The 49,269-nt window shown below is 74.5% G+C and carries 41 protein-coding genes; 26 read left to right on the top strand and 15 right to left on the bottom strand.

Translation table 11 applies throughout. From position 1 onward, the window contains the following. Positions 1-150: 150 nt before the first annotated feature. Positions 151-2,487, bottom strand: coding sequence for a transglycosylase domain-containing protein (locus tag ACFVFS_RS30250; protein WP_380628010.1), 2,337 nt, complete (start codon positions 2,485-2,487; stop codon positions 151-153). A 423-nt stretch (positions 2,488-2,910) separates the two neighbouring features. Here ACFVFS_RS30250 and ACFVFS_RS30245 point away from each other — a divergent pair, with 423 nt between their 5' ends. Then, on the top strand, positions 2,911-3,234 hold the full coding sequence (locus ACFVFS_RS30245) for a WhiB family transcriptional regulator (RefSeq protein WP_344338874.1): 324 nt from the start codon (positions 2,911-2,913) through the stop codon (positions 3,232-3,234). A 155-nt stretch (positions 3,235-3,389) separates the two neighbouring features. On the opposite strand, the gene ACFVFS_RS30240 is transcribed toward ACFVFS_RS30245, so the two are convergent. Further along, entirely contained in the window at positions 3,390-4,604 is a 1,215-nt protein-coding gene (locus ACFVFS_RS30240) for an ArsA family ATPase (protein ID WP_380628009.1), read from the bottom strand. After that, entirely contained in the window at positions 4,601-5,686 is a 1,086-nt protein-coding gene (locus ACFVFS_RS30235) for an ArsA-related P-loop ATPase (RefSeq protein WP_380628008.1), read from the bottom strand. The genes ACFVFS_RS30240 and ACFVFS_RS30235 overlap by 4 nt, the downstream gene beginning before the upstream one ends. A gap of 200 nt (positions 5,687-5,886) precedes the next feature. On the opposite strand from ACFVFS_RS30235, the gene ACFVFS_RS30230 reads away from it, so the two are divergent. The 5 genes from ACFVFS_RS30230 (at position 5,887) to ACFVFS_RS30210 (ending at position 8,728) form a co-directional block, all read left to right on the top strand. Next, positions 5,887-6,054 carry a DUF4177 domain-containing protein gene (locus tag ACFVFS_RS30230; protein WP_380628007.1) on the top strand — a complete coding sequence of 56 codons (168 nt, stop codon included), beginning with the start codon at positions 5,887-5,889 and terminating at the stop codon, positions 6,052-6,054. After that, the gene (locus ACFVFS_RS30225) at positions 6,051-6,521 is read left to right on the top strand and encodes a RidA family protein (protein WP_380628006.1); all 471 of its coding nucleotides are present in this window, start codon (positions 6,051-6,053) and stop codon (positions 6,519-6,521) included. Before ACFVFS_RS30230 ends, ACFVFS_RS30225 begins: the two co-directional genes overlap by 4 nt. Before the next feature lie 191 nt (positions 6,522-6,712). Further along, positions 6,713-7,591 (top strand): NUDIX hydrolase, encoded by an 879-nt coding sequence (locus ACFVFS_RS30220; protein WP_380628005.1) that lies wholly within the window; start codon positions 6,713-6,715, stop codon positions 7,589-7,591. 136 nt (positions 7,592-7,727) lie between these two features. Then, positions 7,728-7,904, top strand: a complete 177-nt coding sequence (locus tag ACFVFS_RS30215) for a hypothetical protein (protein WP_380628004.1) — start codon at positions 7,728-7,730, stop codon at positions 7,902-7,904. After that, complete coding sequence (locus ACFVFS_RS30210) at positions 7,901-8,728, top strand: MBL fold metallo-hydrolase (RefSeq protein ID WP_380628003.1); 828 nt, start codon at positions 7,901-7,903, stop codon at positions 8,726-8,728. Before ACFVFS_RS30215 ends, ACFVFS_RS30210 begins: the two co-directional genes overlap by 4 nt. Before the next feature lie 121 nt (positions 8,729-8,849). Here ACFVFS_RS30210 and ACFVFS_RS30205 read toward each other — a convergent pair whose 3' ends face one another. Further along, on the bottom strand, positions 8,850-9,524 hold the full coding sequence (locus ACFVFS_RS30205) for a Crp/Fnr family transcriptional regulator (protein ID WP_030288117.1): 675 nt from the start codon (positions 9,522-9,524) through the stop codon (positions 8,850-8,852). Between the two features lie 283 nt (positions 9,525-9,807). Continuing rightward, entirely contained in the window at positions 9,808-10,812 is a 1,005-nt protein-coding gene (locus ACFVFS_RS30200) for a DUF5937 family protein (protein WP_380628002.1), read from the bottom strand. A gap of 181 nt (positions 10,813-10,993) precedes the next feature. Here ACFVFS_RS30200 and ACFVFS_RS30195 point away from each other — a divergent pair, with 181 nt between their 5' ends. Then, on the top strand, positions 10,994-11,848 hold the full coding sequence (locus ACFVFS_RS30195) for an isocitrate lyase/phosphoenolpyruvate mutase family protein (protein ID WP_380628001.1): 855 nt from the start codon (positions 10,994-10,996) through the stop codon (positions 11,846-11,848). Positions 11,849-11,956: 108 nt separating this feature from the next. Here the strand turns inward: ACFVFS_RS30195 and ACFVFS_RS30190 are convergent, their stop codons facing one another. Further along, positions 11,957-12,625 (bottom strand): TetR/AcrR family transcriptional regulator, encoded by a 669-nt coding sequence (locus ACFVFS_RS30190; protein ID WP_380628000.1) that lies wholly within the window; start codon positions 12,623-12,625, stop codon positions 11,957-11,959. Between the two features lie 103 nt (positions 12,626-12,728). Here ACFVFS_RS30190 and ACFVFS_RS30185 point away from each other — a divergent pair, with 103 nt between their 5' ends. The 4 genes from ACFVFS_RS30185 (at position 12,729) to ACFVFS_RS30170 (ending at position 16,853) form a co-directional block, all read left to right on the top strand. Further along, positions 12,729-13,706 carry a beta-ketoacyl-ACP synthase III gene (locus ACFVFS_RS30185; RefSeq protein WP_380627999.1) on the top strand — a complete coding sequence of 326 codons (978 nt, stop codon included), beginning with the start codon at positions 12,729-12,731 and terminating at the stop codon, positions 13,704-13,706. A 150-nt stretch (positions 13,707-13,856) separates the two neighbouring features. Then, a complete protein-coding gene (gene nth / locus ACFVFS_RS30180) occupies positions 13,857-14,756 on the top strand; it encodes an endonuclease III (protein WP_380627998.1) in 900 nt (299 codons plus the stop codon). An 11-nt stretch (positions 14,757-14,767) separates the two neighbouring features. After that, positions 14,768-15,496 (top strand): NUDIX hydrolase, encoded by a 729-nt coding sequence (locus tag ACFVFS_RS30175; protein ID WP_380627996.1) that lies wholly within the window; start codon positions 14,768-14,770, stop codon positions 15,494-15,496. Positions 15,497-15,668: 172 nt separating this feature from the next. Next, on the top strand, positions 15,669-16,853 hold the full coding sequence (locus ACFVFS_RS30170; protein ID WP_380627994.1) for a MarP family serine protease: 1,185 nt from the start codon (positions 15,669-15,671) through the stop codon (positions 16,851-16,853). Between the two features lie 197 nt (positions 16,854-17,050). Here the strand turns inward: ACFVFS_RS30170 and ACFVFS_RS30165 are convergent, their stop codons facing one another. From ACFVFS_RS30165 to ACFVFS_RS30135, 7 genes are all read right to left on the bottom strand, one after another. Further along, positions 17,051-17,359, bottom strand: a complete 309-nt coding sequence (locus ACFVFS_RS30165; protein WP_380627993.1) for a hypothetical protein — start codon at positions 17,357-17,359, stop codon at positions 17,051-17,053. 177 nt (positions 17,360-17,536) lie between these two features. Continuing rightward, positions 17,537-18,526: an alpha/beta fold hydrolase gene (locus ACFVFS_RS30160; protein ID WP_380627992.1), complete on the bottom strand. Its 990-nt coding sequence runs from the start codon at positions 18,524-18,526 to the stop codon at positions 17,537-17,539. A 234-nt stretch (positions 18,527-18,760) separates the two neighbouring features. After that, positions 18,761-19,237, bottom strand: a complete 477-nt coding sequence (locus ACFVFS_RS30155; RefSeq protein ID WP_350558600.1) for a phage holin family protein — start codon at positions 19,235-19,237, stop codon at positions 18,761-18,763. 111 nt (positions 19,238-19,348) lie between these two features. Beyond that, complete coding sequence (nhaA, locus tag ACFVFS_RS30150; protein ID WP_380627991.1) at positions 19,349-20,827, bottom strand: Na+/H+ antiporter NhaA; 1,479 nt, start codon at positions 20,825-20,827, stop codon at positions 19,349-19,351. Positions 20,828-21,048: 221 nt separating this feature from the next. After that, on the bottom strand, positions 21,049-23,025 hold the full coding sequence (gene acs / locus ACFVFS_RS30145) for an acetate--CoA ligase (protein WP_380627990.1): 1,977 nt from the start codon (positions 23,023-23,025) through the stop codon (positions 21,049-21,051). 212 nt (positions 23,026-23,237) lie between these two features. Further along, positions 23,238-25,733 carry a SulP family inorganic anion transporter gene (locus ACFVFS_RS30140; RefSeq protein WP_380627989.1) on the bottom strand — a complete coding sequence of 832 codons (2,496 nt, stop codon included), beginning with the start codon at positions 25,731-25,733 and terminating at the stop codon, positions 23,238-23,240. 459 nt (positions 25,734-26,192) lie between these two features. Next, complete coding sequence (locus ACFVFS_RS30135) at positions 26,193-27,200, bottom strand: ATP-binding protein (protein WP_380627988.1); 1,008 nt, start codon at positions 27,198-27,200, stop codon at positions 26,193-26,195. 221 nt (positions 27,201-27,421) lie between these two features. Here ACFVFS_RS30135 and ACFVFS_RS30130 point away from each other — a divergent pair, with 221 nt between their 5' ends. Beyond that, positions 27,422-28,342 carry an oxidoreductase gene (locus tag ACFVFS_RS30130; RefSeq protein ID WP_380627987.1) on the top strand — a complete coding sequence of 307 codons (921 nt, stop codon included), beginning with the start codon at positions 27,422-27,424 and terminating at the stop codon, positions 28,340-28,342. A 363-nt stretch (positions 28,343-28,705) separates the two neighbouring features. Here ACFVFS_RS30130 and ACFVFS_RS30125 read toward each other — a convergent pair whose 3' ends face one another. Further along, positions 28,706-29,686 (bottom strand): HAD family hydrolase, encoded by a 981-nt coding sequence (locus tag ACFVFS_RS30125; RefSeq protein WP_380627986.1) that lies wholly within the window; start codon positions 29,684-29,686, stop codon positions 28,706-28,708. 670 nt (positions 29,687-30,356) lie between these two features. Between ACFVFS_RS30125 and ssd the strand changes: the two genes are divergently transcribed. From ssd to ACFVFS_RS30090, 7 genes are all read left to right on the top strand, one after another. Continuing rightward, a complete protein-coding gene (ssd, locus tag ACFVFS_RS30120) occupies positions 30,357-31,481 on the top strand; it encodes a septum site-determining protein Ssd (RefSeq protein WP_380627985.1) in 1,125 nt (374 codons plus the stop codon). Further along, the gene (locus ACFVFS_RS30115; protein WP_380627984.1) at positions 31,481-32,824 is read left to right on the top strand and encodes a TadA family conjugal transfer-associated ATPase; all 1,344 of its coding nucleotides are present in this window, start codon (positions 31,481-31,483) and stop codon (positions 32,822-32,824) included. Before ssd ends, ACFVFS_RS30115 begins: the two co-directional genes overlap by 1 nt. Before the next feature lie 212 nt (positions 32,825-33,036). Next, entirely contained in the window at positions 33,037-34,092 is a 1,056-nt protein-coding gene (locus tag ACFVFS_RS30110) for a type II secretion system F family protein (protein ID WP_380627983.1), read from the top strand. Beyond that, positions 34,089-34,898, top strand: a complete 810-nt coding sequence (locus ACFVFS_RS30105; protein ID WP_380627982.1) for a type II secretion system F family protein — start codon at positions 34,089-34,091, stop codon at positions 34,896-34,898. Before ACFVFS_RS30110 ends, ACFVFS_RS30105 begins: the two co-directional genes overlap by 4 nt. Before the next feature lie 61 nt (positions 34,899-34,959). Beyond that, positions 34,960-35,202, top strand: a complete 243-nt coding sequence (locus ACFVFS_RS30100; protein ID WP_380627981.1) for a DUF4244 domain-containing protein — start codon at positions 34,960-34,962, stop codon at positions 35,200-35,202. Further along, positions 35,192-35,620: a TadE family type IV pilus minor pilin gene (locus ACFVFS_RS30095; RefSeq protein WP_380627980.1), complete on the top strand. Its 429-nt coding sequence runs from the start codon at positions 35,192-35,194 to the stop codon at positions 35,618-35,620. Before ACFVFS_RS30100 ends, ACFVFS_RS30095 begins: the two co-directional genes overlap by 11 nt. After that, positions 35,608-36,054 carry an Rv3654c family TadE-like protein gene (locus ACFVFS_RS30090; protein WP_380627979.1) on the top strand — a complete coding sequence of 149 codons (447 nt, stop codon included), beginning with the start codon at positions 35,608-35,610 and terminating at the stop codon, positions 36,052-36,054. Before ACFVFS_RS30095 ends, ACFVFS_RS30090 begins: the two co-directional genes overlap by 13 nt. On the opposite strand, the gene ACFVFS_RS30085 is transcribed toward ACFVFS_RS30090, so the two are convergent. Further along, on the bottom strand, positions 36,049-38,568 hold the full coding sequence (locus tag ACFVFS_RS30085) for a DEAD/DEAH box helicase (RefSeq protein WP_380627978.1): 2,520 nt from the start codon (positions 38,566-38,568) through the stop codon (positions 36,049-36,051). The two genes, ACFVFS_RS30090 and ACFVFS_RS30085, sit on opposite strands and share 6 nt — an antisense overlap. A 222-nt stretch (positions 38,569-38,790) precedes the next feature. On the opposite strand from ACFVFS_RS30085, the gene bldG reads away from it, so the two are divergent. The 7 genes from bldG to tmk all read left to right on the top strand — a co-directional run. After that, on the top strand, positions 38,791-39,132 hold the full coding sequence (gene bldG, locus ACFVFS_RS30080; protein WP_030310770.1) for an anti-sigma factor antagonist BldG: 342 nt from the start codon (positions 38,791-38,793) through the stop codon (positions 39,130-39,132). A 177-nt stretch (positions 39,133-39,309) separates the two neighbouring features. Continuing rightward, positions 39,310-39,729 (top strand): ATP-binding protein, encoded by a 420-nt coding sequence (locus ACFVFS_RS30075; protein ID WP_380627976.1) that lies wholly within the window; start codon positions 39,310-39,312, stop codon positions 39,727-39,729. A gap of 241 nt (positions 39,730-39,970) precedes the next feature. Further along, positions 39,971-40,693 carry a small secreted protein gene (locus ACFVFS_RS30070; RefSeq protein ID WP_380627975.1) on the top strand — a complete coding sequence of 241 codons (723 nt, stop codon included), beginning with the start codon at positions 39,971-39,973 and terminating at the stop codon, positions 40,691-40,693. Positions 40,694-40,879: 186 nt separating this feature from the next. Then, positions 40,880-42,412: a methyltransferase gene (locus ACFVFS_RS30065; RefSeq protein WP_380627974.1), complete on the top strand. Its 1,533-nt coding sequence runs from the start codon at positions 40,880-40,882 to the stop codon at positions 42,410-42,412. 225 nt (positions 42,413-42,637) lie between these two features. Continuing rightward, positions 42,638-43,129 carry a DUF3592 domain-containing protein gene (locus tag ACFVFS_RS30060; protein WP_380627973.1) on the top strand — a complete coding sequence of 164 codons (492 nt, stop codon included), beginning with the start codon at positions 42,638-42,640 and terminating at the stop codon, positions 43,127-43,129. Between the two features lie 405 nt (positions 43,130-43,534). Further along, entirely contained in the window at positions 43,535-46,402 is a 2,868-nt protein-coding gene (topA, locus tag ACFVFS_RS30055) for a type I DNA topoisomerase (RefSeq protein ID WP_380627972.1), read from the top strand. A 193-nt stretch (positions 46,403-46,595) separates the two neighbouring features. Further along, the coding region (tmk, locus tag ACFVFS_RS30050) for a dTMP kinase (RefSeq protein WP_380627971.1) at positions 46,596-49,269 on the top strand (2,674 nt) is incomplete at its 3' end.

Raw genomic sequence — 49,269 nt, 5'->3', positions numbered from 1 at the left:
GGGGCGGGGGGCGGCGGGGGGGCCGCGGTGGTGCCGGCGGCGCTCGCCGGCTGCCCGGGCCCCCGCACACCGGCAACGCGGGGCCCCCCCCGAGCCGATCGCTCGGGGGGCGCCCCTCGTCGTTCACCGGTCGGGCCGGCGGGCCTGCGCTCAGTGGCGGCCGCGCCCGTTGCCGTTCCCGTTGCCGCCGTCGGCGCCGCCGATGACGCCCGGCGGGAAGGTGAAGCCGCCGCCGATCACACCGCCCGCGTTGGGACCGGGGCCGCCCGGGTTCTGGGCGGGCGGCGGGTTGCCGCCCGCGTTCGGGTCGGCCGGCGGGGTGGCCGGGGCGGTGGCGTTCGGGTCCGGCTTGGGGGCCGGGTCCGGGATGTCGATGGTCGGCAGAGTCTCCTTGGGCGAGCCCTTCAGCGCGCCGTCCATGGCCATCTTCCAGATCGGGCCGGGGCCGGTGGCGCCGAAGACGCCGTCGGCGCCGTAGTAGGTGTCGCCGATCTTCATGTTCTTCATCTCGACGCCGCCGGTCGGGCCGCCGATCCAGACCGCGGTCGCGAGCTGCGGGGTGTAGCCGCTGAACCAGGCGGCCTTCTTCTTGTCCGTGGTACCGGTCTTGCCGGCGATCTGGCGGCCGTCCTCCAGGCCGAGGGAGGCACCGGTGCCCTTCTCGGTCACGTTGAGCAGGACGGTGTTCATCGCGTCGGCGGTCTGCTCGGAGAAGGCCTGGCCGCAGCTGCTCGCCGGGACCTTGACGTCCTTGCCGTCGACGGTGGTGATCTTGTTGATCGCGATCGGCGTGCAGTGCTTGCCCCGGGCGGCGAAGGTCGCGTAGACGTTCGCCATGGTCAGCGGGGACATCTCCTTGGTGCCCAGGGTGATCGAGGGCACGACGTCGATCTTGTCACCGGAGGCGGTGGTGGCGATGCCCAGCTTGTCGAGCATCTGCTTGACGGGGCAGAGGCCCATCTCCTGCTCCATCTGAACGAAGTAGGTGTTGACCGAGAGGGCCATCGCCTGCTTCAGCTCGTAGGGGCCGACCTCGCTCTTGCTCTCGTTCGGGACGTAGCGCTTGTCGCCCCGCTCGGTGTTCCGCCAGGTGCCTTCGCAGGTCTTCATCGTCGGCCACTCGATGCGGTTCTCGGACGGGAACGCCTTGGTGGGCGGCATGCCGTTCTCGAGGGCGGCCGCGGCGATGATCGGCTTGAACGTCGAGCCGGGCTGGAAGCCGTTGCCGCCGCCCATCGCCGCGTCGACGTTGAGGTTGACGACGGTCTGGTTCTTGGAGGGCTCCAGGCCGTACGGGCGGGTCTGGGCCATCGCCAGGATCTTGCCGGAGCCCGGCTCGATCATGGTCGTGGCGGCCGAGACCGGGTCGGTGACCTTGACCTTGGTGGTGACCGCGGCCTGGGCGGCGGCCTGCTTGTCCGGGTCGAGGGTGGTGTAGATGTTCAGGCCGCCCTGGTCCCAGAACTTCTTGCGCTCGGCGGCGTTCTTGCCGAACGCGGGGTCCTGCTTGACCACGTGCCGGACGTAGTCGCAGAAGAAGCCCATGCCCGCCTGGGCGGTGATGCAGCCGTTCTGCGGGTCCTTGTACTTCAGGCCCAGCGGGGCGGCCTTGGCCTCCTTGGCCTGGTCCGCCGTGACGTGCTTGTTCTCGACCATCTTGTCGATCACGACGTTGCGCCGCTTCACCGCGTTGTCCGGGAAGCGCACCGGGTCGTACTGCGAGGGGTTCTGGACCAGGCCGGCCAGGGTGGCGGCCTCGGCGACGGTGAGGTCCTTGTTGGACTTGCTGAAGTAGCGCTGGGACGCGGCCTCGATGCCGTACGCCTGGTGGCCGTAGAAGGTGATGTTGAGGTAGTTGGTGAGGATCTGGTCCTTCGTCAGGTCCTCCTCCAACTTGATCGCGACCTTCAGCTCCTGGATCTTGCGGCCCAGGGTCTTGCGCTGGGCCTCCAGGACGGCGGCCTGGTCGTCGCCGGCCTTCTCGACGTTGACGTTCTTCACGTACTGCTGGGTCAGCGTCGAGGCGCCCTGGGAGGCGGTGCCGCTCTCCGCGTTCTTGCTGATCGCGCGCAGCACGCCCTTGAGGTCGACGGCGCCGTGCTCGTAGAAGCGGGCGTCCTCGATGTCGACCTGGGCCTGCCGCATGTACGGCGACATCTGGTCGGCGGTGAGGACGGTGCGGTCGCGCTCGTAGACCTTGGCGATCAGCCCGCCCTTGGCGTCGAAGATCTGGGTGGCCTGGGTGAGCGGCGGCGTCTTGAAGTCGTCCGGGATGTTGGAGAAGCCCTCGGCCGTGTTCTTGGCGGTCAGCCCGAGCGCGCCGACGGCGGGCAGGGCCATGCCGGCCAGCAGGACGCCGGAGAGGACGCTGACCCCCAGGAACTTCACTCCGTGGCCCGCGTAGTCCAGCGGTGATCCGCGGCGCTTGCCGCGCGGAGCTCCGGTGTTTCCGGGGGGCGGGGATGCCTGGGGGCGCTTCGGTGCCATGAGGAGAACCCTACGTTGCCGAATGCCACACGCCGGGGCAGGTGTTCGCCTAGGCTTGTCACAAGCTTGCGACAGCTTCGCTGCGTCAGCATCGATCACTCTTGTGAGTGATGAGAATTGCCCGAATTGCCCGCTACTGGGGTGCTTTTGGGGCAGCTGTTGGTCGCTGCACCCCTGTGTCCGGTAGCACTGTGTGACGACTCGCGTGGTGAGAGTGGCGCCCGCGACCCTGGCAAGGCTTGCGACCTGCGATCACTCCAACGAGTGAGCTGATCGCCACCCATAGTCCAATTGGGTCATTCGAGATTGAGCCCGAAGGGGCTGTTGCAAGCTGTCGTTCTTCCGTAACGTCCTCAACTGGCAACGGTGAATATGCCGTTGCCGCCGTGGGGGAGCCTCGATTCGGGAGAGGACGGCGCCGGCATGGGCTGGGTAGACGACTGGAGTGCGCAGGCCGCCTGCCGCACGAGTGATCCGGACGAACTGTTCGTCCAGGGGGCGGCGCAGAACCGCGCCAAGGCGGTGTGCAGCGGGTGCCCCGTGCGCACGGAGTGCCTGGCGGACGCGCTGGACAACCGGGTGGAGTTCGGGGTCTGGGGCGGGATGACCGAGCGCGAGCGCCGGGCGCTGCTGCGCCGCCGGCCGACCGTGATCTCGTGGCGCCGGCTGCTGGAGACGGCGCGTACGGAGTACGAGGCCTCGCTGGCCACCGGCGTGATACTGACGGACTACGCCCAGGCGGGCTGAGCCGGGCGAAGGACGGTCGGTCAGCCCGGGCTGGGGGGCCCGGGCCGGACCGGTGTCGGGGATCGGTGTTCGGAGGCCGACGGTCGGCGTTCGGTGGTCGGCGTTGGACGGCCGGCGTTCGGTGGTCCGAGCCGACGTCGGACCGGTGTTCGGGATCAGTCGGCGGAGCCGCTGAGCCGTTCGCCGATCACCCGCAGGCCGTCCAGGTCGTGGACGTCCCCGGGCAGCGCGGCCACCTCGACGATCGGCACGTCCGGGTAGACCGAGACGAAGCGGTCGCGGGTCCGGCGCTCGCGCACCATCACCTGCATCCGCTCGGCGTGCAGCCGCAGCAGCCCGGCCGCGAGCAGTTCGGCCTCGGGCGAGGTGTGCTCGGACCCGTTCTCCTCCAGCGCCTCCGCCGCGGCCAGCGCCCGTTCGGCGGTGAGCTGCGGCGCGCCCGTCCCGTGCACCCGGTTGAGCACCAGCCCGGCCAGCGGCATCCGGTCGGCGGCCAGCCGGTCCACGAAGTACGCCGCCTCGCGCAGCGCGTCCCGCTCCGGCGCGGCCACCACCAGGAACGCCGTGCCCGGCGCCTGGAGCAGCTGGTACGTGCGGTCCGCGCGCTCGCGGAAGCCGCCGAACATCGAGTCCATCGCGCTGACGAAGGTCTGCACGTCGGTCAGCAGCTGGGCGCCGAAGATCTTGCCGAGGGTGCCGGTGAACAGGCCCATCCCAACGTTCAGGAACTTCATCGCGGACCGGCCGCCGACCTTGGCGGGCGCGGTCAGGATCCGGATCACCTTGCCGTCGAGGAACGACCCGAGCCGGTTCGGCGAGTCCAGGAAGTCCAGCGCCGAGCGCGACGGCGGGGTGTCGACGACGATGAGGTCCCACTCCTCGGCCGCCCGCAGCTGGCCGAGCTTCTCCATCGCCATGTACTCCTGCGTGCCCGCGAAGCCGGCCGACAGGGACTGGTAGAAGGGGTTCTCCATGATCGCGCGGGCCCGCTCGGGCTCGGCGTGGGCCAGCACGACCTCGTCGAAGGTCCGCTTCATGTCGAGCATCATGGCCTGCAGCTCGCCGTCACCGCTCACGCCCTTGACGACCCGCGGGGTGTTGTCGAGCTCGGTCAGGCCCATCGACTGCGCCAGTCGGCGGGCCGGGTCGATGGTCAGCACGACGACCTTGCGGCCGCGTTCGGCGGCCCGCAGGCCGATCGCCGCCGCGGTGGTGGTCTTGCCGACGCCGCCGGAGCCGCAGCAGACGATGATCCGGGTCTTCGGGTCGTCGATCAGCCCGTCCACCGCGAGCCGGCCGCCCTCGCGGTCGCCCGTGCCGCCGCCGTGCTCGGCCGCGCCGCCGCCGCTCGTGTTGGTCCGCCCGCTCACGCCGCCCCCTGCCGCTTCAGTTCGCCCGCCAGCCGGTAGAGCCCGCCGAGGTCCACACCCTCGCCCAGCAGGGGAAGTTCGTAGGTCGGGAGCTTCAGCTGCTGCAGGTCGGCGCGCCGCGCACGCTCCAGCTCCACCCGCTCGGCGTGCTCCCTCGCCTGCTCCAGCAGCGGGTCCAGCAGCGGCTCGACCGCCGTCCGGACGGTCTCCGGCTTGCGCGAGCGGCCGCCGAGGCCCGCCTCGCCGAGGGCCAGTGCGACCTCCTCGCGGTGGTCGCCGTCCACCGCGGCCACCGCCGCCGCGTCCAGCACCGGCGGCCGGACCATGTTGACCAGCACCCCGCCCACCGGCAGCCCGGCCTCGTGCAGCTCGGCGAAGCCGTCGACGGTCTCCTGGACCGGCATCTCCTCCAGCAGGGTGACCAGGTGCACGGCGGTCTCCGGCGACTTCAGCACCCGCATCACGGCCTGCGCCTGGCTGTGGATCGGGCCGATCCGGGCCAGGCCGGCCACCTCGGAGTTGACGTTCAGGAACCGGGTGATCCGCCCGGTCGGCGGCGCGTCCATCACCACCGCGTCGTACCGCCGCCGCCCGTCCGGGCCCTTGCGCCGGGCGGCCTCGCAGGCCTTGCCGGTCAGCAGGACGTCCCGGACGCCGGGGGCGATGGTGGTGGCGAAGTCGACGAAGCCGACCTTCTGCAGGGCCTTCCCGGCCCGGCCGAGCTTGTAGAACATGTCGAGGTACTCGAGCAGCGCCTGCTCGGTGTCGATCGCGAGCGCGTGCACCTCACCACCCGTGGCCGCGGCACCGTCCTGGGCCGGCGGCAGACCGAGCTGGGCCGGGGTGACCGAGGCGATCCTGCGCTCCTCGTACGGCAGGGCCGCTATGCCGAACAGCTCGGCGATGCCCTGCCGGCCCTCCACCTCGATCAGCAGCGTCCGGTGGCCCTCCGCGGCGAGCGCCAGCGCGAGTGCCGCGGCCACCGTCGTCTTCCCGGTCCCGCCCTTGCCGCTGACCACGTGCAGCCGCACGCCCTCCCAGTCGGGATCGCGCCGGGCCGCCTGGCCGGGGGTGCGTGCCACGCTCCGTCTCCGTCCGTCTCCGAGGGCCGGCACCACACGGGTGCCCTTCCGCGAGGGTAACCAGGGACCGCGCCGGATGCCGGGAGTACCCCGGGGGCCGGGCCTGAATCATGCCCGGTTTGTGGGCCACCTCACACGCCGGAGCGCGCCCGGGCGCGGACCGTGCCGGTCCGCCGGGACCGAGCGTCTAGAGTCTGGCCATGACCAAGTGGGAATACATGACGGCACCCCTGCTCGTGCACGCCACGAAGCAGATCCTGGACAACTTCGGCGAGGACGGCTGGGAGCTGGTCCAGGTCGTACCGGGCCCGAACCCGGAGCAGCTGGTGGCCTACTTCAAGCGTGAGAAGAAGGCGGCGCACGCATGAGCAGGGTCGAGGAGAAGCTCGCCGAGCTGGGTCTGACCCTGCCGCCGGTGGCCGCCCCGGTCGCCGCCTACGTGCCCGCGCTGCGCACCGGTGAGTTCGTCTTCACCTCGGGCCAGCTCCCGATGGTGGCCGGCAAGCTGCCGAACACCGGCAAGGTCGGCGCCGAGGTCACCCCGGAGGAGGCCAAGGAGCTCGCGCAGATCTGCGCGCTGAACGCGCTGGCCGCCGTGAAGTCCGTGATCGGCGACCTCGACCTGGTCGAGCAGGTCGTCAAGGTGGTCGGCTTCGTCGCCTCCGCCCCCGACTTCACCGGCCAGCCCGGTGTGATCAACGGCACCAGCGAGCTGCTCGGCCAGGTGTTCGGCGAGGCCGGTGTGCACGCCCGCAGCGCGGTCGGCGTCACCGTGCTGCCGCTGGACGCCCCGGTCGAGGTCGAGCTGCAGGTCCGCGTCCGCGCCGGAGCCTGAACCCGCAGGCCCGGACCGCGAAGGGCCGACCCTCGCGGGTCCGAGCCTCGCAGGTCCGAGCCGTGCGGGCCTGAACGGTGCGGGCCTGAACCGCGGGCCCGAGCCGGACGCGCGCGCGAACCTGCCGGGGGCGGGGCCGGACAACGGATCACCCCTGTCCAACCCCGCCCCCGGGCGCTTAGCATCCGGGCATGGACCAGCGAGCAACGACGCTCCCGATGCCGCCCGGCTGGCCCGCCCGGATCAGGGCGGCCGACGCGGGCGAGCTGACCCCACCCGTGCCGAAGCCGTCCGCCACCGTGGTGCTGCTCAGGGACACCGGCGCGGGCGCCGGCCCCGAGGCGTACCTGCTGCGCCGCCGCACCTCGATGGCGTTCGCCGCCGGCATGTACGCCTACCCGGGCGGCGGGGTGGACCGGCGGGACGCCGAGGCCGAGCTCGGCTGGGCCGGACCCGGTCCGCACGCCTGGGCCGAGCGGCTCGGAGTGGACGCCGCGACCGCGCAGGCGGTGGTCTGCGCCGCGGTCCGCGAGACCTTCGAGGAGGCCGGGGTGCTGCTGGCCGGCCCGGACGCCCACAGCGTCGCCGCGCCCCGCGACTGGAGCGCCGAGCGCGCCGCCCTGGAGGCCCACGAGCTCTCCTTCGCCGACTTCCTGCGCGAGCACGGCCTGCTGCTGCGCAGCGACCTGCTGGCCGGCTGGGCGCGCTGGATCACCCCGGCGTTCGAGGAGCGCCGCTACGACACCTGGTTCTTCGTGGCGGCCCTGCCGCCCGGGCAGGACGCCGCCCGCGAGGTCGGCGAGGCCGACCGGGTCGCCTGGCTGAGCCCGGCCGAGGCCGTGCACGGCTACGAGGAGGGCCGGTTCGGGATGCTGCCGCCGACCGTCACCGTGCTGCGCGAGCTGCTGCCGGTGCGCAGCGCCGCCGAGGCGCTGGGCGCGGCGGCCGAACGCTCGCTGGAGCCGGTGCTGGGCCGTGCCGAGGTGCGCGGAGAGCGACTGACCGTCCGCTGGCCGGGGTACGACGAACTGACCATCGACGGAACCTTCCCCGAGGAGCGCGTCGGCTGACGCCGCAGCGTTCCTCGCCCTGTCCCCTTTTTTCTCCCGCGTTTCCCGCAGCAGGTCCCCGTAGCAATTCCCCGCAGCAACTTCCCGCAACACGTTCCTGATACAAGTCCCTGTCAGAGGAAAGGATCGACGCCCGATGACCCACAACGACGTGGCTCGCCGGACGGCACCCGAGATGCCCGCCCGCAGCCTGACCCCGCGTACCCCGGCCTGTGCCAGTGGCCAGGCCCCCTTCACCGAGGTGGCCCAGCGCGCGCTCGTCCGCGCACTGCCCCTGCGCCTGCTGCATCGCGACGGCGAGGGCGGCCGGTGAGCGGACTCCTGCCCGGTGACCCCGCCGCCGCGATCGGCGGCGAGGCCACCGCCCGGGCGCTCTGCGTGCTGGCGCCGAACCCGTCCCCGATGACGCTGGACGGCACCAACACCTGGCTGCTCTCCGAGCCCGGCTCGGACCTCGCGGTGGTGATCGACCCGGGCCCGCTGGACGAGGGCCATCTGCGCCGGGTGATCGAGACCGCCGAGCAACGGGGCCAACGGGTGGCGCTCACCCTGCTGACCCACGGGCACGCCGACCACTCCGAGGGCGCGGCCCGGTTCGCCGAGCTGACCGGCACCGAGGTCCGCGCGCTGGACCCGGCGCACCGGCTGGGCTCCGAGGGCCTCACGCACGGCGAGCGCCTGGAGGTCGGCGGCCTCGACCTGCGGGTGGTCGCCACCCCCGGCCACACCTCGGACTCGCTGACCTTCCACCTGCCCGCCGACGGCGCGATCCTCACCGGCGACACCGTGCTCGGCCGCGGCACCACGATGGTCGCCCATCCGGACGGCCGGCTCGGCGACTACCTGGACTCGCTGCGCCATCTGCACACCATGGCCGCCGAGCACGGGGTGCGGACGGTGCTGCCCGGCCACGGGCCGGTGCTCGCGGACGCGCTGGGCGCGGTGGACTACTACCTGGCGCACCGGGCGGGCCGGCTGGCCCAGGTGGAGACGGCGGTCGAGGCCGGCTGCCGGACGGCGGCCGAGGTGGTGGCCCGGGTCTACGCGGACGTGGACCGCGCGCTGTGGCCGGCCGCCGAGCTGTCGGTTCGCGCCCAGCTCCAGTACCTCAGGGAGCACGGGCTCATCCCGGAGTGACGGCCGCCGAGAGCAGCCGTCTCCGAGAGCAGCCGTCTCCGAGAGCATCGGCCTCCGAGACAGCGGAAAGGGCCCGTACGCCGGAGCGTACGGGCCCTTTCCGCAAGCGGTGCGTGCGCGGCTACCGGGACCGGCGGGAGAGCCGCTCGACGTCCAGCAGGACGACCGCGCGGGCCTCCAGCTTCAGCCAGCCGCGGCCGGCGAAGTCGGCGAGCGCCTTGTTGACCGTCTCGCGGGAGGCACCGACCAACTGGGCCAGCTCCTCCTGGGTGAGGTCGTGGGCGACGTGGATGCCCTCCTCGGACTGCACGCCGAAACGGCGGGAGAGGTCCAGCAGGGCCTTGGCGACGCGCCCGGGCACGTCGGAGAAGACCAGGTCGGACATCACGTCATTGGTCCGGCGCAGGCGGCGGGCGATGGCGCGCAGCAGTGCGATCGAGACCTCGGGGCGGGCGTGCAGCCAGGGCTGGAGGTCACCGTGGCCGAGGCCGAGCAGCTTGACCTCGGTCAGCGCGCTCGCGGTGGCGGTGCGCGGGCCCGGGTCGAACAGCGAGAGCTCGCCGATCATCTCGCTGGGGCCGAGGACGGCGAGCATGTTCTCGCGGCCGTCCGGCGAGGCGCGGTGCAGCTTGACCTTGCCCTCGGCGACGACGTACAGCCGGTCGCCCGGGTCGCCCTCGTGGAAGAGCGACTCGCCGCGGGCGAGCGTCACCTCGGTCATGGAAGCGCGCAGCTCGCCGGCCTGTTCGTCGTCGAGTGCCGCGAAGAGTGCGGCGCGCCGCAGAACGTCGTCCACGTGCTTCCTCCTTCTCGGCCGGTCGGCCGTCAAGCCCTCCGGCACAAGTTCGTACAGTGCTCTGCATCACCAAGCATGGCGCATGTCGCTCCGATCATATGAGGAGGGGGTGTGCCGAGGTGTGCTGCGCGGGGCCATTCGTACCGCCGGGGTTGTCCCGCGAGTCGCCCGAACCGGCAGGTCAGCCGGGTCGGCGGGGCCCGATGATGCGGTCGCTGCCGGTCGTCGTGGGTCGGTATCGAGCCACGTTCGGTCGGGATCGGTCGGGCCCGGGCGGGAGCGGTCAGGCCCGGTCCGGGGCGAGCAGGGCGTCGGCGAGGGCGGTCCGGGCGTACAGCACGGCGTGACCGGCGCGGTGCGAACTGGTCAGCCCGGCGGCGCGCAGGGCGGTGAGGTGCTGGGAGACGCCGGCGGCGGAGAGCCCGGTGCGCCGGGCCAGCTCGGTGGTGGAGGCGGGCGCGTCGAGTTCGGCGAGCAGCCGGGCCCGGGAGCGGCCGAGGACGGCGGCGAGCGCCTCGGGGGTGTCGCCGACGGGGCGGGGCTCCCACAGGGTGGCGATCCCGCGCGCCGGGTAGGCGAGCTGCGGGGGGTCCGGCGGCAGCGTGCGGGTCAGCACCCGGGGCCAGGCGAACACCGAGGGCACCAGCACCAGGCCGGCCGCGGCGTCCAGCCGTTCGACCGCGCAGTGCCGCTGCTCCAGCCGCAGCGCCCCGCGCCCGGCGCCGTCCCAGCGGACGGTCCGGTGCAGGTCGTCGAGGACGCGGGCGGTGCCGTGGCCGACCGCCTGGCGGGCGCGGTGCAGCACGTCGGCGTCGAGCAGGGCGCGGATCCGGGCCCAGTGCGGCGCCAGCGCGAGGTCCCAGTACGCCTCGAGGTCGGCCGCGAGCCGGGGCAGCCGGGCGGCCGGGTCGCGGTACAGCGGTTCGAGGACGGCGGGCAGCCGACCGCCGCGCTCGGCGGCCAGGACGGCGAGGTCGGCGCGGACCAGTTCGGGGGAGGTCGCGGTGATCGCGGCCAGTTCGTCGGAGAGCGCGGGGGCGGCGGTACCGGGGACGGGGTTGAGGAAGTCCGGCAGGTGGCCGGCGGGCGGGACCATCGCGGCCAGCCGGCGCACGGCGGGCCCGGCGGCGGCGAGCCGGGGGCGGACCTGTGCGGCCCAGTGCCGGTGCTGCGCGGGGACGGTCGGCCGGGCGAGCACCCGGAGGCTGGTCACCACCTCCCACATCGGGGAGACGGCGAACCTGGTGCGCGCCAGGTCGTCGGCCGACAGCGCGAGTTCGGTCCGCATCGGTGTCCCCGCCCTCCCTCACCGGCCGTGATTCGGCCTCAGCTTAATCACTGGAACAGGGGCGCCCGTCGCCCGCAGGATGCCGTCGTCGCACCACCCGCGCTCCCCGCGTCCGCCTCCTTCCTCGCGACTCCCGCCTCCCGCCTCCCGCCCCGCTGATCCGTGAAAGCCGGTGACCCGCATGACCGCGTCCACCCCCCTCCCGTCCACCCCCCTCCCGTCCGCCGCCCTCCGTACGAAGGCCGCCCGTCTGCGGGCACTGGTCGCGGACGGCGTGCTCGTCCTGCCGAACGCCTGGGACGCCGGCAGCGCCGCCGTGATCGCCTCGGCCGGCGCCGCCGCGATCGCCACCACCAGCGGCGGCGTCTCCTGGTCGCTGGGCCGGGGCGACGGCCAGCGCCTCGACCGCAGGAGCGCCGTCGAGGCCGCCCGCCGGGTGGCGGAGGCCGTGGACCTGCCGGTGACCGTGGACGCCGAGGGTGGCTACGGCCCGGCGCCCGCCGATGTCGCGGACACCGTCCGGGCCCTGGTCGGGGCGGGCGCGGCCGGCGTCAACCTGGAGGACTCGACGGCGGTCGGCGGCCCGTTGTTCGCGGTGGACGAGCAGGCCGCCCGGCTGCGCGCGGCCCGGACGGCGGCGGAGGCGGCGGGCCTGCCGGAGCTGCTGGTCAACGCCCGCACGGATGTCTTCCTGTTCGGGTTGGGCGGACTCGACGACGTGCTCGCCCGGGCCGAGGCGTACGCGGCGGCGGGCGCCGACGGCCTCTTCGTACCGGGACTGCTGGACCTCGACGCGCTGGCCGAGCTCTGCGCCCGCTCACCGCTGCCGGTCAACGCGATGGCGGTGGCCGGCGGGCCTACCGTCGCCGAACTCGCCGCCGCGGGGGTGCGCCGGATCAGCACGGGCACCGTGGTGGCGCAGCTCGCCTACACCGCCGCGCGCCGGGCGGCCGCGGAACTGCTCGGCCCCGGCACCCTGACGGCACCGGCCGGCGCCCTCGGCTTCGGCGACGTCGACGCGCTGTTCCGGGGCTGACGGATCCGGCGGCCGGTGAACCGCGGCGGTTGGCTGAACCGCGGCGGTTGGCGGGCCGCGTGGGATCAGGCCCGCGCGCCGTCGGGCACGACCGCGCGCGGGCGGGTGTCAGGACTCCTGCGGCGCGGGCAGTTCGGCGAGCGCCGTCGGCTGCCCGGCGCCCGGGACGGGCAGCCCGAGCAGCCGCCGCATCGCCCGCCGGGCGCGGTCGGCGGCGCTCCGGTCGCCGTACAACCGGCGGGCGTGGTTGAGCGCGAGTGCTTGGCCGGTCAGCTCGAAGACGGTCTGCTCGGGCTCCGTCCCGGCGGGCAGCTGTCCGGCGGCGAGCGCCAGCTCGACCTGGTGCCGCACTCTCCGCTGCCAGAGCGCGTTGCGCGCCGCGACCGCCGAGCGGACCGGCCCGTGCTCCCGGTCGTCGAACTCGGCGGTCACCGTGGTGAAGAAGCAGCCGCCGGGCAGCAGATCGCGCTCCAGGTAGGAGACCCAGGCCTCGCACTGGGCGAGCAGCAGCGGAAGGCCCGGCGCGGCCCCGGCGGCCTCCGAGCGGTGCACCACCTCGCGGAGGAACAGCGCGACCGCCTCGTCGACGACGGCCAGCTGCAGGCTCTCCTTGGTGCCGAAGTGGCCCAGGACGCCGGACTTGCTCATCGACAGGTCGGTGGCGAGCCGCCCGATGGTCAGGCCCTCCAGTCCTTCGACCGAGGCGAGGTCCAGGCCGCGGGCCAGGATCGAGGCGCGGGTCCGGCGGGCGTCGGCGACTGATCTTCTCGGGCTCACCGCGCCAGTGTAGCGAGCGCCGGGGGATTTAGAGTCCGAACGGTCGGACGCTATAGTCCGGCGTGATGACGCCCCATCACCGACCCGTTCCCGAGGAGCAGCCGTGCAGGGTTCCCGCATCGTCGCGCTGGGCCACCACCAGCCCGCGAAGGTCCTGACCAACCACGACCTCGCGGGGATGGTCGACACCAGCGACGAGTGGATCCGGCAGCGCACCGGCATCGTGACCCGCCGCATCGCCGAGGAGGAGACCGTCACCGACCTCGCCGCCTCCGCCGCAGCCAAGGCGCTGGCCGCCGCCGGGCTGGACCCCGGGGAGGTCGACCTGGTGGTGGTCGCGACCTGCACCGCGATGGACCGCTGTCCGAGCATCGGCACCCAGGTCGCCGGGCGGCTGGGCATCCCGGCGGCGGTCGGCTTCGACGTCAACAACGGCTGCGCCGGCTTCTGCACCGCGCTCGCCACCGCCGACCACGCCGTGCGGGCCGGCGCCGCCCGGTACGCGCTGGTCGTCGGCGCGGAGCGGATGAGCGACGTCACCGACTGGACGGACCGCTCCACCTGCGTCCTGCTCGGCGACGGCGCGGGCGCCGCCGTGCTCGGCCCGGACACCTCCGGCCGCCCGGACACCGCGGGACGCCCGGGCGCCCACCGCCCGGGCGTCGGGCCGGTGGTCTGGGGGTCCGACCCGACCAGGGGCCACGCCGTCCGGCTGGACGACGGCTGGCGGCCGCACTTCCGCCAGGAGGGCCAGACCGTCTACCGATGGGCCACCACCGCCCTGGTCCCGATCGCCGAGGAGGCCTGCCGCCGGGCCGGCCTCGCCCCCGCCGACCTCGGTGCGGTGGTCACCCACCAGGCCAATCTGCGGATCATCGAGGCCCTGGTGGACCGCCTCGGCGCGACCGGCGCCGTGGTGGCCCGCGATGTCGTCGAGTCCGGCAACACCTCGGCCGCCTCCGTCCCGCTCGCCCTCGCCAAGCTGGTCGAGCGCGGCGAGGTGTCCAGCGGCGCCCCCGCCCTGCTGCTCGGCTTCGGCGGCGGCCTCTCCTGGGCCGGCCAGGTCGTCACCTGTCCCTGACACCTGACACCTGACACCTGTTGCCTGCCGCCTGTCGACCGGGTCGTCAGCTGCCCCTGACACCCGCCGGCCCGGCGCGCGACCACCGCTGGGGGCGCGGGCCTGGAGGATCCGCCCCGGGAGCGCGGCCGTCCGGCGTAGCCTTCACGCATGGCAGAGAGCAAGGTCCGGAAGACCGCGGCTGCGGGAAAGCCGGCGGGAGAGCCGGTGGGGAAGACGGTGGGGAAGACGGTCCGGGCGCGCAAGCCGGAGTCCCGGCTGGCGATGGTGCGGCGGGCGCGGAGGATCAACCGGGAGCTGGCGGAGCTGTACCCGTACGCGCACCCGGAGCTGGACTTCGACAACCCCTTCCAGCTGCTGGTGGCCACCGTGCTGTCGGCGCAGACCACCGACCTGCGGGTGAACCAGACGACGCCGGCGCTGTTCGCGAAGTACCCGATGCCGGAGGACATGGCGGCGGCGAACCCGGCGGAGCTGGAGGAGATCATCCGGCCGACCGGCTTCTTCCGGAACAAGGCGAAGTCGCTGATCGGCCTGTCGATCGCGCTGCGCGACGACTTCGGCGGGGAGGTGCCCGGTCGGCTGGAGGACCTGGTGACCCTGCCCGGGGTCGGCCGCAAGACCGCCAACGTCGTCCTCGGCAACGCCTTCGGGGTCCCCGGGATCACCGTGGACACCCACTTCGGGCGGCTGGCCCGCCGGTTCGGGTGGACCGCCGAGGACGACCCGGTGAAGGTCGAGGCGGCGGTCGCGGAGATCTTCCCGAAGTCCGAGTGGACGATGCTCTCGCACCGGGTGGTCTTCCACGGCCGGCGGATCTGCCACTCCCAGAAGCCGGCCTGCGGGGCCTGCCCGATCGCACCGCTCTGCCCCTCCTACGGGGAGGGCGAGACCGACCCGGAGAAGGCGAAGAAGTTGCTGAAGTACGAGCTGGGCGGCCACCCGGGCCAGCGGCTGCGGCCTCCCGCCGACTTCCCGGGCGAGGCCGGTGCCCGCGCCGACGCGGCCGCGCACCACGGCCAGGTCGCCGACCTGGCGGTGGCCGAGTGAGCGGGCGGGGGGTGCGGCAGGTCGAACGGGACGGGCTGCCGGGCTGGCTGGAGCCGGTCCGGGAGGCCGCGGAGCGGGTGCTGCCCGAGCAGCTGAGCCGCTTCCTTCCGCCGCCCGAGGGCGGCCGGGCCGCCGCCGTGCTGATGCTGTTCGGCGAGGGCGCGTCCGGACCGGACCTGCTGCTCATCGAACGGGCCCGCTCGCTGCGCTCGCACGCCGGGCAGCCGTCGTTCCCGGGCGGCGCGCTGGACCCGGAGGACGGCGACCCGGCGGGGCCCGGGCCGGTCGCGGCGGCGCTGCGCGAGGCCTGGGAGGAGACCGGCCTGGAGCCGGACGGCGTGCAGGTCTTCGCGACGCTGCCCGCGCTGTACATCCCGGTCAGCCGGTTCGTGGTGACGCCGGTGCTCGGCTGGTGGCGCGAGGAGTCGCCGGTCCGCCCGGTGGACCTGGGGGAGACCGGCGCGGTGTTCCGGGTGCCGATCACGGAGCTGACCGATCCGGCCAACCGGGCCCGGCTGCGGCACCCCTCCGGCCACCTGGGTCCGGCCTTCGCGGTCGGCGGGCGGCTGGTCTGGGGCTTCACGGCCGGGGTGATCGACCGGGTGCTGCACCACAGCGGCCTGGAGCTGCCGTGGGACGTCGGCCGGATCGTCGACCTCTCGGACGAGGCGCTGGAACTGGTGCAGGGCGACCTGGAGCGCTCCCGCGCGGTGCTCGGCCGGGACGCCGGGGCGCTGTGAACCCCGGGGCGGCAGGCGGGCCCCGCCTCCTCGGGCCCCGCCTCCTCGGGCCCCACCTCCTCGGGGGCCGCGGGGGCCGCGGGACGGCGGACGGGGCGGGCCCGCGCGGAGTCCCGGCCGGATTCGGCGTTAGCCCGCCCGGGCGGACGGTCCGCCGTGGGAGGGTGTCCGGGTGAACGTCCTGGATGTGCTGTTGATCGCCGCCGCCCTCGGATTCGCCGTCTCGGGCTACCGGCAGGGCTTCGTGGTCGGGGTGCTGTCGGTCCTCGGCTTCCTGGGCGGCGGCCTGCTCGCCGTCCAACTGCTGCCGCTGCTGCTCGACCACCTCAGCCCCGGGACGACCGCCTCGGTGATCGCGGTGGTGGTGGTGATCGTGCTGGCGGCGACCGGCCAGGCGATCACCACCCACTTCGGCTGGAAGCTGCGCGGCCACATCGACCGCCGCCCGGCCCGGGCCCTGGACGCCGCGGGCGGCGCCGTGGTCAACGTGATCTCGATGCTGCTGGTGGCCTGGCTGATCGGCTCGGCACTCGCCGGGACGTCCCTGCCGACGGTCTCCAAGCAGGTCCGCACCTCGTCCGTGCTGGGCGGCGTCCAGGACGCGCTGCCGGGCGACGCGCCCAACTGGTTCTCGGACTTCTCCAAGGTGCTCGCCCGCAACGGCTTCCCACAGGTGTTCAACCCCTTCGAGCACGAGCCGATCACCCAGGTCGACATCCCCGACCCGGCGCTGGCCGGCAGTCCGGCGGTGGCGAAGGCGCGGCAGAGCCTGGTCAAGGTGGTCGGCACCGCCACCGCCTGCGGCAAGACGCTGGAGGGCAGCGGCTTCGTCTACGCCCCGCACCGGGTGATGACCAACGCCCACGTGGTCGGCGGCGTCGACGAGCCGACCGTGCAGGTCGGCGGCGTCGGCCAGCTGTACGACGCGACGGTGGTCAGCTACGACTGGCAGCGCGACATCGCAGTCCTCGACGTGCCGAAGCTGAACGCGCCGCCGCTCGCCTTCGCGGGCGAGGCGAAGACCAACGACAGCGCCATCGTCGCGGGCTTCCCCGAGAACGGCGCCTTCAACGTCCAGCCGGCCCGTATCCGCGGCCGGATCCAGGCCAACGGCCCGGACATCTACCACCGCGGCCAGGTCGTCCGGGACGTCTACTCGGTGCGCTCGCTGGTCCGCCAGGGCAACAGCGGCGGCCCGCTGCTCACGCCGGACGGCCAGGTGTTCGGGATGGTGTTCGCCAAGTCGCTGGACAGCGCGGACACCGGGTACGTGCTGACCGCCGCCGAGGTGCGCCAGGACGCCGAGCAGGGGAGTGCCGCGACGGGGCGGGTGGACACCCAGGGCTGCGCGCTCTGAGTCCTGCGTCGAGGCCTCTGCGCAGGGGCTGCATGGGTCTGCGTGAGTTTGCGTGGGTCTTCGCGGGTCTTCGTGAGTCTTTGTGCGGTGACGTCTGCGCCGTGATCGGCCGGGGCCCGTCCGGTGGTCGGGAGGGTACGACGGGCGAGGGGTCGGACGGGCCGGGCCGGTGGTGGGCGGAGGGGGCCGGGGACCGGTCAGGTGTCGCGGCGGAGCCGGGCGCCAACCCAGCGGGCGCGGCGGCCGAGGATGTGCGGGATGCCGAGCTGCCGCTGCGCCGTGCGCGGGTGGCCGCCGGCCCCGTCGAAACCGCCGTCGAAGCCGCCGTCGTGGTGGCCTTCGAAGCGGCCGTCGAAGCCGGTTTTGTGGCCGCCGTCGTGGCTGCCGTCGCGGCCGGGTCCGTGGTCGTCCGCCCACTCGGGGCGGTGGGCGGAACGCTGCGTGCTGTTGCCGTTGCTGTGCTGTCGGCCGCGCGGGGCGCTGCCGCGATCGGGCATCCAGGTCATACCGCAATGGATGCCCCTGGGCCGACGGGGGTAACCGCCCGGTGGGGCATCAACGTGGCCTATGCGTTTGTCATATGAACGTCACATCAAGGGAGTTGGGACCTTCGGCCCCGTTCGCCCATCCGGGCGCCGGGACCTCGGACCCGTGCCCTTCCCCGGCCGAGGACCGTTGGTCCTTCAGTCCTTGTGCCGGCCGATCCAGTCCAGCAGTTCGGCGGTGAACTGCTCCGGCGCCTCCTCGTGCGGGAAGTGCCCGATGCCCGGCAGCAGCCGCCAGCGGTACGGCGCGGCCACGTACTCTCCGCCGCCCAGCGCGGTGTGCGACAGCAGCACCGGGTCGGCCGCGCCCTGGACGTGCAGGGTGGGTGCGGTGATCGGCTTCTTCATCCGGCGGGCGAACTGGATGCCGTCGGGCCGGGCCATCGAGCGCAGCAGCCACCGGTAGGGCTCGATCGAGCAGTGCGCGGTGCTGGGGATCTGGATCGCCTGCCGGTACGCGGCCACCGCCGTGCGGTCCAGCTGGTTGCGGCCGGTCCAGGCGTCCAGGTAGCGGCCGACCAGCGCGGCGTCGTCGGCCACCAGGCGGCGCTCCGGTATCCACGGCCGCTGGAAGCCCAGCACGTGCTCGAAGGCGGCCAGCTGCTTGCGGTCGGTGAGCAGGGCCCGGCGGAGGTCGCGGGGGTGCGCGGCCGAGACCACGGTGAGGCTCTGGATCACGGAAGGGCGCATCACGGCCGCCACCCAGGCCAGCGTGCCGCCGGAGGCGTGGCCGACCAGGTGCGCGCGGTCCTCGCCGAGGGAGCGGATCACCCCGGTGATGTCCAGCGCGAGGTTGCCGGGGTCGTAGCCGCGCGGGGTGCGGTCACTGCCGCCGACGCCGCGCAGGTCCACGGCGACGGCCCGGTAGCCGGCCGCGGCCAGCGCGGTCAGCTGGTGGCGCCAGGCCCACCAGTACTCGGGCCAGCCGTGCACCAGCAGGACCAGCGGGCCCTCGCCGAGTTCGGCGATGTGGAACCGCGCGCCGTTGGCGGCGAGGTCGCGGTGGATCCACGGCCCGGCCTGCCGGACGTCCCAGGCGGCCGGGGGCGCGTCCTGGGCGCCGCCGGAGCCGGTGAGGCCGGAGCTGTCGGACGGCTGCGCGGGCACGTGCTTCTGGTCGAGCGACATACCGAGAGCGTGTCATATCCGCGCGCCGGACACGCGCCCGGCACTCGCACTCGGGCCGTTCCGGCCGGTCGTGCAACGGGCGCGGGTTCCCTGGCGCGTTCCTGGCGCGATCCCCGCGTGTGCCTGGCGCGATCCCCTCGTGTGCTCGCCGGAGCCCCGGTGGTGTCCCCGGCGGCGTCCCTGGAGATGTCCCCGGTGGTGTCCCTGTGGGTGTCCCCGGCGCGCCGGGCGGGCCTACGGGATGCGGCCCAGGGCGCGGTCGATCTCCTCCTTGGTGGCGGGCCGCGGCCGCGCGTTCTTCAGCACGTCGGCGGTCTTCTGCGCACCCTCGATGGTCCGGACCGGCTTCTCGATCTTCTTGAAGGAGCGCAGCGCGAGCAGGCCCAGCAGCACCGCCAGCAGCAGGTACGCGCCGGCCACGATCAGGAACGACCAGCCGAGCGACAGACCCAGCGCGTGGATGCCGAACGCGGCGGCCGCGCTCAGCATCGGGACGGCGGCCAGCGCGACCACGCCGGCCACGCCCAGTGAGACGCCGCCCGAGACGCCGCGCTTGACGTCGGCGCGGATCTCGGCCTTGGCGAGCGCGATCTCGTCGTGGACCAGGGCGGACAGGTCGGCGGTGGCCGCGGCGAACAGCTGCCCCACCGAACGCTCGCCCTCATAGGGCGCCCGGCCGTTGCTGGACGGGTCTGCGGCTCCTGCGGGCATCAGCGGTTCTCCTCTTCGGTGGACTGTCGACAGTTCAGAATCATGCCCCTACCGGAGGAGCGGACACCACTCCGGGGCCCCGCCGGGGGGACGTGTCCGGTGGGCGGCCGCTCAGCGGGCCCCGTCGCGGCCCTCGTCCGCCGGGTGTGTCGGCGCCGCGTCCGTCGGCTGGGACTGCGGCTGCGGGGCCTCCTGACGGCGGGACCGTTCGGCCATGCGGTGCTGCCAGGCCGGGTCGTCCAGCTGGTAGACGTCGGGGATGCCGTCGCCGTCGAGGTCGCGGTCCTCCTCCTCGCAGAGCGCGCGGTAGTGCCGGTTGCGCAGCTTGAGCAGCACGGTGGCGATCAGCGCGCAGATCAGCGAGCCCACCAGGACGGCAGCCTTAGCCCGGTCGGCGAGCGCCTGGTCGTCCGGGAAGGCCAGCTCGTCGATCAGCAGCGAGACGGTGAAGCCGATGCCGGCCAGGACCGAGACGGCGAACAGGTCGGCCCACTTGAGCTGCGGGTTCAGCTCGGCCCGGGTGAAGCGGGCGGTCAGCCAGGTGCCGCCGAAGACGCCCACGGTCTTGCCGACCAGCAGGCCGACCATGATGCCGATCGGGGTGGCCTGGGTGAACACCTCGCGCAACGCCGGACCGGAGATCGTCACCCCGGCCGCGAACAGCGCGAACACCGGCACCGCGAGCCCGGCCGAGAGCGGACGGACCAGGTGCTCGATGTGCTCGCCGGGGGAGTGCTCCTCGTCGCCCTCCCGGTGGCAGCGGAGCATCAGGCCCATCGCGACGCCCGCCACGGTGGCGTGCACGCCGCTCTCGTGCATCAGCGCCCAGATCACGAAGGCGAGCGGCACGAACAGGTACCAGCCGTGCACCCCGCGCCGGTGCAGGAACCAGAACAGCACGAGCCCGGCGAAGGCCAGCCCGAGCGCCCAGAACTTGATGCCGGAGCTGTAGAAGACCGCGATGATCAGGATCGCGATCAGGTCGTCCACCACCGCGAGGGTGAGCAGGAAGGCGCGCAGCGCGGAGGGCAGGTGGCTGCCGACCACGGCGAGCACACCGAGGGCGAAGGCGATGTCGGTGGCGGTCGGGACGGCCCAGCCCGCCGGGTGCCCGCCCGGACCCGCGTTGATGACGGTGTACAGGACGGCGGGCAGCACGACGCCGCAGACGGCGGCGATGACGGGCAGCATCGCTGCGCGGGGGCTGCGCAGCTCGCCCGCCACGAACTCGCGCTTGAGCTCGATGCCGGCCACGAAGAAGAAGATGGTCAGCAGGCCGTCCTTGGCCCAGGTGCCCAGGGAGAGGTCGAGGTGGAGCGGGCCGGAGGGGCCGACGGTGTGGTTCAGGACGGACTGGTAGGAGTCCGGCCAGACATTGGCCCAGATCAGCGCGACGACCGCGGCGACGAGCAGCAGGACGCCGCCGACCGTCTCGGTGCGCAGGGCGTCCAGGATGTAGGTGCGCTCGGGGAGCGGCAGCCTGCCGAGGAACTGGCGGCGTTGGGGCGTCGGCTCGTGGACGGGCGGCTGGCTGGCCACGCGCGGCCTCCTGGGGCGAGGGGACGGTATGTGGATACACCGGTGGTGCATCGCCGACCAGACTTCCCGGCTCGCCCTGTGACGCGGATCTTGATGCGCCTTTGACATTGTAGCGTGGCGATAGAGCGACATCCGGATTGTCCTACTTCAAGGAAGTAAGCCCTCGCGGCCCGTTGTGCACGGCGACGGCCCCCGGACATGACGGTGCCCCGGGCGATCCTGACCGCCCGGGGCACCGTCATGTGTGCCTCACCGCCGCCTCATGGCGTGGGTCAGCTCTCGCTGCCCGCCGGCGGCAGCTGGGCCTGGATGAGGTTCATCACCGTCGAGTCGGCCAGCGTGGTGGTGTCGCCGACCTCGCGGCCCTCGGCGATGTCGCGCAGCAGACGGCGCATGATCTTGCCGGAGCGGGTCTTCGGCAGCTCGCCGACCACCTTGATCTGCTTCGGCTTGGCGATCGGGCCGAGCGTGCGGCCGACGTGCGCCCGCAGCTCCTCGACCAGCTCGGGGCTGTCGGTGGCGCTGCCGCGCAGGATCACGAAGGCGACGATCGCCTGGCCGGTGGTGGCGTCGGTGGCGCCGACCACGGCGGACTCGGCCACCGACGGGTGCCCGACCAGCGCCGACTCGACCTCGGTGGTCGAAATGTTGTGGCCGGAGACCAGCATGACGTCGTCGACCCGGCCGAGCAGCCAGATGTCGCCGTCCTCGTCCTTCTTGGCGCCGTCGCCGGCGAAGTAGCGGCCCTCGAAGCGCGACCAGTAGGTGTCGATGTAGCGCTGGTCGTCGCCCCAGATGGTGCGCAGCATGGACGGCCACGGCTCGGTGAGCACCAGGTAGCCGCCGGAGCCGTTCGGGACCTCGACGGCGTTGTCGTCGACCACGGTGGCCGCGATGCCCGGCAGCGCGCGCTGGGCCGAGCCCGGCTTGGTCTCGGTGACGCCCGGCAGCGGGCTGATCATGATCGCGCCGGTCTCGGTCTGCCACCAGGTGTCCACGATCGGGGCCTTGCCGGCGCCGATGTGCTCGCGGTACCAGATCCACGCCTCGGGGTTGATCGGCTCGCCGACGCTGCCCAGCACCCGCAGCGAGGACAGGTCGAACTTCGCGGGGATGTCGTCGCCCCACTTCATGAAGGTGCGGATCGCGGTGGGCGCGGTGTAGAGGATGGTCACGCCGTACTTCTGGACGACCTCCCAGAAGCGGCCCTGGTGCGGGGTGTCCGGGGTGCCCTCGTAGATGACCTGGGTGGCGCCGTTGGAGAGCGGGCCGTAGACGATGTACGAGTGGCCGGTGACCCAGCCGATGTCGGCGGTGCACCAGTAGACGTCGGTCTCCGGCTTGAGGTCGAAGACGGCGTGGTGGGTGTAGCTGGCCTGGGTGAGGTAGCCGCCCGAGGTGTGCAGGATGCCCTTGGGCTTCCCGGTGGTGCCCGAGGTGTAGAGGATGAAGAGCGGGTGCTCGGCGTCGTGCGCCTCGGGGGTGTGCTCGGTGGACTGGCGCCCGGTGGCCTCGTGCCACCAGACGTCGCGGCCCTCGGTCCAGGCGACCTCCTGGCCGGTGCGGCGCACGACCAGGACGTGCTCGACGCCGTCGACCTTGGTCAGCGCCTCGTCGATGGCCGGCTTGAGGGCGGACGGCTTGCCGCGCCGGTAGCCGCCGTCGGCGGTGATGACCAGCTTGGCCTGGGCGTCCTGGATGCGGGAGGCCACGGCGTCGGCGGAGAAGCCGCCGAAGACCACCGAGTGGGTGGCGCCGATCCGGGCGCAGGCGAGCATCGCGACGACCGCCTCGGCGATCATCGGCAGGTAGATCGCGACCCGGTCGCCCTTGGCGACACCGAGCTCCAGCAGCGCGTTGGCGGCCTGCGAGACCTCGTCCTTGAGCTGGGCGTAGGTGATCGAGCGGCCGTCGCCGGGCTCGCCCTCGAAGTGGATGGCGACGCGGTCGCCGTTGCCGGCCTCGACGTGCCGGTCCACACAGTTGTAGGCCACGTTGAGCGTGCCGTCGGCGAACCACTTGGCGAACGGCGGGTTGGACCAGTCGAGGGTCTCGGTGGGCTCGACGGCCCAGCTGAGGCGGCGGGCCTGCTCGGCCCAGAAGCCGAGGCGGTCCTCGGAGGCCTGAGCGTACGCGGCCGCGGTGACGTTGGCGGCTGCGGCGAGCTCTGCCGGCGGGGCGAAACGCCGCTCCTCCTTGAGCAGGTTGGCCAGGCTCTCGTTGCTCAACGCGCACTCCTCATGAGTCATGATCGGGGTCGTTTCCCGTGCGTGGGGATTGTCCCGTGTGTCCCAGCGCACAGCTCACCAGGCGAAGAGGTCAGTTGACAAGAGGCTCCGGGTAATTGGTGTAGACCTTTGACCGGGCGTCGAACGACCGCCCGAGGTCAGTGCCGCCCCGGGGCGGTACGGGGAGGTGGGCCCGCGTCCTTGGCCCGCCCGGCGGGACGCGGGCCCGGCTCTCAGGCGGCCAGGCCGGGACCTCCGCCGCCCCGGACCGGATCACCGGCGGAGGTACCGGTGGCCGGGACCTGTTCGAATCCGTCCACACGCCCGGGCGTGTCGGGTTCCTGCCGCAGGGTGGACGCCCGCTGCGCCCGCGCTCGCGCCGGTGCTGTCTCTGCCGCTCCTGCCGCCCCCGCCGCTCCTACCGCGACCGGTGCCGGTGCGACGGCCGGCGGCGCGGCCTCGACCGGGCCGAACCGACCGCTCTCCCGGTCGAGCACGTAGGCCTGCGCGGTGGCGAGGTCGAAGTACATGCCGACCAGCCTCAAGGTCCCCTCGGCCACCCGCCGCTCCACCGCCGGGTTGGCCATCAGCTGGTCCAGCTGCTGGACGACGTTGGTGATGCAGAGCTGCTCGGTCAGGTCGACCGCCGGGCGGTCGGCGAACTCCGCCGGGACCCTGCGCAGCCGGTCCAGCGAGCCGCGGCCGTTGCGCAGCCAGCGGGCCAGCGGCGTGGGCCGGCCGGGCTGCTCGTGCACGCCGTCCAGCAGGGCCTTCATCGCCCCGCAGCCCGAGTGCCCGCAGATGGTGATCGACCGTACCTCCAGTACCTCGACCGCGTACTGCACCGCGGCCGCCACCGAGTCGTCGGCCGCACCCGGCTCGTGCGGCGCCGGCACCAGGTTGCCGACGTTGCGTACGGTGAAGAGGTCGCCCGGGCCGCTGTTGGTGATCATGCTGGTGACCATCCGGGAGTCGGCGCAGGTCAGGAAGAGCTGGGAGGGTGTCTGCCCCTCCCGGGCGAGCCGGGCGAGCTCGGGCCGCACCAGCGGGGCGGTGTGCAGCTGGAACACCCGGACGCCGTCCAGCAGCCGGCCGTGCGGGTCCTCCTGCTGCTCGATGCAGTGGTGGCCGACCCAAGGGGTCCAGGCGCGGCAGCGGTGCGGGCCGGGGGAGCTGCCGGTGCGGACGGTGCCGTCCGGGTCGAGCACCTCATCGTCCTGGCGGCGCGTCACCATCGACACCCGTCCGCCGCCCGCCTGATGGGCGCTGCGCCAGGTGTGCACGGTCTCGAAGGCGGCGTGGTCCAGGAAGGAGCCGTCGTGGACGACGGTGACCTCGGCGCCGGCCGGGATGCCCGCCAGCGCCCGGCTGAGCCGGGGCACCGCGGTGAAGGTGAGCGGGCCGTGGGTCTCCACGGTGAACGAGCCGTCGGGGCCGGCCAGGACGTCCACATGGGCGCGGGTCAGCCGGTAGAGCGCGAGCAGGACGGCCGTCCCCGCGCCCAGCGCCACCCCGGGCAGGACCCCGAGCAGCACCACGGCGACCACGGTGGTCAGGTAGACGGGGAACTCGCGGTGCCGGTGCACCTTGCGGATGTGCGCGAAGCTCACCATCTGCAGGCCTACCACCAGCACCAGGGCGGCGAGCGCGGCGAGCGGGATCCTGCGCAGCCCTCCGGCCAGCGCCAGCGCGGCCGCCAGCACCCACACGCCGTGCAGCACCGAGGACCGGCGGCTCTGCGCCCCGGCCCGGACGTTGGCCGTGCTGCGCACCGCGCCGCCGGCGATCGGCAGCCCGCCGACCAGTCCGCTGACCAGGTTGGCGAGGCCCTGGCCGCGCAGCTCGCGGTCGAGGTCCCCGGTGCGGCGCGACATCCGGTCGACCGCGACGGCGGAGAGCAGTGACTCGACGCTCGCCACGGCGGTGACGGTCAGGACGGCGCCGAGGACGGCGAGCGGCGCGCCGTGCGGCAGGTCGGGGGCGAGGCCGTGAAGCTGCCAGGCGGGCAGTTCGACCCGGGCGATCCGCAGGTCCAGCGCGACGGCGAGCAGGGTGGCGGCGGCGACGGCGGCCAGCGGGCCGGGGACCTTGGCCAGTCGGGCGCCGAACTCCCCGTACCGGCCGGGGAGCCGCTCCAGCCGGGACCAGCCGAGCAGCACGGCGACGGTGACCGCGCCGACGGCCAGGGCCGCGGGGTGAGGGGTCGCCAACTGTCCGGGCAGGGCGGTCAGGTTGGCCGGCGCCGAGCTCTGCGGCGAAGCGCCGAGGACGACGTGCAGCTGGGCGATGGCGATGGCGAGGCCGACCCCCGCCAGCATGCCGTGCACGATGGCGGGCGAGACGGCCAGCGCGGTGCGGGCCACCCGGCGCACCCCGAGAAGGAGTTGGAGCAGGCCGGCGGCGAGGGTGATGGCGCAGGTGGCCTGCCAGCCGTACTGGGCGATGAGCCCGGCGGTGATCACGGTGAGCGCGGCGGAGGGGCCGCTGACCTGCAGCGGGGTGCCGCCGAACAGGCCGACCACGATGCCGCCGACGGCCGCCGCGGCCAGCCCGGCGGTGAGCGGGGCGCCGGTGGCCAGGGCGATGCCGAGGGAGAACGGCACGGCGATCAGGAACACCACCAGGGAGGCCGAGAGGTCCCGTGTCCAGACGTCGCGGGGACGTCGGCCCGGTGGTGCGTGGTCGGTGGTGTCGGAGGCGATGGGGGCGCTGGAGATGTCGAGGGTCATGGGTGTTCCCGTCTGTCCGGGGAAACGAACGCAGTCAGGTCCGGCGGTGAGTCCGGGCGTGGGCTCGGTGAAGCGGATCGGCTGTCGTGGGTCGCGACGGTGTGGCGGGATGGCGCGGTCGGGCCGGGAGTGCGGGGTGTCACCGGCCGGGCTTCGGTCCATCGGGCCGCCCGGCGGTCGCTCGGCGGGGCACTGGGAGGAGCCAGGCCACGGCGAGGGACACCGGGACGGAAGCGGAACATCAAGACTCGGTAAACCGAGGGTAATGAGAGCTTTGCACAGCGTCATTCGAAGCGACAGTGAATAACGGCCTGATTCACCCCATTGGGTGGTGGCCGAACGGACGGGAATCTGCTGGTGGCGGGCCTGTCGGGAGCGGTGCGGGCCGGGCGCGCGAGCGGGCCGCGGCCCCCGTGCGGGGGACCGCGGCCCGTGGGTGCTGCTGCTGGGGGCGCCGGCTCAGCCGACCGCGCCGGCGGTGGTGGGCTCGCCTGCCGGTGCGGCCCGGCCGCCGAGCACGAAGTCCGGGTCGACCTGGGCGGCGAGGTCCGTGCCGACCTTGGCGTTGGCCCAGCTCTCGGCGTTGCGCAGGTGGAAGTGGACGGCCTGCTCGGTGTACCGGCGCGGGTCGCGCAGCTCGTGCGCGGCGTCGGCCGTGGTGCGCAGCTCGTCCAGCGCGGCGCGGTTGGCGGGTTCGAGGGCTTGCAGGGGTGGCTGCGCGCCCTGCTCCAGGCGGCGCACCCAGTCGGACTGGCCGAAGGTCGTCAGCAGGTCCTCGCCGACCTCCCGGCGGAGGAAGGTCAGGTCGTCGGCGCCCTGCACCTTGTTGCCGACGACCCGCAGCCGCACCCCGAAGTCGTGCGCGTAGTCCCGGTACTGGCGGTACACCGAGACGCCCTTGCGGGTGGGCTCGGCGACCAGGAAGGTGAGGTCGAAGCGGGTGAACAGGCCCGAGGCGAAGGAGTCGGAGCCGGCCGTCATGTCGGTCACCACGTACTCCTCCCGGCCGTCGACCAGGTGGTTGAGCAGCAGCTCGACCGCGCCGACCTTGGAGTGGTAGCAGGCGACGCCGAGGTCCTCATCGGTGAACGCGCCGGTCGCCAGCAGCCGCACCGAGCCCTCGTCGAGCGCGACCGGGCGGGCGCAGGCCGCGTAGACCGGGTTCTCCTCGACGATCCGCAGCAGCCGCGAGCCCCGGCCCGGCGGGGTGGTCTTGATCATCTCCTCGGCGGAGCGGATCCGCGGGTTGCTGCCGCGCAGGTACTCCTTGATCGCGGGCAGGTGGGCCCCGAGCGCGGGCAGCGCGGCGGCCTGCTCGTCCGTCAGGCCGAGCGCGGGGCCGAGGTGCTGGTTGATGTCGGCGTCGACGGCGAGGACCGGTCGGCCCGCGGCGGCCAGGTGGCGGATGAACAGCGCGGACAGCGTCGTCTTGCCGCTGCCGCCCTTGCCGACGAAGGCGATCTTCATCTTGGGACTCCGGCTCTCGCTCCTGGGGCCCGCCGCGGTCGCGGCTGCGCGCCGCGGCGAGGTCGACGATTCCCCCCGAGTTGGAAATCGTTATCGTCTTCGACAGTGGTCATGCTATCGGGGTTTGGGCCTGCGGACGGGCGGGAAGTGAGGATTGCCTCTAACGGGTGATGTGAGGTTGCTGTTCCGGCCGGGGCGTCCGGGTCATTACTCTCGGGTAGGTGAGCACTGGAACAGATCCCCTCGCCCCGCTGGCCCAGCTCCCCGGAGTGCCGGACGCGGTGGCCGAGGTGCGCAAGGCCGTCGACCGCCTCTACGGCCACCGGGTGATGCGCCGCCGCGCGGCCGAGGTCACCTCCGAGTCCGCCCTGCGCGGCGCCCGCGCCTCGGCGGCGCTGGCCGGGGCCGACTGGTCGCTGGAGGAGGTCCGGCGGCGCAGCGACTTCGGCGCGGACCCCGAGGCCCGCGCGGTGGGCGCCGCACTGCGGGTCGCGGCCGAGGCGGGCCAGCTGCTGAGCATCTGGCGGCACTCGCCGCTCCAGGTGCTGGCCAGGCTGCATCTGCTGGCGGTCGGTGACGCCGACCCCGCGGCGGGCCGCCCGCGGCAGGGCGGCGAGGGCACCGACGAACCGTTCCCGCTGGAACTGAAGCCGGTGGAGGGCGTCGCGGCGGAGCACGGCCCGGCCGCCGAGTCGACCGGCGCGCCGACGGGCGGGCCGGTGCCGGTGCTGCCCGCGGCGCCCGGCCCGGAAGAGGTCGCCGCCCGCCTCGACCAGCTCTCCCGGCTGCTGGTGGCCCGCGCGGAGGGCCAGGGCGTCGGGACGCCGGCCCTGGTGGTCGCCTCGGTGGTGCACGGCGAACTGCTGGCGCTGCGGCCGTTCGGCGCGTACAACGGCCTGATCGCCCGGGCGGCCCAGCGGATCGTGCTGATCGCCGAGGGGCTCGACCCGAAGTCGATCTGCCCGGCCGAGGTCGGCCTCGTGGAGCTGGGGACGGACGCCTACCGGCGGGCGCTGGCGGGCTATCTGGCGGGGACGCCGGAGGGACTGGCGGCCTGGATCGGGCACTGCGGCCGGGCGCTGCGGCTCGGAGTGCGGGAGAGCACGGCGGTCTGCGAGGCGATGCAGCGCGGCATGGTCTGAGCGCTGGGAGCGGGTGTCCGGCCCCGACTTCCGGGCCCGGACAGCGAGATGCGGCGGCACCTGATCCTGCCAGGTGCCGCCGCTGGCACAGATGCCGGGTGACCATGCATGCACCGGAAGTGCCGATCAGACGGGGATCCTGCCCGTTCGTCTGGTCCGGCGGCCCGACAGCGGGTCGGCTGCATGTGGGTGCTCGGTCATCTGTACGGCGGTCCGTGGGGCCTGAACTGCGTTGTCGGTTTGACCTCTTCGGTCCTGACCGGGTCTCGCGGGCCGTGCTTCATTTGTATCGCGTTTCGGGCGAAAGGGGAACCCGAAAAGTTCCGTTCTCGGCTTTTGACCGTTTTGTCCAACGCTCTGCGGTCAGGCCGCCGGGCGACGGCGCCGGGCGGCGTACCAGATGACCCCGGCCGTCAGCGCGGCCGTGCCGACCGCCACCGCCGTCAGCACCGAGCGGCTCGGCGCCGAGAATTCCGGGAGCCGGCGCCGGAGTTCCACCGGCTTGTCGAAGACCAGCACCGGCCACTCGCGGGCCACCGCCTCCTTGCGCAGCGCCCGGTCCGGGTTGACCGCCGAGGGGTGGCCGACCGCCTCCAGCAGCGGCAGGTCCGTCGACGAGTCGCTGTAGGCGTAGCACTCGGCCAGGTCGTAGCCCTCGACCTCGGCCAGCTCCCGGATCGCTGCGGCCTTGTTCTCGGCGTAGGCGTAGTACTCGATCTCGCCGGTGTAGCAGCCGTCCTCGATCTTCAGCCTGGTCGCGATCACGTGGTCGGCGCCGAGCAGCGCGCCGATCGGCTCGACCACCTCGGAGCCGGAGCTGCTGACGATGACCACGTCGCGGCCGGCGGCGTGGTGCTGCTCGATGAGCGAGGCGGCCTCGTCGTAGATGATCGGGTCGATCAGGTTGTGCAGGGTCTCGGCGACGATCTCGCGGACCTGCTGCACGTTCCAGCCCCGGGTCAGTGCGGAGAGGTACTCCCGCATCTTCTCCATCTGGTCGTGGTCCGCGCCGCCCACCAGGAAGACGAACTGGGCGTACGCACTTCGCAGGACGGCCCGACGGTTGATCAGGCCGCCCTGGTAGAAGGGGCGGCTGAACGCCAGGGCGCTCGACTTGGCGATGATCGTCTTGTCGAGGTCGAAGAAGGCGGCGGTGCGCGGTCCGGCCGGGTGCGGCCGTACGGTCGGCGGGCGGGCTCCGGACGGGGCGGAGCCGGCCGTTCCGGGGCCCGCGCCGGTCACGGTCGTCCCCTCGGGCCCGGGCGTCCCGTCGGTCCCGGCGGCTGCGGCGGTGGAGTCCGGGGACTCGTCGGCGTGCTCGTCGGCGTTCTCGGTGGTGTCCACGGGAACCGAGGATAGAGGGCGCCGCAAAACAGCCCGCCATTCGGCGTACTCGCGGGCGTGCGGGTTTGTGTTTCTGGCCGCTCGGGTACACCATGGAAGTCACGGATCGTTCGCGACCGTGCTAACCCGGTCCGGCTCCTCCCCCCCGAGTCGGGCCGTGGATAGACGACCCCCGCTCTCCCCCCCGGCGGGGGTCGTCGCACGTCCGGGGCCATTTTCAGGGCTTGAACGGCCTGCCGCGGGGATCTGCCCGTGGGCGCCGTGGGCGTCTACAGGGGGTGTCGGCGGATGGGGGTGCTTCCCCGTTTTCGTCACTCTCCGTAGAGAGTCCGTAGGGCATTGCTGCTGGCCGACTCCTGCCCCCGCGGCTTCGGGAAAGTGTCCGGACCTGCCCTGGGGAGTGCGCGGTCCGCGCCGCGCTATCCGGGCGCGCCGGTATGCCGGTTCATCTCCGTGAGCCCGTTTCGTCAATTCTTTGTCCAATAGCCCCCCGTGTGGGTGAACGTTTTCGTCCACAGCCCCCGAGTTGTCCACAGGCATTCGGAAGCAGTCGGCCGGAATCGGGATCACCGTCCACCGTGAGGTCCGGCGGAGGTCGCCGAGCCCGTGCTCCGGGCGCGGCGGCCGGCCGCCAGGACCGACCGGACACCAGGACGACAGGGGAGCCGCCATGACGAAGCCCATCACCGACCGCGCCACCACCGACGGGCCGGAGCCGGCGGGGCCGCTCGTGCTCACCGGGGACGACGGCCTGGCCGAGCAGCTGCTGCGGATCTGCGCGGCGGCCGGGACCGATCCGCGGCTGATCCGGGGCGCTCCGCCGCCGCGCGAGCTCTGGGAGGGCGCGTCGCTGGTCCTAGTCGGCGACGACCGGTCCGGGCAGTGCGCCGGGCTGCCCCGCCGACCCGGGGTGCTGCTGCTCGGGACGGACCTCGACGACGCGGGCGTCTGGGTCAGGGCCGTCCAACTCGGTGCGGAGCACGTGCTGTTCCTGCCCGATGCCGAGGCCTGGCTGCTCGACCGCGTCGCCGACGCCGCCGAGGGGGGTGGCGCCCCGGCGCGCACCGTCGCCGTGCTCGGCGGGCGGGGCGGCGCGGGCGCCTCCACCCTGGCCTGCGCGCTCGCGGTCACCGCCGCGCGCCGGGGACTGCGCACCGTGCTCGTCGACGGAGACCCGCTCGGCGGCGGGCTCGACATCCTGCTCGGCGGCGAGACGGCCGCCGGTCTGCGCTGGCCGGACCTCGCCGGGTCCCGGGGCCGGGTGAACGGCGCCGAGCTGACCCGGGCGCTGCCCGCGCTCAAGCGGCTCGGCACCCTGTCCTGCCTGTCCTGGGACCGCGGCGACACCCTCGCGGTGCCGCCCGAGGCCATGCGCAGCGTCCTGGCCGCGGCCCGCCGTCGGGGCGGCCTCGTGGTGGTCGACGTGCCCCGGCGGCTGGATCCGGCGGCCGGGCAGGCGCTGGAGCAGTCCGACACGGCGCTGCTGGTGGTCCCGGCCGAGCTGCGCGCGGTGGCGGCCGCCGACCGGGTGGCCGCGTCGGTCCGGATGCGGCTCGACGACCTGCGGGCGGTGGTGCGGTCGCCGGGGCCCCTCGGGCTCCCCGCGCACCGGGTCGCCCGCGGACTGCGGATGCAGCTCGCCGGGGTGCTGGAGCCGGAGCCCGGCCTGGCCGTCGACCTCGAGCAGGGCGTCCCGCCCGGCATCCGGGAGGGCGGACCGCTCGCGCGCTTCTGCGGGGCGTTCCTGGACGAGGTGCTGCCGCCGGTCCCGGCCGTCGAGGGAGGTGTCTTCTGATGGTGCGTCTGCGCAGGATCGGTGACGAGCCGGGAGCCGACCGGGGCCGTGACGGGCCGCGCGAGCGGCGGGTGCTGCGGAGCGTCCCGGTCCCCGGGACCGCCCCGGCGGCCGTTGCCCGTCCCGGACCGAACCCCTACGGCAGGACGGCGCGGGAGGAGCGCGCCGCCGCGCTGGTGGACGCCGTCCGGCTGCGGCTGGCCGAGTCCGGGGCGCCGCCGACCGCGGGCTCGGTGGCGACCGCGCTGCGCGCCGCCAGACCTCCGCTCGGCGGCGACGACGCCCTCGACACCGTGCGCTCGCTCTGCGCCGAACTGGTGGGTGCGGGCCCGCTGGACCGGCTGCTGGCGGCGCCCGACGTCACGGACGTCCTGGTCAACGGACCGGAGGAGGTCTGGTTCGACCGCGGCGGCGGTCTGCGCCGGGCCACCGGCGTCCGCTTCGCCGATCCCGAGGCGGTGCGCCGACTGGCCCACCGCCTCGCCACCGCGGCTGGCCGGCGGCTCGACGACGCGCGGCCGTGGGTGGACGCCCGGCTGCCGGACGGCACCCGGCTGCACGCCGTCCTGCCGCCGATCGCGGCCGGCTGCACCCACATCTCGCTGCGGGTGTGCCGCCCCCGGCCGTTCGGCCTCGACGAGCTGGTGGCCGCCGGGGCGCTCCCGTCGCGCGGCGGCGAGCTGCTGGCGGCCGTGGTGCGGGCCAGGCTCTCGCTGCTGGTCAGCGGGGGCACCGGCACGGGGAAGACCACACTGCTCGCGGCGCTGCTCGGCCTGGTCGGTCCGGAGGAGCGGATCGTCGTCGCCGAGGACTCCGCCGAACTGCGACCCGACCACCCGCACGTGGTGCGGCTCCAGGGCCGCCCACCCAACCAGGAGGGGCTGGGCGAACTCACCCTTCGGGACCTGGTCCGCCAGGCGCTGCGGATGCGGCCCGACCGGCTGGTGATCGGGGAGGTGCGCGGCCCGGAGGTGGCCGATCTGCTCGCCGCCCTCAACACGGGCCACGAGGGCGGTACCGGGACGGTCCACGCCAACACGGCGGCGGACGTGCCGGTCCGGCTGGAGGCGCTCGGCTCGCTGGCCGGGCTGGACCGCCCGGCCCTGCACAGCCAACTCCGTGCCGCCCTCGACCTGGTGGTGCACCTGGTGCGTGACCCGGGCACCGGGCGGCGGCGGGTCGCCGAGATCCACACCCTGGGCGGCGACCGGCACGGACTCGCCGTCACCAGCCCGGCGGTGACCTTCACGGCGGACGGCGCCACCGTGCCGGGCCCCGGCTGGGGGCGGCTGGCCGGCCTGCTCGCCGCCCGGGGAGCCGGCGTCGAGGGGGATCCGCCGTGACGGCCGGGTGGGCGGAGGTGGCGTTCGCGCTGCTGATGGGCGGCTGTGCGGCGGGCGCCCTGCTGCTCCTCGGGCCGGGCGGCGGACCGGGGAGGCGAAGGGGACGGGACGGCGGCGGCCGGGGTGGTTGAGCGGGTGGCGGCCGGCGCTGGCCCGGCCGGGTGGTCGGCAGGTGGAGCGGTGTCGGTGTCGTCGGTCAGGGAGGTGGCGTCGTGGTGGTGGACGGGTTGGCGGTGTGGTGGGTGATGGTGCTGTGCGGGGCCGCGGTGGCGGCTTGGTGCGGGCTGCAGCGGCAGGCGGCGGGCGTTCGTCGGGCTGGTGCGGTGCTGGCGGGTGACAGCGGCGTCCCCGCCGACGGTGGAGGTGACGTCGGTGGCGGCATGGGTGGTGCGGCGGCCGCGGTCGCGCGGTGGTGGGGCGGGCTCTGGCGGCCCGTCCGGAGTGCACCCGAACTGCTTCTCCTGCCCGGCGGGTTGGCGGCCGGGTGGGCGACGGGATCGCCCGTCCCGGTGCTGGCGGCCGTCGCGGCGGTCCTGCCGGTCCGGCGCTGGCGGCTGCGGCGCGCGACGGCCGCCGAGGCGCGGCACCGGGCGGCGGCCGTGGTGGAGCTCTGCGCCGGACTGGCCGGCGAATTGCGCGGCGGGGCTACGCCCGAGCAGGCGCTGCACCTGGTGACCACCCGGATCGCCGCCGATCCCGCGGCACTGCGCCGGCTCGGGGCCGAGCCGGTCGCGCGGCTCGCGGCCGGCCGTTACGGCGCGGACGTGCCGGCCGCGTTCCGGCTGATCGCCGAACTGCCGGGCGGAAGCGGTGCGGCGGCGGTCGCCGCCTGCTGGGAGGTCGCCTCCTCCGGTGGGTCGGGTCTGGCGGCGGGGTTGGACGGGGTGGCCGAGGCCCTGCGGGTCGAGCGGGCCCTCACGGAGGAGATCGCCGCCGAGCTGGCGGCGCCGCGCACCACGATCGCGGTCCTGGCGGCCCTGCCGCTCGCCGGGCTGCTGCTGGGCGCGGCTCTCGGGGCCAGGCCGCTGGAGGTCCTGCTCCACACGCCCGCCGGGCTGGCCTCCCTGCTGGCGGGCGCGGCCCTGGAGGCGCTGGGTCTGGCCTGGACGGCCCGGATCGTCCGGGCGGCCGCCGAGGGAGCCCTGGGTTCCGCCCCGGTGCGGGAGACCGGGCCGTCTCCGGAGGAGTGGCGGTGCGGGATCAGCCGGACCCGCGCCCGGCCCGGTCGGCCGAGTGGGGCGTTCCACCGGGAGGTGGGGTGCGGATGACCTGGCCGACGGAGCGGGCCGCAGTGGCGGTGGCCGGTGCGGGGGTGCTGCTGGTCGTGGTGGCCGCCGGTCGGGTCCGCGGCGAGTGGCGGGCCCGGCGGAGGGCCGGCGTTCTGCTGGACGCCGACGACCCGCCTCGGCGGCGGAGGGCCGACCAGTGGCCGACGGCGCGGGGGAGCCCCGTCCTTCCGGGTCGGCTCCGGCGGGCGGCGACGGCGGTGGCGGCCGGGCTCGGGGCTGCGGCCTTCTTCGGCGGACCGGGAGGCATGGTGGCGGGCGGACTGCTGGCGGTCGGGCTGCACCGCTGGATGCCGCGGGCGCGGTCCCCGGCACAGCGGCGGGCGGCGCTGGAGGAGGCGCGGCTCGTGCGGCAGCTGCCCCTCACTGCAGAGCTGCTGGCGGCCTGCCTCGGATCGGCGGCCTCACCGGCGGAGGCCGTGGCGGCGGTCGGCGCGAGCGTGGACGCCCCCATGGGACCGCGGTTGCTGTCGACCGCGGCGGAGCTGGCCCTGGGGGCACCGCCGGAGGTCTGCTGGCACCGGCTCGGAGAGGCGTATCCGCCGTTGGCACCGCTGGCCCGGTGCCTGGTGCGGACGAGCCTGAGCGGCGCCCCGGCGGCGGCAGCGCTCTCCGGGCTCGCGAGCGGTCGGCGGGCCGAGGCCGTGCGGACGGCGCACGCCCGGGTCCGCCGCGCCGGGGTGCTCGCGACGGCGCCGCTCGGGCTGTGCTTTCTCCCGGCGTTCGTCCTGATCGGTGTCGCCCCGGTGGTCATGGGGCTCACCAGCCGTTTCTCGCAGGCGCTGTGACGCAACACCGCAACACCGCAACACCGAGACGAATCGATGGTTCGAGGCAAGGAGGGAAACCATGAACGTGGCGATCAAGCCCGTGGCCGTCACCGCCCCCCGGAAGGTGCACCGGGTCCGGCCCGTGATCCGGCGACGGATCCGGGGCCGGGGCGGCCCGGACGCGGGGATGACGACGGCGGAGTACGCGGTCGGCACGCTCGGGGCGTGCGCGCTGGGGGCCGGGCTGTACAAGGTGGCGACCAGCACGGCCGTGCTAGAAGCGCTCGCCGGGGCCCTGGACCGGGCGCTCCATGTGGCCTGACCGGCCGACGCGACGGTGGCGACGGTGGCGGCGGACCCGGCGGGGCGATGCCGGGTTCGTCACCGCCGAGACCGCCGTCGCGCTGCCGGCCCTGGTGCTGCTGGGGGTGCTGCTGGTCTGGGCCGTGCTCGCGGCGGCGGCGCAGCTCCGGTGTGTCGACGCCGCCCGGGTGGGAGCCAGGGCGGCCGCACGCGGGGAGGCGGATGCCGCCGGGGTGGCGCGGGCGGCCGCGCCGGCCGGGGCGGCGGTCCTGGTCGACCTGGCGCCGGACACCGTCCGGGTCACCGTGGACGCGCCCTACGGGGCGCCGGGGCGGTTCGCGGAGGTGCTCGCGGTTCGGCTGAGCGCCACCGCCGTCGCGGCCCGGGAGGACACCCTGCCGGGCGCGGAGGGAGGTGCGGGCTCGTGGCCGGGCTGAGGGCGCGTCGGGAGGACGCGGGGTCGGCGACGGTGTGGCTGCTGCTCTGCGCACTGCTCGGCTGTCTGGTGTGCACCGCCGCCCTCTCGGTGGGCGCGGTGGTCGGCGCCCGCCATCGGGCGGAGTCCGCCGCCGACCTGGCGGCGCTCGCGGCGGCGGACCGGCTGCTGCTGGACGCGGACGGCGGCTGCGGTCGAGCCGGCGCCGTTGCGGCCGCGCAGGAGGCCGCCGTGGTCTCCTGCACGGTGGACCTGGCGGCGGACGCCGTCGAGGTGGTGGCACAGGTGCCCGTCGCCGGGCTGAGCTCGCGCCTGCCGGTAGGTCCGGCGCGGGCGCGGGCCCGGGCCGGACCGATCAGGGCGCCGGTGGCGCCGACGGACGAGGACGCGCGGGCCGCGTTGGGCGGCGCCGGGCAGACCGGAGGCGGCTCATGAAGCGCCCGGCCGGCCCTCCCCGGTGGGGCGGCCGCCCTCGTCCCGCTCCTCCTCCCGCTCGCCCGCCCGGGCCGCCTCCGCAGCCTCCGCAGCCTCGGCCGCCTTCGCCGCGTGGGTCGGCGCGGCCCCTCCGGCCCCGCCGGACGGTTCGAGAGGTCCGACCGGTCCGGCTTCTCCGTCCCGGTCGGGCGGTCCAGCGTCGGCGGGAGCGCCGGCCAGCAGCACGTCCAGCAGCCGGACGGCGGCCGCCTTGTCCAGCGGGTCGTTGCCGTTGCCGCACTTGGGCGACTGCACGCAGGACGGGCAGCCGCGCTCGCACTCGCAGGCGGCGATCGCCTCCCGGGTGGCGGTCAGCCACTGCGCGGCCCGCCGGAAGCCGCGTTCGGCGAAGCCCGCCCCGCCGGGGTGGCCGTCGTAGACGAACACGGTGGGCAGCCCGGTGTCGGGGTGCAGCGGCACCGAGACGCCGCCGATGTCCCAGCGGTCGCAGGTGGCGAAGAGCGGGAGCAGGCCGATCGAGGCGTGCTCGGCGGCGTGGGCGGCGCCGGGCAGCTGGTCGGGCGGGATGTCCGCGTCGAGCAGTTGGTCCTCGGTGACCGACCACCACACGGCCCGGGTGCGCAGGGTCCGGGGCGGCAGGTCGAGCTTGCTCTCGCCCATGATCTCGCCGGTGGAGATCCGCTTGCGGAGGTAGCCGACCACCTGGTTGACCACTTCCACCGAACCGAAACTGAGCCGGCCCTCGCCCCAGTCGACGGTGGTGTCGGTCGAAAGCACGGAAACGGAGGTGATGTCCCGCGCGGACGTCGTGTAGGGCGGGTCGGCGGGCTCGACCAGGGCGACCGAGCTGTCCAGGTCGAAGTCCTTGACCAGGTAGCTGCGGCCCTGGTGCAGGTGGACGGCGCCGGTGTGCACGGTGGTGTGGGCGGCGGAGGCGTCCACGGTGCCGAGCAGCCGACCGGTCGGCGCCTCGACGATCTGCACCGGGCTGCCGCCGCTGCCCCGCAGGTCGACGGAGTCGGCGGCCCGCTCACGGCGGGTCCAGTACCAGGCGTCGCCGCGCCGACGGAGCAGCCCGCGCCGTTCCAGCACCGGCAGCAGCGGCGCGGCCGAGGGGCCGAACAGCTCCAGGTCGGAGTCGGTGAGCGGCAGCTCGGCGGCCGCCGCGCACAGGTGCGGGGCGAGGACGTGCGGGTTGTCCGGGTCGAGCACGGTGGCTTCGACCGGGGTGGCGAACAGTGCCTCCGGGTGGTGCACCAGGTAGGTGTCCAGCGGGTCGTCGCGGGCGATCAGGACGGCGAGCGCGCCCTGGGCCTCGCGGCCGGCCCGGCCGGCCTGCTGCCAGAGCGAGGCCCGGGTGCCCGGGTAGCCGGCCATCAGGACGGCGTCCAGGCCGGAGATGTCGACGCCGAGTTCGAGGGCGGAGGTGGAGGCGAGACCGAGCAGCCGGCCGGAGTGCAGCTCGCGTTCCAGGGCCCGGCGCTCGTCGGCGAGGTAGCCGCCGCGATAGGCGGCGACCCGGTCGGCGAGCGGTCGGCCGAGCTGGTCCTGGGTCTGTAGGGCGACGAGTTCGGCGGCGCGCCGCGAGCGTACGAAGACGACGGTCCGGGTCTCCCGTTCGACCAGGTCGGTCAGCAGGTGGGCGGCCTCGGCGGTGGCGGTCCGGCGGACCGGCGCGCCGTGCTCGCCGACGTTCTCGGTGAGCGGTGGCTCCCAGAGCCCGAAGACCACCGGGCCGCGCGGGGAGCCGTCCTCGGTGACCGCCTCGGCGGGCAGACCGGTGAGGCGGCGGGCGGTCACGGCCGGGTCGGCGGTGGTGGCGGAGGCGAGCAGGAAGACCGGCGAGGAGCCGTAGCGGGCGCAGATCCGCCGCAGTCGGCGCAGCACCTGGGCCACGTGCGAGCCGAAGACGCCGCGGTAGCCGTGGCACTCGTCGACCACGACGTAGCGCAGGGTCTTGAGGAAGGAGGACCAGCGGGCGTGCGCGGGCAGGATGCCGCGGTGCAGCATGTCCGGGTTGGTGAGGACGTACGAGGCGTACTGGCGGACCCACTCGCGCTCCTCGGGCGGGGTGTCGCCGTCGTAGAGGGCGGCCCGGACCCGGGGCGGGGCGAGTTCCGCGGCCCGGCGGCGCTGGTCGGCGGCGAGCGCCTTGGTCGGGGCGAGGTAGAGCGCGGTGGCGCCGCGGCCGTTGGGTGCCTCGGTGCCCTCCAGCAGGTCGGAGAGCACCGGGGCCAGGTAGCCGAGGGACTTGCCCGAGGCGGTCCCTGTGGCGATCACCACAGATTGACCGGATTTGGCCAGGTTCATCGCCTCCGCCTGGTGGGCCCAGGGCTGCCGGACGCCCGTGGCCCGCGCGGACTCCGTGATCTCGGGCCGGATCCAGTCGGGCCACGGCGCATAACGGGCGGGCCGGGCGGGAAGGTGCTCCGTATGGGTGAGCCGGTCCGACCGCCCTCGGGTGGTGGACAGGGTCGTGAGCAGTGCCTCGGGCAGGCTGTGACGCGGCGGCATGAGGACCCAGTGTGTCACCGGCGTGACGGAGAATCGTCCTAAGCCATCGTGCGGGCATGGTCGCAGGTGGTTGAATGTGGCCGTGACGGCCGTACGGCCGGGGGTCGCAGCGCTGAGGCTTGCCACGCACTGGCTGGGTGCGCCCGGAGCTCGCGACCATGCGGTGGCGGCCGACCGGCCGAGGACCGCAATGACGTAGCAAGGCAAGGTGCTGGAGGTTCCGTGGACCTGTCCCTGTCGACCCGTACAGTCGGCGACCGCACGGTCGTCGAGGTTGGCGGCGAGATCGATGTGTACACCGCCCCCAAGCTGCGCGAGCAGCTGGTCGAGCTCGTCAACGACGGTAGCTACCACCTCGTCGTCGACATGGAGGGCGTGGACTTCCTGGACTCCACCGGCCTCGGCGTGCTGGTGGGCGGCCTGAAGCGGGTGCGTGCCCACGAGGGCTCGCTGCGCCTGGTGTGCAACCAGGAGCGCATTCTGAAGATCTTCCGGATCACCGGTCTGACCAAGGTCTTCCCGATCCACACCTCGGTGGACGACGCCGTCCAGGCGACCGACTGATCAGCAGGACCGACTGACCCGGCCGGGTCGGCCCCTGGCGGCCGACCCGCCCGATCCCTATGCGTCCGGGAGCCGGGGCCGCGTGCCCCGGCCGGTCCGGTCGCCCCAGGGCCGGTCGACACCGGCCCGCAGGGGCCGTGAGCCCGGCCCCGGTCGGAGCACCCCGAGGGGGAAGAGATGGCAACCGTCGAACTTCGATTCAGCGCGCTTCCCGAACACGTGCGGACGGCCCGGCTGGTAGCCGCGGCAGTCGCCAGACGGGCCGGGGTCGACGAGTCGGTGCTCGACGAGGTGCGGCTGGCCGTCGGCGAGGCATGCTCGCGCGCGGTGGGTCTGCACCGGCGTGGAGACGTCAAGGGCGCGGTGCGCGTCGCACTGATCGACCAGCAGAAGCGTTTCCTCATCGAGGTCGAGGACGAGGCTGGCCTGGACACCGTCCCGACCTACGGCACGGCAGACGGCGGCGAGCCGGACGAGGACGCCCTCGGCCTCGCGGTGCTCACCGGTCTGGTAGAGGACCTGGAGGTCACCGCCGGCGCCGGCGGCGGGCTGATCCGGATGAGCTGGCCGGCCTCGGTGGACGCCCTCGCGCGCTGAGCGCCCGCGCCGGCGTCGCCACCCGTGCCCGGCTCGGCGCCGGGGCCGGGGCCGACGACGCCGAGGCCTGCCGTGTCGAGACCCTGCGGAAGCGTGACCTGCGGCGTCGCGTTCCGCAGCGGCCCGCGGCTTCGCGCGGTGCGGGCGGGAGAGCGGGAGGAGGCCCGGGCGGGAACCGGGAGTCGAACGGCGGACGTGTAGGTTCGCAGTTCGACGACCGAAACCGAAAGGGCTTCTCCCGGTGAACAAGCGACTGCTGGCCGTACCCGCGCTCGGGGCGCTGCTCGCGTTCGGCGCCGTCGGCTGCGGCGACGACAACAGCAAGCAGCTGGAGTCCTGGGCGGCGAAGGTGTGCGGCGCGGCCAAGGACCCGATCGCCCAGGCACAGACCGCGCTGGCGGACACCGGGCAGGTGAAGACCGGAGAGGGCCCCGCCGACCTCCAGAAGAGGCTCTCGACGGACATCGGACAGCTGGCCAAGACCAACCAGGACATCGCCGCGGCCATCGACGGGGCCGGTGCCCCCAAGGTGGACGACGGCGGCACCCTGCAGAAGGACACCGTCGCCGAGCTCAACAAGGCGGCCGACGGCTACCTCGACGTCCAGAAGAAGCTGTCCGAGCTCGCCGTGGACGACCAGTCGAAGTTCGCCGACGGGCTGCGCAGCGTGGGCGACCAGATCCGGCAGCTGTCCGCGCTCTCCACGCAGGCGCAGGGCAAGCTTCAGCGCGGCGAACTGGGCGCGGCGATGGCCAAGCAGGAGGGCTGCAAGCCGGGGGCGGCGGCCGCCGCCCCGACCGGGGGCTCGACCGGAAGCGCGGCGGCCACGCCGACGGACGCGGCCACCGGCGCACCGACCGGCACGCCCGCGGCGGGAGCCACGGACGGCGCGAGCCCGGCGGTGAGCGACCCCGCCGCCACCCCGGCACCGACCACCCCGGCCGCCACCCCCTCGGCGGGCTGACCGGACCGCACCCGCCCCCGCCTCGCGCCGTACCCCGCTCGGGTACCCCCGCGCAGGTACCCGCGTTCGAACCCGCACCCCCTCGGCCCCCGGCCGAGGGGGCGGCGGTGCAGGGGCGGCGGGGAGGCCCCGGAGGAGCGGGCGAGGAGGGCGGGCGCGGGCGACCGCGCGGGGGACAATGGCGGGGTGATCAGTAGCCCCGTTCTCGACCCGACCCGCCTCGCCAAGCTGCGCGAGGCGCTGCTCGCCGCCTCGTACACCGCCGACGGCTGCCTGGACCTGCTCGGGCCCACCGGGTACGCGGCGCTGGCCCGCAGCGAGGCGGTCCCCGCGCTGCGCGCGACCCGCGGCGGCAGCCCGCTGGAGACGCTGGTGCGGCTCTTCCTGCTGCAGCAGCCCGTGCCGTACAAGGCGGCCGCCGCCGCGCTGCCGGTGGAGGACTGCCTGACCGACGGCTGGCTGCGCCCGGACGGCGAGCTGGTGCGCGCCACCGTGGACATCCGCCCGTACGCCAACGAGGTCGCCGGGCTGCCGGGTTCGGACGCCTGGGTGGTCTCCGACCTGGGCTGCTCGGTCGGCGGCGCGGGCGGGATCGGCTCCGGCGAGACCGCGCACGGCGTGGCCCGCAAGGACCTGGTGCTCGGGGTGGGCGGCGCGTCCACCACACTGGCCAACATCACGGTGCGCCGGCCGGTCCGCTCGGTGCTGGACCTCGGTTCCGGCTCGGGCGTGCAGGCGCTGCACGCCGCCCGGCACGCCCAGCGGGTGACCGCCACCGACCTCAACGCACGGGCGCTGCGCTTCACCGAGCTGACCCTGGCGCTGTCGGGCTTCGACAACACGGAGACCGCCACCGGCAGCCTCTTCGAGCCGGTGGGCGAGCGGCGCTTCGACCTGATCGTCTCCAACCCGCCGTTCGTGATCTCGCCGGCCGGCCGGTTCACCTACCGGGACGGCGGGATGGCGGGCGACGACCTCTGCCGCAGCCTGGTCCGCTCGGCCGCCGACCACCTGGAACCGGGCGGTTACTGCCAGCTGCTGGCGAACTGGCAGCACGTCAGGGGCGAGGACTGGCACGACCGGCTGGCCGGCTGGGTGGCCGGCACCGGGCTGGACGCCTGGGTCGTCCAGCGCGAGGTGCAGGACGTGGCCCAGTACGCGGAGCTCTGGCTGCGCGACGGCGGCGACCACCGCGGTCCGGGCGGCGACTACCGGGCCCGGTACGGGGAGTGGCTGGACGCCTTCGAGGCCGGCCGGGTCGAGGGCATCGGCTTCGGCTGGATCACCCTGCGGGCGAGCGGCGCCGCGCAGCCGACCGTCCGGGTGGAGGAGTGGCCGCACCCGGTGGAGCAGCCGCTCGGCCCGCACATCGAGGAGTGGTTCGACCGGCAGGACTTCCTGCGCACCCACGACGACGCGGCCCTGCTGGCGGCGCGGTACGTGCTGGCCGACGAGGTCGTCCAGGAGCAGGTGGGCGCTCCGGGGGCGGAGGACCCGGAGCATGTGATCCTCCGTCACAACCGGGGGATGCGCCGGGCCACCAAGGTCGACACGGTGGGCGCCGGCTTCGTCGGGGTCTGCGACGGGACGCTGGCGGCGGGCGAGATCGTCGACGCGATCGCCCGGCTGCTCGGCGAGGACCGGGTGGTGCTGCGGGACCGGGTGCCGGAGTCGCTGCGGCTGCTCACCGAGCAGGGGTTCATCCGGCCGGTGGGCTGAGCCTGGGCGGGCCGCCCGCCGGTGAGCCGAGCGCCGGTGGGCCGAGCCCCCGGAGCCGGGCGCCGGCGGCCGAAGCGGCGCCCTGGCCGGTGGTGCCCGGGGCGCCGTCGGTTCACCACCCGGTTCCCCCTGGTTCTTCGATTGTTCGCCTAAGATCTGCCCCTCGTTGGCCGTGGGCTGTGAGGCTCTGTCCACAGGCTGTGGACAGAGCTGGGGGCGGCTGGGGTGGACACGACGACGGCGACGGCGGGGGGCGCGGTACTCGCCCTCTTCGGCGGCGCACTCCTGCTCTGGTGCGCCGCCGAAGCGCGCGTGCGCCGTCGGGTGCGCCGCCGGGGGCGGACGGTCCTCGCGACCGTGGTCGCCGAGTCCGACGCGCACGGCGAACTCGACAGCGCGCCGCTGCTCTCCTTCGCCACCGAGCCCGCGGCCGTCGGCTCGGCGGGAGCGTACGGCGCCGGAGCACACGGGGTCCTGGCCGTCGACGCCTGCGAGCTGGTGCTGACCCGCCCGCGCGGCCACACCCCGCTGCGGCGCCCGCCCCGGTTCGTCCCGGGCACCTCCGTCCGGATCGCCTACGATCCCCGCCGTCCCGGCCTCGCCGTGCTCGCGCCGGAGGAGACCGGTCCGCGGGCCCTCGTCGCCGACCTGCTGTGGACGGCGCTCGGCCTCGGCTGCCTGGCCGCCGGGGCACTTCTGCTGGTCGCCGCCGGGTAGCCGTCCCCCGGCCGGGCCTCCACCGAGTCCGGCCCAGCCTCCACCGAGTCCGGCCCGAGCCCCCGCGGGACGGATCGCGACGGTCCCGCACCGGCCGGATCCGGGGGCGGATATTCCGTTGACAGATTTTGAAATCCGTCATTCCATCCTTCGAAACCCGCCGAAGCCCCCCTCCGCAGGGCGCGATGCGCCGCCCTCGGGTTACCGTTCGAGTGGCGTCGGTCGGCCTTGCCGGTGAAATTGCGGGATCCGTCCGTTTGACAAGGGTGGCCGGGGTACGGTCACACTCCGCTGGTGGGGTCGTCGTACAGCGGCAGCCCCGGGACGGTGGAGGGGTCGGGCGGAGCGCAGCCCGTGCTGCCAGCGCCGACCAGCTCACGTAACGACCGGGAGAGAAGAGCGAAGGTGTCCCCGAGCAGCGAGACCGCGCACGGACAGCGACTCGTCATTGTCGAGTCGCCGGCCAAGGCGAAGACGATCAAGGGCTACCTGGGCCCCGGCTACATCGTCGAGGCGAGCGTCGGGCACATTCGCGACCTCCCCAGCACGGCCGCCGAGGTCCCGGACAAGTACACCGGTGAGGTGCGCCGGCTCGGTGTGGACGTGGACCACGACTTCGCGCCGATCTACGTGGTCAACGCGGACAAGAAGTCCCAGGTCAGCAAGTTGAAGTCGCTGCTCGCGGAGTCCGACGAGCTCTTCCTCGCCACCGATGAGGACCGCGAGGGCGAGGCCATCGCGTGGCACCTCCAGCAGGTGCTCAAGCCCAAGGTGCCGGTGCACCGGATGGTGTTCCACGAGATCACCAAGTCCGCCATCCAGGAGGCGGTGGCCAACCCGCGCCAGCTGAACCAGCGCCTGGTCGACGCCCAGGAGACCCGTCGCATCCTCGACCGCCTGTACGGCTTCGAGGTCTCGCCGGTGCTCTGGAAGAAGGTCATGCCGAAGCTGTCGGCCGGCCGCGTGCAGTCGGTCGCGACCCGGCTGGTCGTCGAGCGCGAGCGCGAGCGGATGGCGTTCCGCTCGGCCTCGTACTGGGACCTGGTCGGCACCTTCGGCACCGGCCGCACCGCGGCCGACGCGGCCAACCCGGAGAGCTTCGGCGCCCGGCTGATCGCCGTCGACGGCAAGCGGATCGCCAGCGGCCGCGACTTCGGCCAGGACGGCCGCCTCAAGGCCAACAGTGCCAACACCCTCCACCTGGACGAGCAGGCCGCCCGCGCGCTGGCCGCCGCCCTGGAGCAGACCGCCTTCGCGGTGCGCGGCGTCGAGTCCAAGCCCTACCGCCGCTCGCCGTACGCGCCGTTCCGCACCACCACGCTCCAGCAGGAGGCCAGCCGCAAGCTGGGCTTCGGCGCCAAGCGGACCATGCAGGTGGCCCAGAAGCTGTACGAGAACGGCTTCATCACCTATATGCGCACCGACTCCACCACGCTGTCGGACACCGCCGTCTCCGCCGCCCGCGCGCAGGTCACCCAGCTCTACGGGGCCGACTACCTGCCGGACGCGCCGCGCACCTACGCCTCCAAGGTGAAGAACGCGCAGGAGGCGCACGAGGCGGTCCGCCCTTCCGGCGACCGCTTCCGCACCCCCGCCGAGACCGGCCTGAGCGGCGACGACTTCAAGCTCTACGAGCTGATCTGGATGCGCACCGTCGCCTCCCAGATGAAGGACGCGGTCGGCCAGTCGGTCACCGTGAAGGTGGGCGGCCGGGCCGCCGACGGCCGGGACGTCGAGTTCTCCGCCTCCGGCAAGATCATCACCTTCCACGGCTTCCTCAAGGCCTACGTCGAGGGCGCCGACGACCCGAACGCCGAGCTGGACGACCGCGAGCGCCGGCTGCCGCAGGTCGCCGAGGGCGACCCGCTGGCCGCCGAGCAGCTCACCCCCGAGGGCCACGCCACCAAGCCGCCGGCCCGCTACACCGAGGCCTCGCTGGTCAAGGAGCTGGAGGACCGGGAGATCGGCCGCCCCTCCACCTACGCCTCGATCATCGACACCATCATCGGCCGCCGGTACGTCTTCAAGAAGGGGACGGCGCTGGTGCCGTCGTTCCTCTCCTTCGCCGTGGTCAACCTGCTGGAGAAGCACTTCGGCCGGCTGGTCGACTACGACTTCACCGCGAAGATGGAGGACGACCTCGACCGGATCGCGGCCGGCGAGGCGCAGTCCGTGCCGTGGCTCAAGCGCTTCTACTTCGGCGAGGGCGAGGGTGTCGCCACCGGCGGCGCCGCCGAGGCCGGCAACGGCGACGGCGACCACCTGGGCGGCCTGAAGGAACTGGTCACCGACCTCGGCGCGATCGACGCCCGGGAGATCAGCTCGTTCCGGGTCAGCGACGACATCACCCTGCGGGTCGGCCGCTACGGCCCGTACGTGGAGCGCGCCTCCGAGGTCGAGGGCGAGCCCGGCCAGCGCGCCGACATCCCGGACGAGCTGCCGCCGGACGAGCTGACCGTCGAGCTGGCCGAGGAACTGCTGGCCAGCCCCAGCGGCGACTACGAGCTCGGCGCGGACCCGGTCAGCGGCAACCAGCTGGTCGCCAAGAAGGGCCGGTTCGGCCCGTACGTCACCGAGATCCTCCCCGAGGGCACGCCCAAGACCGGCAAGAACGCCGTCAAGCCGCGGACCGCCTCGCTGTTCAAGACGATGTCGCTGGACACCGTCACGCTGGAGGACGCGCTGAAGCTGCTCTCGCTGCCGCGGGTGGTCGGCGTCGACCAGGAGGGCGTGGAGATCACCGCGCAGAACGGCCGCTACGGCCCGTACCTGAAGCGCGGCACCGACTCCCGCTCGCTCGCCGACGAGGACCAGCTGTTCACGGTCACGCTGGAGGAGGCGCTGGCGATCTACGCCCAGCCTAAGCAGCGCGGCCGCGCCGCCGCCGCGCCGCCGCTCAAGGAGCTGGGCACCGACCCGGTCAGCGAGCGCCCGGTGGTGGTCAAGGACGGCCGGTTCGGGCCGTACGTGACCGACGGCGAGACCAACGCCACGCTCCGCAAGGACGACGCCGTCGAGACCATCACCCCCGAGCGCGGCTACGAGCTGCTCGCCGAGAAGCGGGCGCGCGGACCGGTGAAGAAGACGGCGAAGAAGGCCCCGGCGAAGAAGGCGGCGGCCAAGAAGACCGCGACCAAGACGGCCGCCAAGAAGACCACCACGGCGGCCAAGACGGCGGCGAAGAAGACCACCACCGCGAAGAAGGCCGCCACCAAGACGGCGGTGGCCAAGAAGACCGCCGCGAGCAAGACCACCGCCACCGACGAGGGCTGACCCCCGGTCGGTCGCACCCGGGCCCGTGTCCGCCCCCGGCGGCGCGGGCCCGAACCGTTCGCCGATCCGCCCCGGCGGACCCGGGGACCGGGCGTGACAGGGACGTGCGCGGATCGTCACAACCCGGCGGCGGTGCCGTTCCGGAGCCGCGCTCCCCTCTTTTGCGCCATCCCCCGACCGCTACGCTGACCGTATGACGAGCGAGGAGCAGCCCACCCCCAGCGCCGCGGCGGCCGCCGGCACCGGCGTGCCCGACCGGCCGGAGACCGCGCCCGCCGGTACCGCCGGCGAGCGGATCCGGGCGCTGCTGCGGCTGCGCCCCTACCGGCGGCTGTGGACCACCCAGCTGATCGGCGGCACCGCCGACCGGCTCGGCCTGCTGGTACTGCTGATGCTCACCGTGATCGCCGCGGTGTTCGGCGGGCCGTTCGGCGACCCGCCGCGCAGCCTCGCCTTCGCCGTCGCCGCCGTCCTCGCCACCCGGCTGGCCGCCACCGGACTGGTCGGCGCCGCCCTGCTCGGCCCCGTGCACGGGCTGCTCAGCGGGAGGCTCGACCGGCGCTGGACGCTGTTCGGCGCCGACGCGCTGCGCGCCGTGCTGATCGGCGTCGCCCCCTGGTGGATCGTCTGGCTGGGCTCCGGTCCCGAGCGCTCCGGCGCCGCGACCTGGGTGCTGCTCGCCACCGTCTTCCTGACCGGCGCCGCCGAACGGGTCTGGGCGATCGCCAAGGCCGCCGCCGTCCCCGCACTGCTGCCGCCCGCCGACGTGTACGCCCCGGCGGCCGAGCAGCGCCCGTCCGCCGCCGACCTGGCCACCGTCCGGACCCTGGACCACCGCACCGGCTGGGCCACCGTGCCGCTCGGCGCGGCCGCGCTGGTCGCGCTCACGCTGCTCAACAACGTCGTCGCCGCGCTCGGCTCGGACTGGCTGCGCGCCCACCAGGCCACCTTCGCCGCGCTCGGGGCGGCCGCCCTGTTCGCCGTCTCGGCCGCCCGGGTGCACCTCCAGGAGCTGCCCGGCGGCCCCGTCCGGGTACCGCCGGTCTCGCCGCTGCGCGGCCTGCGCGCCCCGGCCGACGCGACCCCCGGCCCGGCCCTGGCCAAGGGTCGCACCGGCTCCGCCCCCTACTTCACCTTCGCCGTCGCCGCCGGGTACGCCACGATGGCCGGCGTCGCCGCGCTGGCCCTGCTGACCGCCGCCGAGCACGGCGCCGGGCCGATCGGCTACGGCCTGCTGGTGCTGGCCGCCACCGGCGTCCCCTCGCTCGGCGTCCGGCTCACCCGGTCCGTGCTGCCCTCGCTCTCCCGCCGCCGGCTGCTCGCGCTCGCCCTGCTCACCGAGGGCGTCGCGCTGATCCTGGCCGGCCTGGTGGTGGACTTCGTGCTGGTCCTGCTGCTCACCGTGCTGGCCGCGCTGGCCGCCGGGGTGGCGATCTCCACCGGCCGCACCCTGCTCGCCCAAGAGGTCGAGGAGGTCCGGCTGCCCCAGGTCACCGAGCACCTGTACGCGGTGCTGCGGGCCGTGGTCGGCGCCGCGCTGGTCGGCGTCCCGCTGATCGCCGCCGCCTACGGGGAGGTCGAGTACGGCACGGTCGAGCCCGGCTCGTTCACCTTCATCCACGGCGGCGCGGCCCTCGCGGTCGCCACCGCCGGACTGCTCACCCTGGGGCTGGCCGCCGTCGTGCTGCTGCGCGCCGACGACCGGCGCGGCACCGTGCCGTTCGGCCGTGACCTCGCCGACGCGGTGCGCGGCGCCACCGGCCCGGCCCCGCACCGGGCGGGCACCGGCTTCTTCATCGCGCTGGAGGGCGGCGACGGCGCCGGCAAGTCCACCCAGGCCCAGGCGCTCGCGGAGTGGATCCGCGGCAAGGGCCACGAGGTCGTGCTCACCCGCGAGCCCGGCGGCAGCCCGGTCGGCCAGCGGCTGCGCGGGCTCGTCCTGGACGTCGGCAACACCGGCCTCTCGCACCGCGCCGAGGCCCTCATCTACGCGGCCGACCGGGCCGAGCACGTCGAGAACGTGATCCGCCCGGCGCTAGCCCGCGGCGCGGTGGTCATCACCGACCGGTACATGGACTCCTCCATCGCCTACCAGGGCGCCGGCCGCGACCTGGCCGCCACCGAGGTCGCCCGGATCTCGCGCTGGGCGACCGGGGGGCTGATGCCCGACCTGACCGTCGTCCTGGACGTCGACCCGACCCGGGCCCGGGAGCGGTTCACCGAGGCCCTGGACCGGCTGGAGTCCGAGCCGACCGAGTTCCACCAGCGGGTCCGCTCCGGCTTCCTGGCGCTCGCCGCGGCCGATGCGGCGCGCTACCTCGTCGTCGACGGCAGCCAGGCCCCCGGTGTCGTCACCACCGCGATCCGCCACCGGCTCGACCGCGAGCTGCCGCTCTCCGAGCAGGAGAAGGCCGCCCGCGCCGAGCGGGAGCGGAAGGCGGCCGAGGAGGCGCGGCGCCGGGCCGAGGAGGAGGCCCGCAAGAAGGCCGAGGAGGAGGCCGCCGAGCGCAAGCGCCAGGAGGTGCTGGCGCAGCTGCGGGCCGAGCAGGCCGAGAAGGAGCGGCTGGCGAAGGAGGAGGCCGAGCGGGCCGCAGCCGAGGCCGCGCGCAAGGCCGCCGAGGAGGCTCGGAAGAAGGCCGAGGAGGAGGCCCGCCTCCGGGCCGAGGAGGAAGCGAAGCGGCGCGCCGAGGAAGAGGCGCGCCGGGCCGCCGAGGAGGCCGAGCGCAAGCGGCTCGCCGAGGAGGCGGCCGCCCGGGCGGAGCTCCAGCGGCAGCGCGACCTGGCGCGTGAGGAGCAGCGGCGCCGGGCGGAGGAGGCGCTGCAGCGGGCCGAGGAGGCCCGGCTGGCGCAGGCCGCCGCGCTGGCGG

Origin of the sequence: Kitasatospora sp. NPDC057692, assembly GCF_042799475.1 — a bacterium.
In the GTDB taxonomy this organism is placed as follows: domain Bacteria; phylum Actinomycetota; class Actinomycetes; order Streptomycetales; family Streptomycetaceae; genus Kitasatospora.
Note: the sequence above shows the minus strand (reverse complement) of the source record. Positions and strands in the feature narration are given on the sequence as shown.

Coding starts and splice junctions, on each gene's coding strand:
- acs (WP_380627990.1), bottom strand. CDS start 23,025: ATGACTCATGAGGAGTGCGCGTTGAGCAACGAGAGCCTGGCCAACCTG.
- ACFVFS_RS30075 (WP_380627976.1), top strand. CDS start 39,310: ATGGCAACCGTCGAACTTCGATTCAGCGCGCTTCCCGAACACGTGCGG.
- ACFVFS_RS30135 (WP_380627988.1), bottom strand. CDS start 27,200: ATGAAGATCGCCTTCGTCGGCAAGGGCGGCAGCGGCAAGACGACGCTG.
- ACFVFS_RS30225 (WP_380628006.1), top strand. CDS start 6,051: ATGAGCAGGGTCGAGGAGAAGCTCGCCGAGCTGGGTCTGACCCTGCCG.
- ACFVFS_RS30105 (WP_380627982.1), top strand. CDS start 34,089: ATGACCTGGCCGACGGAGCGGGCCGCAGTGGCGGTGGCCGGTGCGGGG.
- ACFVFS_RS30160 (WP_380627992.1), bottom strand. CDS start 18,526: ATGTCGCTCGACCAGAAGCACGTGCCCGCGCAGCCGTCCGACAGCTCC.
- ACFVFS_RS30200 (WP_380628002.1), bottom strand. CDS start 10,812: ATGCGGACCGAACTCGCGCTGTCGGCCGACGACCTGGCGCGCACCAGG.
- nhaA (WP_380627991.1), bottom strand. CDS start 20,827: ATGCACCACCGGTGTATCCACATACCGTCCCCTCGCCCCAGGAGGCCG.
- ssd (WP_380627985.1), top strand. CDS start 30,357: ATGACGAAGCCCATCACCGACCGCGCCACCACCGACGGGCCGGAGCCG.
- ACFVFS_RS30195 (WP_380628001.1), top strand. CDS start 10,994: ATGACCGCGTCCACCCCCCTCCCGTCCACCCCCCTCCCGTCCGCCGCC.
- ACFVFS_RS30085 (WP_380627978.1), bottom strand. CDS start 38,568: ATGCCGCCGCGTCACAGCCTGCCCGAGGCACTGCTCACGACCCTGTCC.
- ACFVFS_RS30115 (WP_380627984.1), top strand. CDS start 31,481: ATGGTGCGTCTGCGCAGGATCGGTGACGAGCCGGGAGCCGACCGGGGC.
- ACFVFS_RS30215 (WP_380628004.1), top strand. CDS start 7,728: ATGACCCACAACGACGTGGCTCGCCGGACGGCACCCGAGATGCCCGCC.
- ACFVFS_RS30230 (WP_380628007.1), top strand. CDS start 5,887: ATGACCAAGTGGGAATACATGACGGCACCCCTGCTCGTGCACGCCACG.
- ACFVFS_RS30220 (WP_380628005.1), top strand. CDS start 6,713: ATGGACCAGCGAGCAACGACGCTCCCGATGCCGCCCGGCTGGCCCGCC.
- ACFVFS_RS30095 (WP_380627980.1), top strand. CDS start 35,192: ATGTGGCCTGACCGGCCGACGCGACGGTGGCGACGGTGGCGGCGGACC.
- ACFVFS_RS30100 (WP_380627981.1), top strand. CDS start 34,960: ATGAACGTGGCGATCAAGCCCGTGGCCGTCACCGCCCCCCGGAAGGTG.
- ACFVFS_RS30155 (WP_350558600.1), bottom strand. CDS start 19,237: ATGCCCGCAGGAGCCGCAGACCCGTCCAGCAACGGCCGGGCGCCCTAT.
- nth (WP_380627998.1), top strand. CDS start 13,857: ATGGCAGAGAGCAAGGTCCGGAAGACCGCGGCTGCGGGAAAGCCGGCG.
- ACFVFS_RS30165 (WP_380627993.1), bottom strand. CDS start 17,359: ATGACCTGGATGCCCGATCGCGGCAGCGCCCCGCGCGGCCGACAGCAC.
- ACFVFS_RS30250 (WP_380628010.1), bottom strand. CDS start 2,487: ATGGCACCGAAGCGCCCCCAGGCATCCCCGCCCCCCGGAAACACCGGA.
- ACFVFS_RS30140 (WP_380627989.1), bottom strand. CDS start 25,733: ATGACCCTCGACATCTCCAGCGCCCCCATCGCCTCCGACACCACCGAC.
- ACFVFS_RS30245 (WP_344338874.1), top strand. CDS start 2,911: ATGGGCTGGGTAGACGACTGGAGTGCGCAGGCCGCCTGCCGCACGAGT.